The organism is Copranaerobaculum intestinale, from assembly GCF_009831105.1.
GTDB classification, from domain to species: Bacteria; Bacillota_I; Bacilli_A; order Erysipelotrichales; family Erysipelotrichaceae; genus Copranaerobaculum; species Copranaerobaculum intestinale.
This window is the reverse complement of the sequence record NZ_WUUQ01000003.1, coordinates 112131-169801: the sequence shown is the minus strand read 5'-3', so window position 1 is coordinate 169801 and position 57671 is coordinate 112131. Positions and strand designations below refer to the sequence as shown.

Sequence of the window (57671 nt, the reverse complement as noted above, 5' to 3'; positions counted from 1 at the left end):
TGATAATTGATCAGATGATCATTCATATCGATGATCTGCCCTTCCGCATCTACCCGTATCGTAAGCATCCCCAGATAATGCTCATGCTTACCGGCCTGCACGATCAGTGTACGGTTGACCATCTCTCCCTTATGCAGTACATGATGTGAATGAGCATCAATTAAGACATCAATATCCGGCAATGCTTTGGCAATATCCGCCGCCATATCCACCTTATCCTTTTCATCCATACCTAAATGACTCAGACCGATAATGATATCAGCACCCTGCTGTTTCAAAAGCTCGACACATCTTGAAGCATCATCCAAGGGGCGCTTCAGTGTCAAATTGGCCAGCTTTTCCGGCCCCTCCAGTGTAAGTGTCTCCTCACTTACCAATCCAAAGAAGCCGATTTTCACGCCCTGCACTTCTTTCATGAACGTATCCTTTAGAAACGGAGCAGAGCCTTCATATACATTAGATGTCAAAATCGGAAAAGCCGCGGCAGTTGACAGCTCTTTCAATCGTTGTTGCCCATAGGTAAAGTCGTGGTTGCCGGGAACCATTGCATCATACCCGGCAGCGTTCATCAATTCCACAACCGCTGCCCCACGAGTTGTATTCGCCAGCGCACTGCCGTAAAATGCATCACCGCTGTCCACCAGCAAACTGCCGGGATAGCGATCCTTCCAGCCGGCAATCCTGGCAATACCGATTTGCCGTGATGAATCATCCTGCATATAACCATGCTGATCATTGGTATGAAAAATTATGATTTCTCGTACATCCGCAGCCTTTATCGGCGCCAAGCCCTCCAGCAGCAAACAATTCACCAACAAAATCAGCATCATCCATTTTCGCATCATCACACCTCCAGATATAGTGTGTATGCATGCTGCTTCCGTATCCCAGCGATCACAAAAAAAGGAAGCATTACTTCCCTTTTTGATCTCATATGGTTTCCAGCTGTTCGATTGCACCAAGCAGCTGCGCTTTGGCTTTTGTCAGCTCACGTATCTGCTCAGGACGTGACTGATATACCATATATGCTTCCAGCATAGCTGCCTGAAACCTCATCCAACTATTCTCTGTATAATCTTTTGAAGCATATGCGTTCACTTCCTGAAGCAGCTGCTGTAAATTACTCAACTCATCGAAATAGGCATGCTCAAGTGAAACCTCCTGAAACAGATCAGCCATTTTCCAATGCTGATTATGCTCTGTAATCATCGCCTTGATGCCGCGATATGGCATGCCTGCTGCTTCGAAGGCTTTTGAAATTGCTAAAATTCGCTCATCCTCAACCTGATCCAGTATCATAAAGGATTCTGTAAATGATTTTGAAACAGCGGCTTCCGTTTTCTCAAAACCATCGCGCCCCGCCAGATAACCCAGCGTCTGTCCCAAATCAGATTCTTTGATAATCATCAAATTCATTCCTAAACTTTGAAGAATCGAAGCTGCACGTTTTTCATCAAGCTCAGCTCCGCAATACAATAGTACTTTTTCCATATTACTCTCCTGTTTTTAACATCCTATCATATTTTCATTTACCCTGCCAGAATTATGAACCATCCTTCCATTTTTATACAAATCAGAAAATAGAAATTTATTCAGTATTCCGGGTTTCCCGGTTTCATTACATACTTTACCAAAGAAATGCTATAATAACAGTAACCAAGACAACAGGAGGGGCTATGAAGAAATTAGTAAAGCTATTGCTTTGTGCTGCAATCTGTCTGCCGCTATTTGGCTGCGGATCATCCAAAAAAGGATCCGATGAATTTGCTGAATATGCCAAAACATTGCCAGCCGTATTTATGGAATCAACCGGTTTTGACACCAACTTCTTTTTTGATCATCCGGAAAAATATGGTATCAAAAAAGATCTCTACACCTTACAGTTCATGACACTCGATGATTTTAAAAAGCAGGATAAGGAATATAAAAAAATTGATAAAGCGCTCGATGATTATGATTATGACGCTCTGACAAAGGATCAGAAAATCACTTATGATGTTTTAAAAGCTGCATTAAAGGATGATGAAAATGATAAGCTCACAGTAGAAGATCGTTATTATCTAACGACCAACTATTTCGATGTATCAAGCGGTATACAATCCAGTCTGCCGTTTGCACTATGGAACTATGAATTCAAAAATCAGAAATCGTTAGATTCTTTTATTGCCGTATTGAATCAGGCGCCGAAGCTGTTTAAAAAATATGCGGCATTTGAAGTGACCCGCCAGAAAAAAGGATACGGCATGTCAAAAACTTATATGGATAATGTTATAAAGAGCGTTCATGCGATTAACAATTCGGATCAGAGCTATATTCTGAATGCGACATATGAAAAAATAGACAATGCGGACTACATTCCCGCAGATAAAAAACAATTTTATAAAGATACCATTACCAATGCTTTTAATAACAAATTATTACCGGCATTTAAACAGACAGAAACAGATCTGTCCAATATAAAGATTTTGAAAAAGGGCGACGGTGAACTGGCCAGCTACAAGGGCGGCAAGAAATACTATGAAAGCATCGTCACCAATTCCGCAGGTGTGGATTCTATGAAAAAATATACAAAATATTTGGATGATGAAACCAGCCGTATTCAAAATCGTTTAATGGATGTAGTGAATGAATATCCGGAACTGGTGAGCTTGATGAGTGATTCCAGTAAAATTTATGAAGCAATCAGCAATGCCAAATATACCGATTTGACTGATTCAACCGAAGTGATCCATTATCTGGAACAGCAAATATCGGATGGCAAGGATTTCCCAAAAATCAAAAAGCTGGATTACCAAATGAATATCATACCGGAATCCATGAAGGAGACGACAACCGCGGCTGCTGCCTATTATGTCAGTGCCTTTGATGACAACTCCGGCAAAGATGAAAACATGATCTTGAATGGAAGCTTCTCTCAGAATGATTTCACATCCGTAGCACATGAGAGCTTTCCAGGTCATATGTATCAGCATAATTATTTTAAAACGGTAAAGCACAATGTACTGCGCGATCTGCTTTCCGACAGCACCTATACGGAAGGCTGGGCAACCTACATTCAGGGCGAGTCATGCAAATACACAAAAGAACCAGGCGTTTGTGAGCTTAACAGCATCAATGATCAGCTGACATATCTCTATGTGCTGGAGCTTGATAAAAAAATTCATTACGATGGATACAGTCGTGAAAAAGCTTATGCCTATCTGAAAGAAAACTTCGGCATCACAAATGAGGATGATCTGAAAGCAATGTATGAACAGCTGTTGGAAAGTCCGGCTGTTTTCACCAATTATTATGTCGGGCTTTATCAGTTCCTCGATCTGAAAGAGGATGCAAAAGATAAGTGGGGCAGTAAATACAGTGATTATCGCTTCCATAAAGCCGTTCTGGATTTAGGACCGCTGCCAATGAATCTATTGAGAGATTATATGAAATTATAAAATGAAAAAGTCATCATCGCAAAGATGGTGACTTTTTATATACCTGTTCATTTTTATTGCGATAAGGAACGCTTAATATAAAAACAATGCATTTAGAAATTTTAAAAGGATTCACGTTTATCTGAAGCGATTGAAATTCTATGTTTTTATGAGCATGCATACAATCTTCTGCTTCTTCCCGATTTATGCTGGTACGATCAGCCGATCTTAATTAATAGATATTGATGTAGGCTTTTTCTTAGCATGGATAAATAGAAGCGCATCCTTAAGATCAAGGTCACTCAAAATTCGAACATTTACCCAGCCGCCGTTATCTCCACAGGGGTACCTCTCATTCCACAGCCGTTTCGCTTGTTTTGACATTCTTTCCCCTATAAGTGCGGATACTTGTCTGTCTCCTACCTGAACCATCACCGTAAATGCATCCTTTTCAAAAAAAGCATAACAAAGATGCATTGTTTTATGACTATATTTCATTCCCCAGCCATAATGATTCCCAAAAGGAAACCGAAGCTCCTTTTTCAAGTCATACTCTGAGGAAAGGATATTTTCCAACGCTGTCATTCTTGTGAACGCAGCTTTGCCTACATATACTTTAATTTCAGCTTCATCTGGTATCTGCTGTTTGTTTAGCATTCGTTCATATATGTCCGTAACCTCCTTGTTATAATCACATGCAATACATTGTATAAGAGTTTCCAAGCTACTTACTGCTTTTTTCATTTCTTTTAAATTTTTATCAAACCCAAAGGTATGCTTTGATTCAGAAGTGATTTCTAAATTGTTTACACACTGATCATCCCATAATGCATGATACAGAAGCATCTAAACACATTTTTTCATAAATAAATTATAAGAGTTTTAAATCTCAATGTACAGAAATTCATAATACAAAATTCGCTTTGATCGTTCTATCGTCAAAAATGGATCAAATAATCCGATTTCAGTATTTTTAAACCTGGATTATAAAAAAGGCAATGTAAGAGAAATCACATATACATTGCCTTTCATTATATTCACAGAAATACTGCGTTTTTAAGTTTTGTTTGTCAGATCAAAATCTGCTAAGAGAAATGCTAAAGAATCCGTTTGGTGCAGACTAGGCTTATTTTTCGATTCTTAATTGATCAATATAAGTAATCTTTCACCATGACTTCTGTTTTACCGTTCAGATAAACATTTAAAAAGCATACTGTAACATTTACCTATATCAGGATTCATCATGGTACCGCATAACGTGCTGTTTCTTTTGAATACCGAGCATACATGCAGCGGATATTACAAGCATGATGATCCATATGATACGCTGTGTGTGGTCGGATGTATCTGGACGTTTGTTATTTTGCAATCCTCCCGTATCGCTTGGATCCAGATTATCCGTGATTTTGATTAAATCAGCGTATGCTTTTTCTAAACTTTTTGCCAGTTCATCTACCTGTTTCTGTTGGGTGATATTCATAGAACGATCAAGCCTGTTCATAAGCGCAAGGAACTTTGCACGGCTTTCATTCGTATAACCGCTTAAATCGCCTACTTTCTTTAAGATTGCATCAATTTTTGAAAAGTCTGCGGGTTTATATTCCAGCGCATCTAAGAGGATCTGCAAATCATCTGCAAATTGATCCAGCTCATCCTGGAAATCGATCCGTTTTCCTCTGATCAAACTATCTTTCTTGTTGAGCAGTGCCGTGACACTTTCATCAGTATACATTTTTAAATCCTTAGTAGCGGGTATGCGTTTTATAATTGCGTCAATTTCTGCATAGTCTGCCAACATACCGGCATCAAGCGCCGTGATAGATTGAGAATAATCATTTACTTCTGCTGCTGTACCAGCAGGTGCCAGAAAGCTGTCCGCATACCAATTCGAACCAGATGCCTGCCAAATCGTTGATACTACAAGATTGTTTCCTACAGTATAATTCTCTCCAATGATGATATTTTTACTATGAGCAGCTCCTGCATCAGCTGATGATTCCCTTGCGACGATAGCCGGATAGTTACTTCCTCCGATCGCTTCAATCGAACGCGCCAGCAATGATATCGTACCACCATTAGAGAATATTCCATATTGCTGTTTAGCCTGCGCTTTCACATTTGTATTAATACCTTCTAACACAATATTTTTCTCAGCATATATCGCGCTTGCATTAGCGGCACTATTTTCGATGGATGTAGTAATTGCCTCGATCGTTCCACCGCTGATCGTGATTTCATTTCCTTTTAATGCACTGTCTGCGGTAACCGATGATTTTAACAGCTTGCAGGAATGAACAAATATATTATCTGCCTGCATTGCCTTCTTGGAAGCTGCTTGGATCGTTGTATTCTCTCCAGCTACATTTAGGAGTTTTGATAAAATGGAATTGCCTTTCAAAGCCTCTATGCTAATCGCACTATTATCAACGCTTACATTGCCTGCCGCACGGATACCGCTGTTTAAACCACTCGTAAGATCAATATTTGATGCATTGCTGATAAGAATGCTGCCTGCCTGACTGTAAAGCCCCAGATCATCCGTCGATTCTCCAGTGAATGTTGTATTTTGAATCATCATATTGCCGTCGGCTGCCCAGCAGTTCACATATTTGTTCTTCATATTCAGGGTGGAATTTAATAAATGGACATAGGACTTTGAATATATTCCATTGCTGGTCGACGAGGCGGTAATGGATGAATGATTAATTGAAATACCTGCGCCATTCATATTATTATTAACGGAATCCATCGTAATATCAGCATGATCAATATCGATCAACCCCGATGCGACATTAAAAACATCGGTATCGTTCTTACTCAAATCATGAAAAACGTAAGTTCCGCCAGTAACGGAAACATTGACATCAGGACCGCCATATATTCCAATTCCCCCTCGTCCGCCGATATAACATATCAATTTTGCATCATCATCCGCAATAATTTCAATTGATCGGCTTGCATATATACCGCTTTTGGTAAATCCCAGCGGCTTATCCTCCGTACCGAAGTAGTTCTCACCCTTCAGATAAATCTTGATCGGATCATCATTATTTACATCGGTTATGTTTGAAGAAACATAAAGTCCATTACTTTGATCATCCATTTTCACATTTTCGATAATCACAGAATTGTTTTGTGGTTCATATGTTACTGTACCGCCAAATATATGATTTTCACCTGGCTGCAAATCCTTTTTCCCCATCCGGATAGGAAAAGAATTCAAAGCTTTAACATCATTTGTCTGAAACTGTACCGTGATCATCATCAAAGCCATAATCAGCACATAAATTACGGGTAATCTTCTGTTTTTCATTTTCATACGCTCCTTTCCAAAATCAATAATTTTTTATCAGTCGTTTTTAGTCCGCATCACGCATATGTTAACGTGGACTGTATTCTTCTATTCTCCCATTAGGTGATGCACATTACCAATTCAGATGATTAACAATACATGAATTCCGGCATTTATTGCTTCACGATGAATCGCTGTTTTTCATGACCGCTTTCCATATTATTTGCTTTTCCTTACTCAAAAAATGCCCAAGCAGAAATATGTATTTCTATCACCTTCCTCAAAACTCTGTACCCTTATACTTGTACATACTTTAACAAAAAGGTAACGATCAAAAAAAGCAGGTATTCCTGCTTGGTTGATTTTTTCACTCAACTGGTAAGATTATAGCTTGCCTTTAAGCCGGCATTCCTGCTATTCTTTATAAAAAGAGGTGTCATGATTTGGATAAGCTAAAAAGAAACCGGAAGCTGATATTTCTGCCGCTTTATGCGCTCATCATCCTGGCAATTGTATTTTTCATGCATTCCTATACAAGCACTGACGCTGAAAAACAGTTTCTCACACCTACCTTTGACGATGCGGCTGGTTGGGATATCTATCAAATAGATAACGGCAAAAAAAGCACGGTCTCTGTACAGGAACTTTATGATAGTCCGAGTGGTAATACATACTATCTCTCGCAGAAACTGGATAAAGCGTTTGAAAAAGACGGTTACACAGTGCTGGAGCTGGATGGTACTACTTGGCAGACAAGTGTCTTTTTGGACGGCAAACTACTTTATACTATTGATCCAGCTTTGGATAATCGGATCGGTCATATCAAATTTCCAAAATCATATTCCGGAGTACCTGGAATGGGCGAATATGTACGTCTGACATTGCCGCCTAACTATGGGGGAAAGATATTGACCATCGCCCTGTCATTCAATTCCGCAGCTGAATATCGAAGTTTACCGATGGTCCGCATGTCAAGTGAAGCCATTGCATCACAGCAGCTGGTCAGCGATGCAAATCGGCTCGCGATGCCTGCCGCCATTTACATGTTTACTGCACTTCTGCTGTTAGGGTTATTTTTCTTTAATCTATACCATGGTAACAAAGCTGCTGCTGTCTTACTTTTAACCGCCGCCTCCTTCATGCAGGCTTTGCGTATTTTATTAAATTTTGAATTTCGGTTTTATTCTCATTATTCATTAAATTTCATACCGGCTGATCTACTCATACCAATGGCGTGTGCACTTCCAATGGTGTATATGCTGTTTCAAATGAAGCGCTGGAAAAAGTGGTACACACCATTCATCAGCATACCGTTTGGGCTGACGGTTATCCTTCATATCGCCGCGCGATTTCCGTCGTTAGCCTTTATTTCCGCTTACTCCTATGATGCACTGCTTTATATCCCATTGCTTGGACTGTGTCTTTTTTCAGTACTAGAATGGAAAGATAATAATAAGGTTTATCGTTTATTCACACCAATTCTTTACATTGTCATCGCAGGGATCCTTCTTACATATGCCTGCATGCTGCTGTCCGGAAGTAATTCAATCCTGGTTAGTATCCTAAAAAATCCATTTGTACAATTGTATGAAGCACTGCAATACAGCGGCAGTATACTGCTGATGCTCGCCGGAGGGATCAGCTGCTTTATGAGTGTCAAGCAGACTGCGGACATGCAAAGTGAGCTTTCCATCCTGTCTGCCAGAAATCAGCTGATGCAGGAAAATATTCAAAGCATCCAAGAAAGCAATACTGAAATTGCCAAAATGCGCCATGATATGCTGCGGCATCTGCATACCCTTCTTGACATGAGCCGTGAAGGTGAGAAGCAGCAAGTAGAGAATTATCTGGCAGCGCTGACTAAGGAAACAGAAACCATCCTGCCAATGAGAGTATGCGAGCATTTCGTGATAAATGCCATCATTACACGTGCACTTGCCAAGGTTAAAAAAGAGCATATCCAAATGGACTTTCACCTTGAGGTACCGGCAGATCTTTCCATTACCGATAACGATTTGTGTACACTGCTGACGAATATGCTGGATAATGCGATTGAAGCAGTAAACCCGATCATTGAAACAGAGAAACGCAGAATAGAATTAACAATGCACGTACGCGGTTGTTATCTCTTTATCGAAACAGTCAATTCTTATAAAGGAAATATCCAAATAGATAAAGAATCCGGATTGCTGTTAAGCGAAAAAGGCGCAGGACATGGATACGGCATGAAGGCCATGTCTGATATCGCAAAAAAATATATGAGCAAATTACAAATCAAGTTGGAGCATGATACGGTTATTGTACGGACTGCGCTGCTTATGCCAACAAAGAAGAAGAACTAAAAGATGCTGTCATATCCCATTGGATAGACAGCATTTTCATAATGATTCACAGCCTTAAATACGCAAAATATTTCTCTAATGTCTGATCATGATATCGGCGGCTGATCGGAAAGGTTTTCTGGTTATCCATGACAACATCAGTTCTAAGTATTTCCAAAACGTGGTTTAAATTTATGATATAGCTGTTATGAGATTGACAGAAACTAAAAGCAGGAAGCTGCACCTTTAAGGCGGAAAGCGCTCCATTCCAATCAAGAAATTGCTCTTTCAGCCAAATTCTTGTTCGATGCTGAGTTGATTCCAGTGCGTAAATTTCATCAAGGGGAATGGCAAGTTGTCTGCCTTCAATCTTTATAACAAGCCGCGTACCAGCATAATTTTTACGATAATCAGACAAGAGAATTTCTTTAAATTTCTCATAATCGATCGGTTTTAATAAATACCACAAGGGTTGAGTGTCGAAACAGTCGTATATGTAATCACGGTGCGAGGTAATATAAATGATACTGCTTTTGACCTGCTGTTCGCGAAATGCTCTGGCCATATCCATGCCACTGTCATTCGATAATTCAATATCCAGCAGCAAAAGCTGATAACGATTTTGATCTTGTTCGATCACCCGCTGCAACGCTTTAGCTTCATGATATTGTTCAACAGTAAAATCCTTTTCTCGTATCAGTCTGCTGTCATTCATAATTGCGTCGATATGCTTATTTAATTGATTTACGAATATTCTGTCATCATCACAGATTGCAATACGATACACACACCCACTACCCTTCTACAAATAACATCTATTTCTATTGGAAAGTATATCATTTTTCAATTTCTTAAACAATTTCTTTTTACGCAGTGCAAACAGCGATACCAAATTTCCAATGCGATGAGCTTCTCACAATATTGTATCCTTTCCGTAACGATAGTTTACACATCAACTTATATAGGAATACAGAAGCTTACAGCATATCAAAACCTAAAAAAGCGAAACAACTCCTTATAATTCTAGCTGTTTCACTCAAGAAAGCTTCATTTTTTAATATGTATGGATCAGTTATTAACATGTATTTGCCAATTACGAGTCCTTGTTCTCATCCGCAAAAATATGTTCGCAATATTACCTCCGTCTTTATATTCAATCCGCTGCCTGTTATTTACTTGTCAGATGCTTACGATTTTTCCAGGTTTGTCCCAAAATATCTTTCAGAACCAGCATAGCGTCTAGTTCACTGAATTGATACTCCTGTCGTAATTCATCCAGCATTTTGTTTAAACCATGTGCAAAATATGGAATATTCACCTTATTTTGATAAGTGAGTAAAATCGGGTACTTTTTCCCCCAGGCTTTGGTCCAGTCAATTTTTTCTTCTGTTGCTTCATTAGATTTTTCAATAATATCTTGAATTTCTTTTATATCGACGTCAAAATCAATCAGCTCATCTAAAGACATCTTGTAAAGTACAGCCATTTTTTTGGATTGCCGTATGTCGGGTATTGTTTCATCCGTTTCCCATTTTGAGACAGTCTGTCTGCTTACTCCCAATTTTTCCGCAACTGTTTCTTGTGAATATCCGCATTTTTTTCTTGCGTGATACAAGCTATTTCCCAAATTCATACTAATTTCCTCCCTATCTGTTTATAATCTCATTATATTGCTTGATCAGGGTAAATTCCACCAAGTATATTTGTCAAATGTGCTAGATTATGTTACACAGAAAGAGTCTTTATATTACTGCTACCACTATTTCATTTTCACTAGCTTTTTGATAAATTCTATGTGTTGAACATTGTGTTTATTTATAACATTTACAACAAATTTAATATTTATAGACAAGCCAATTTTATATTCTGCTGCATTTTTATTCTATTACCTATGCATTTCAATTTTAGATAATTTCATAAACCAATTTGTAAATTCAATATGCTTTTAATGCTGTTTAAGCATTACATCATTTACAAACCTGTAATTATAACTATATCAAAAATTTGATTAATCTTGTCGTTAAGAGCTGATTCATTTCTTATAAACTCTATCGTTCATTATGTTATTAAAATTTAAAAAGATGCTCCTTAAAGCATCCTTAATGAATATCGAAAAGCTAATGCTTTCCACATGATTTGTCTGCGGAAATAAATCAACCAAATACATTTTATCTGACACATAGCCCTTTGATTTGAATACTTCCAAATCGCGTATTTGGGTTTTCGGATTACAGGAAATATAAAGAATGGCACGCGGTTTCAGCTGTGCACATGCCTGAATAAACTGGTGTGTGCTTCCGCTTCGCGGAGGATCCATAATAACGACATCCACCCGCTGTCTTGAGGCGGCCAGTTTCTGCATATACACACTGGCATCCTCGGCAACAAATCGTATATTATCTACATGATTACGTTTGGCATTTTGTATGGCATCTTTTACAGCCTGCTTATTCAGCTCAACTCCTACTACCTGCTTCACATGCGGTGCCAGCGTCATTCCAATCGTACCGATTCCACAATATGTATCCAAAACAGTTTCATTGCCTTTTGTCTCTAACAGGCTGAGTGCTTTTTGATAAAGAACCTCCGTTTGTTCATGATTGATCTGATAAAACGAAGAAGCTGAAATACGATACGTGTTGCCGCAAAGCTCATCCTCAATATATCCTGATCCAAACAGTACCTTTTCTTCCGATCCCAAAACGATGCTGGTGCTGCGGTGATTGATGTTTTGAATTATCGTTTTCACGGCCGGCCATTCTTTTCGGATTTGATCTACAAACTGTCCGCGCGCTGGAAAAGCCGACTGGCTGGTGATAAGTACGATCATGATCTGACCGCTTACCGCTCCCTTGCGGATCAAGATATGCCGTAGGATGCCCTTCTTTCGGTCTTCCTGATAGGGTTCAATTCGTAATTTTTTAACCATTGCAATTAAACTTCTAATCAGTTGATTAGACAGATCATCGTGCAGCAGACAGTCCTCCATCGGTACGATTCGATGTGAATATTCTTCATAAAAGCCAGCATGCACCCCCTGTTTATCCCTTGTGAAACCAATGATTATTTTATTTCGGTAGCCATACGGATTCGTTGCTGTTATCACATTTTGTACCTGCAAATCTTTCAGAGAGCTCTCTTTTACCATGCGTTCTACCATCGCCTGTTTCCAATCTGCCTGCGCATTCATTTGCATATGCTGAAGGTGACAGCTGCCGCAGCGAAGAAACAGCGGACAGACAGGCTCACAACGATTCTTCGATGGTTTTACGATCTTCCCAAGCCGAGCGCTGTAGCCCTGCTTTAAACGTTTCTGTATCTGGACTTCAGCTACTTCATCTGCCAGAACCCCCGATACCATAATCGCATCCCGCTTATCATAAGCGATGCCCTTCCCTTCATCATCGACATAAGCAATTCTCACATTCAGTTTCTGTCCCGCTTTCAGCATTCAAGCTCCTCCCCCAGAAGTGTACGCAGCTCATGAAGCACCTGTTGATGATTTCGGTATACAATGCCATGCATGCCTAGCCGCACCGCTGTTTCAATGTTTTCAATACGATCGTCAAGAAACACGCAGGAAGCATTATCAAGATGATAACGTTCCGTCAGAATCTGGTAAAGACGCGGATCCGGTTTATTGATTTTCTCCGCAAATGATAATGCGGCACCTTTCGTCCATGTGAAAAAAGCTTCCTGTTCTTTCAGATAGCGATAGGATTCTTCGCTCAGATTGGACATGATATACAGGTCATAGCCCTTCTGTTTCAAAAGCTTCATCAGCCTTTCCGTATCGGGACGCACTACCAAAATATGCAGCCATTCATTTAATACCGTCTCAATCTCCTTAACATCATCCGGATACCGTTTACATAACTGTTCACGCAATTCCTGCTTTGTATACAATCCCTGATCGTACGCATTCCAAAGCTCCCCTTCAAAAACCTTCCGGCAAATATCACGAGTTCGATCCTCCTCATGAAAAACCTTTATAAAATAAGCGTATGGATGGAAATCCAATACGACATTGCCCAAATCAAAGATGACATTTTGAATCATGCACATACCGCCTTTCTGCTTTTATTCTACATGAATTTGTCATTTTCTACTATAAAAAAAGAAAGGCATTACACCTTTCTCTCTTATAGCTTACTTGCTTTCACCATGAATGAACAAATCTTATTGGAGAAATCCATAGGGTCTTCGATTGGGAATCCTTCAATCAGCAGCGCCTGATTATACAGCAGATCGGCGTAATCCTCAATGGCATCCTTATCCTCAGCGTAGATTTTCTGAAGCGCTTGGAAGATTTCATGATTTGGATTGATCTCCAGAATCCGTGTTGCTTTCATACCGTATGGATTGCCATCCGGCATATTGGATAATACTTTTTCCATTTCAAAGGACATTCCTTCATCGCTGGTCAAGCATACCGGATGTGTTTTTAAGCGGGAAGATATTTTAACATCGTTTACTTTATCCTTTAAAACATCCTTTAAATCCTCCAGCAATCCTTTGTTTTCTTCTGCCTTTGATTCAATTTCCTTCTTTTCTTCTTCACTTTCTAAATTCAAATCACCCTGATTAATATTCTTAAACGGTTTTTCCTGATAATTCATCATAACCTGAAGTGCAAATTCATCCACATTGTCAGTCAGATATAAAATTTCATAGCCTTTATCTTTTACCAGCTCACACTGCGGCAGCTTATCGATCTTATCAATGTTCTCACCGCTGATGAAATAAATCGCTTCCTGACCTTCCTTCATGCGGGATACATATTCATCCAAAGTTACCAGCTTCTGTTCACTGGATGAATAGAACATTAACAGATCCTGCAATACTTCCTTGTGCATACCATAATCATTGTATACACCATATTTCAACTGCAATCCAAAATTGTTCCAGAATTTTTCATATTCTTCACGATCATTTTTCAGCATATTCAGCAGTTCGGATTTGATCTTCTTCTCTACGCGGGAAGCGATCACCTTCAGCTGACGATCATGCTGAAGCATTTCACGGGAGATATTCAAAGACAGATCCTGGGAATCGACCAAGCCGCGTACGAAGCGGAAATACTCCGGAATGAGTTCTGATGCCTTATCCATGATAAAGACACTGCGGCTGTATAATTGAAGTCCCTTCTCATAATCCTGAGAATAAAAATTAAACGGCGTTTTGCTCGGAATAAACAACAGAGCCTGAAAGGATACCGCCCCCTCGACACTGGTGTGGATCACCTTTTGCGGATCGGCAAAATCATTGAATTTATTTTTATAAAATTCATTGTATTCTTCTGTGGTAATATCCTTTTTATTACGTTTCCATAGCGGAACCATAGAGTTCAGCGTGCGAATTTCTTTTTTCGTTTCATATTCATCCTCGCTGCCCTCTTTTTTCACACTGACTTCCATCTCCATACGAATCGGATAACGAATATAATCAGAGTATTTTTTAATCAGCCGCTCAAGCTCATAGGATTCCAAATATTCATCATAATTCTCATCATCGGTATTCTCTTTCAGATACAGAACGATCTTTGTACCGCGCTCAGGCATTTCCACTTCATCGATCGTATAGCCGTCACTTGCATCAGAGGCCCAACAATAGGCAGCATCTTCGTTATATTTGCGGGAGAAAACCTGTACTTTATGTGCAACCATAAACGCAGAATAGAAACCGACGCCAAACTGACCGATGATATCTACATCATCATCTGGCTGTTCTTTCGCATCCATATTTTCTTTGAAGGCCAAAGAGCCGCTGCGTGCTATCGTACCCAGATTCTCTTCCAGCTCTTCCTTGCTCATACCAATACCATTATCCGTAAGGGTAATGGTTCGATCATCCTTATTTACAGCAAGCTCGATTTTTAAATCATCGCGGCTGATGGAATGATCGCCGTTCTGCAAAGCTTGATAATATAATTTATCGATCGCATCGCTGGCGTTTGAAATCAACTCACGCAGGAAAATTTCCTTATGAGTATAAATAGAGTTGATCATCAGATCCAGAAGTCTTTTCGATTCTGCTTTAAATTGTTTTTTTCTGCTCATGCAAATTCCTCCTTAGCACTCTTGTTCAATGTCTGCTAACAGTATATGACTTTTTCTTGGCACTGTCAACACTTAAGTGCTAAAAAAGTAAAAGAGGTGAATTCTCACCTCTTACGCATCAATTATTGTATACTTCCTCATCCAGCATATTTTCGGATTTCGCTACGGCGATGGCCGCGGCACTGTCACCGACTACATTCAGTGACGTAACCAGCATTTCAATCGGACGGTTGATTGCCAAAATCAAAGAATAGGCAAGCAGCGCCGCATCATTGGTGAAGCCCATACCGGTCAGCACGGTAAACAGAATTATCGCTCCTGCGCCTGGGGCAGCCGGCGTTCCCACACTGGCGATCAAGGCCAACAATGCGATAACCGTAATGGTTGAAATATCCATATTGTAACCGGCGCTTCCGGCAATGAAAATTGCTGCGATCACCTGCATAATCGCTGTACCGTTCATATTGACCGTCATTCCCAGCGGCAGCGTAAAGGAAGCTATTTCTTCACTGACCCCAAGCTCCTCTACCGTCGTTTTTGTATTTAACGGCAGGGTAGCCGCCGATGATGAAGTAGAAAATCCAAACACTGATACTTTCGCAATTTTTTTGATAAACGGAATCGGATTCAATTTCGTCGCCAAAGCGATGAACAATGCATACCCGAACACCAGGAAGAACAGCAGTGTGCAAACCGCCGCCGCAACGTAAACCGCAGCCGGTTTTAAATGCTCAATTCCATAAATCGCAAAGGTACGGGTAATCAATACAAAGATTGCGAACGGACCAAATTTCGTGATGATAAAGCTCAAAATGACCGTTACGATTTCATTGATCTCTTCCATCAGTTTTTTCAGTACCGTAACCTTATCGCCCATTACATGAATGGCAAGTCCTACACAGACTGCCAAAAATACGATGGACAGCACCTTGCCGTTATCACTGAAAGCGGCCGCAATATTATTTGGCACCGCATTTACCAATACCAACAACGGATTGGTTCCAGTCGTACCGGCAGCGGCCTGTAAACCGTTTCCTACTTTGACATCAAACAGTCCTAACTTATAAATAGTCATACCTACGATACCGGCTAAGATCAAAGCTCCGGCATACATAATGATAAAATTTAAAATGGTTTTATACGAAATTCTTCCCAGCTTGCGCGTATCCGAAATACGGCACATCGCCAATGCGATGGATGTAAAAACCATTGGAATAATTACTAACTGTAAAGAATTAATGAACATCTGTCCCAGAATATAGAAAATTCCAAATGCATGATTTGCCCCTTCGGCTGTAATATCCTGAAAAAAGATATCATTGATACTTTTCCATACATTCGCCTGTCCGCCGCTGATCAAATTTTCACGTAGGGCGATACATCCTGCTCCCGCAATCAGGCCAAGCACCAATGCGATGGCCATATTGATAGCTAACCGATTTGCGCTTTTCTTTTTCTCCGCTTTTATAGTCATACTTTCCTCCTAATAAAAAACCTCAATACCCAAAGATATTAAGGTTCCAGAAAATATTCATGGCTATCTTTCCTTAATAATCTCACAGGATTATCTTAAAGGTATTCGGTTTTTTCTATTCAAGTATACCCCCGGTAAAGGGCACTGTCAATGTTCTGAAACGATGTAAGCAATTACAGAAGATAAAAAGACACAGAAATTTATCTGTGTCCTCCGCCATTTTACATTTCATCAATGATTGCAATACCGCAGCTGGTACCGATTCTCTGTGCGCCAGCTTCTACAAAAGCCAAAGCTGTTTCAAGTGAACGAATACCGCCGGCTGCTTTTACCAAGATATCGCTGTTTGCATGTTTACGCATCAGCCGCACATCTTCCAAGGTGGCTCCCGAAGTACCAAAACCGGTACTGGTTTTAATGAAGTCCGGCTTCACTTCATTCGCTATTTCACACATCTTAATGATTTCATCCTTCGTCAAATAGCAATTTTCAAAAATAACTTTGGAGATTACATGATGCTTGCGGCAGACATCTACGATCCTCTGCATTTCCTCTTTTATATAGTCGTAATGCTTTGCTTTCAGCTCGGTGATGTTGATTAAATAATCAATTTCATCCGCGCCGTTTAAAATCGCGTCTTCGGTTTCAAATACTTTCACTGCAATAGTTGTCTGTCCCAATGGAAAACCGATTGCGGCTCCGACATGCACCGGTGTATCTTTCAGATACTGCGCACAGCGATTGCTCTGTCCGGAATTGATCGCAACCATGGCAAACCCATAGGATACTGCTTCTTCACACAGTTTTTTCATATCTGCTTCGCTTGCATAAGCTTTCAGATTGGTATGGTCAATCATACCAGATAGTTTTTCTTTTGTAATCATCATATTCACACATCCTTATCATAATGTAATTACATTATATCATAATTATGTCTAGTTTCAATAAAAAAACAGATTTTTATGAAGCATGTTCTCTGATCTAGCGCTTATGGCTTTCGAGTTCACTTTATTTTCATCTGTTTTTATTCTATATCCTTCGGAGCGTGAAAATCCGGTGATACAATATCCAAATTCACGCAGTATACATCAGAACGATTATAACTAGTTGAGTGCTCGATCGGAATATCATCAACCGAGTAACCAACCGTGACGATACTTAAGATCGGGTAGCCATCCGGCACATTTAGAATCGCTCCGATTTCTCCTTCTGCGGCAATCGCGGTAACTGCCCGCTCAATCCTTCCTATCTTATGCCCGTGTGCTTCCATATTCAGATACATGGAATCCTCAGTATAATCAAGATGCTCCATACCGCGAAACAGATGATATGGCATATACGTTTCCTCGTAGACAAACGGCACTCCCTTTTCCGTAAGCCGCAGACGATTCAGATTGATCGCTTGATCACCGTGCAAATGCAATTTGATATCCACCTCATCCGGTGCATCACATACTTCCAGCTTCTTCACCAAAGTAATGGGCTGAACGCCTATGGTTTCCATTTCTTCATCAAAACGAGCGATGCGATTCAAAAATTTTGAACTGAGCTTAGGATGAGATATAAAAGTTCCCAACGCCCGTTTTCGCGTCATGTACCCCTCATTCACCAGTTCACCAAAGGCCTGTCGGATGGTTGGCCGACTGATGTGGTACAGTTTACAAAGTTCTTCTTCGGTTGGTACTAAATCTCCGGCTTTCAGCTCGCCCTTTTCAATTTTATCAATCATAAATTGTTTAAATTGAAAATAGAGCGGAATTGCAGAATTACGATTGATCGTGAGTTCCTGATAGACAGCTTCCATGTAAGATCGACTCCTTTATAATGTATTATATCATTTCCATATACGTCATGAAAGATAAAAAATCGGCTTTAGAAGCCGATTTTAAAACGATTTCTTGTATCCAAAGCCGCCTTCAATCAGACAGTTCTGTGCTGCGTAGTGTGCGCCTTGACGCAAGGCTTCCCGAAGCATTGACTCGCTTGGTATATGAGATTTCCTCCAACTCTGTTTTAATAAAACAAAATTTATATACATCATAATTGATATATTTTGCGACATTGCTATTAATTTATAATCTACTCATATGTCCAAGAATGCGTATGTGGGATTGTGAGGCTTAAAGGCTTTTGTGCAACAGCAGAGGTATTTCTTCTAGTTGTACACTGCACAGCAGCAGAGTTTGCATCTTCTACTCTCGCACAATATTTATGACCTTCTTTAGCTAAATTTCCAGATGTAACTCGCGTGGCTGCTGTTGTTCTAACAGGATGATATGCTGATGCAACACCATAATTATTAGGCATTGTATTTCCACATTTCACATCAGCTGATTGTTGATACGCAAAACAAGTCGTTATAGTAGCTACTAACATTATAGTAAAAATACTTAAACTTTTTTTTAACATTAAAGATCCTTCTTTCTTATTTTCTCAACGGTTAAGAACGTACAATTAACCAAAAAATACGCTGATGATAGTATCAAATGAATATTAAGTATATATGAAAAAAATCCAAAAAACATTATTTCCATACCTATATAGGAAAAATAGCTTCTTTTAATTTCAACTATAAAATTTCGACACAACGAATTCGTGATCAAAAATAACATGCCAAATAGATAAATACTAATTAAAATATTCACTTTTCCTATACTTAATTCATAATTTGATTTTCCTTTATACTTAATAAGATTATAAGTCTCTATATTATGATCATGTAACACATTTTTAATTCTTTGTATTTTATGCTCAGGAATAAATATACACCCACTATCAACATAATCAAATTGCTTATTATGTTCAATATTGCTAATTATTACATTGTCAAAGCCTTGATTAACATCATATATATTATAATTCAAAAATTTATAATCTTGTTTTGTCCACAAAACTTTGTAATTGGAAAATTCTTTTTTTAAACTTGATTTGAAGATTTTTGGTATAATATAATCATAATCAGTTAAATTGAGTGTAAAATTTAAGTGTTTACTTATATATTCATTATTCACTATTATAAAAGAATACTCAACTCCATTTAGATTTAATTTTAGAAAATCATAATATATTATTTCTGGTAAAAAATCCTCAAATAATTCTTTGTTTATCTGATCAAGATTTTTAATCAAATATTTAGAATTTATTTCTTCTTGATTAACATAGATATTATAACCTTGTTTCAAATAGTATTCAGTTAGATAATATACTTTATTCAAAGAAACCATTAAAATAATAGAATAAATAAGCTTTGTGTAAATATACAAATTAAGCTTATTAGATGTGTTTTTTTCAAAAAAACTAAATATTATGAAGGATACTATCAAATAAGTAAAATAAATCATAAATACTCTGGGTAATATATAATACATGTATTGTTTTAAAAAGATATTATTATGTATACTTGATAATCCTATGAATAAAAATACAAAGATACTAAACGATAAAGAAAGTATTATAATATTTTCTTTTAAAATATTCTTTTTATCTACCTCCTTTAATATTAATTTAATATCAAAAACAAACAATAAAATTATTAAAAGTAAAATTAGATTAATCATTAAATTTTTCTTACTTTTTAACTCCTGAAGCCATTCAGAATGAACTTCGACTTTTCTAGTTTCTAAACCTTTACTATTTTCAAGCCATTTTGAGAAACTATTAAATTTTTTCTGCGTTGCACAAAGAACTGTCAAACGGAAGTTTGAAAAATTAGAGTTTTTTAAATAAGCAAAATTTTTAATGCCAATAATTAAATTAATGTTTCCATCAATATAGGGCTTTCCAAATTCTAATAAACGATCTGTAACTTTACTTGGTTTTGTACTAAAGCTGAAATTATATTTGAAATCTTTTGATTTGATATCCAATAATTTTTGTACTTTTTGATTATTTGAATAAATATAATGATTAATAATTTCTGTTCCATTTTTACTACTATTATTATCATGAACATAAGTTATATTATTTTTGTTTGCATACTCAATCAAAGATACAATGAATTTATCGAATTCCATTTCATTACTATTAATAACATCAATTGTGTTCATTGATTGATATGTTTCAATATGCAATACATCAGAAAATGTATAATAAAAATTAAAATTCATGAATGAAGTAAGATTATATATTAAAATCATTAATATGAATGAAAATAAAGGAATAACTAGGTACTTTTTTTTCATTCTAGATTAACTTTGACCTGGACTGTATCTTGTGATAGTGAAATTAGGACTTCCATAATCTCTTTTTACCCCATTAAGTGTATAAACAGCTTTATATGTATATTTGGCATAATATGTTGCTTTTGTAATAGAAACGGTTTCTAGTGTACATGTAAATTTAACCCCGGATGCAGGTACAGTACATTTATGTCCTCCAAAATCAGCACCTAAAACACGACCTGTTGAATCATCCCACGACATATATACGGTTACATTATAGTTAACTGTTTGCAAAGTATTACCTATTGTTTTCATTTTAGCAGTTCCACTATATGCCTTTTGACTTCCAACAGCTGCTCGTGGCATAATTTCCCACTCATCACTAGTATATAAGCTTACAGGTGAAGATGAAAGAAATAAAACTGACGTAGCCAATATCAATTTATTAATTAACATATTTTATCCTCCTTATGGTCAATAAATAAAAAAATAGAACATAAAGATAGATAACTATTCTTTTATGTTCTATTGAAAATAAATGTAACCATTGGAATCACCCCCCTAGTAATAATTCCGTTATTCCCTTATAACTTCATTATAGTTAAATTGGAAAATATTGTCAAGAAGGGGATTCCTTTGCTAAATATATAATTTCTTATATCCAAAGCCGCCTTCAATCAGACAGTTCTGTGCGGCGTAGTGTGCGCCTTGATGCAAGGCTTTCTGAAGCATTGACTCGCTTGGTATATGAGATTTCTTCCAACCCTGTTTCAGCAGCGATACGATGAAGGCTGCTAGAAAAGAATCACCTGCACCCATTGTATCAATTGGCTTTACATATTCAACCTTGCCTTCAACATAGACCGTGCCATTATATGCAAGCGGTCCGACATTGCCGCTGGTAAGCAGCACAACATCAATTCCTTTTTCAAGCATTCTTTTTGCCAGCGCTTTGCGCGCTTCCAAAGACATGCCGTCACAGGAGCACAGCGCCAGATTCGTATATGGGCAGACCATATCCATATATTCATCCGTACGGTATTTTTCCTTTTCTCCGAAATCAAACGAAACAAGACCAGGACAGTCTTTCAATTTCATCATTTGCTCCGGCATTTTCGCGTTACAGCTGCTGTGAATAAGATCAAAAGAATTTATATAAGCGATATCATCATCCTTTAAAGTCGGCGCTCCCGGCCAGGCGGTTCCTAGATCAACCCCGACAAAAGATCGTTCACCCTCATATACATTCACATCACAACGCTTGGTAGTACCGCCGTCTACAAGCTCACAATGGGAAAGGTCGATATGCAGATCTTGAAGAGCATTCAATAACATTCGGCCCTCCTGATCATTACCGATACGTCCCAGATAACCAGCTTCAGCTCCCAATTTGGCACTGTGCGCAGCTACATTGACTGCATTGCCGCCCGGAAACATCACCTTGAGATTCAGATAGCGATCAACTACATTATCACCTAATCCAAGAATTTTCATAGAGTCTCCGCCTAGTAGTTAACCGTACGATAATAACGCCGAATATCCAGAGAATGATTGGTTACAACTTCAATATTCTTACTGATGCGCTGCAAAACTGCATTCATAACCACTGGTGAAAGCATCCAGCGAAATTCATCACTGATTCCCGGATACGCATATTCAGCACAGTCAAAATAAGTGAATTTATCTGTATACTGTTCCAAAAAGCCCTTCACCCGAAGATCCAATGGTCTGGTTTTACCTTCGGTGATCAATAAGGTAGCACAAACATCCTTTTCAACCAACTCCAGTGTTCCGTGGAAGAACTCTGGTGAGCTGACCGATTTTGTGCGGATCCATTGACTCTCTTCTAATACACACATCGCATAAGCATAGCAGACCGGCCATAAATTACCCGATGCTACCCAGATATTATATGGTTCCTTATAGTATGTTTCCGCATATTTCTTCGCTTTCTCATCTGCCGCTTTGCGTACTGAAACAAGGACTGCCGGCAGTTCTTTTAATTCATCCGCAAATTTCGGATAATCCGGAAAGAATCCCTTATTATATAAAATTCTTCCAATTAAGAGATACATAATCAGCTCTTGAGGACGACCGTCCTTATATATAACACTATGATCAGATATTTCTTCCAGCGGTGAATGCTCTTTTCCGATTACTGAAATCATGCGTACCCCACGCTCTTTCAGATACCGGGCAGCTTCCATAGTTTCTTTTGTATCACCGGATTTGGATGCCAGAAATGCAACCGAATTCTTACGCAGCTGATTGTGGCCGGTCAATAGTAAATCAGCGGAAATAATGGAATATACAGGAATATCACTCATCTCATTGATGATATCCACAAAAGGATTCATCATAGCGATAGATCCTCCGCTTGATGTAAAGAAAATATTATCAAAGCCCTCTTTACAGATCTGATCTGCAATCGCTTCCATATGACCTCTTTGATCATAAATATATGCCCCATTCGCTAACATGCTTTTTTCATCAAAATTAATCATCTTGTCACCCTTTCCCTTTCATAAAAGAAAGCTCTTCATTGGCTTACCAATGAAGAGCTCATATACATCACTCTTATCTTACATCCAGCCGAGGTAGGACATACCGATTGAGAATACAATAATTCCCAGAATGATAACGATAACGTTAGCGTTCTTTTTCTTGAACAGCCAATACAGCAGGAACACAAATCCTAAAGGCAGAACGTTAGGCAGAATTCCATCAAATACTCCCTGAACGTTAACTCCGCCGGCAACTGTCAGCTTTTTGGCAAATTCAAGTGATACGTAAGAAGGAATCAATCCACCTACAACCATTACACCCAGAATACCAGCTGCTTTGGTGATAGCGTTCGCATTCTCAGAAATAGTAGATACTGCGTTAACACCTAATGTGTAGCCCAGACGTCCAAACCAGATACGAGAAATTGCCGCAACAAACCAAATGCCAATATAAAGCAGAGGTCCAAGAACGGAACCATCTTTGGCAATGGAACAGCAGATCGCTGCAGAAATCGGCAGCAGTGTGAACCAGAAGATTGCATCTCCAAGTCCAGCTAAAGGTCCGAACAGACCAGTTTTAATACCCTTGATCATTTCGCGGTCTTCACCAGCTTCTTCCAGAGATACGATCAATCCCATCAAGAAAGTAGCCATATGCGGTTCAGTGTTGATGAAGTCCATGTTATTCATCATAGCAGCAGCGATTTCTTCTTTCTGATCACCGTAGATTTTTTTGAATGTAGGAACCATAGAAAGTGTGAAACCTGCAGCCTGCATACGTTCAAAACTAAAGCATGACTGTTCAATAACAGAGTATAAACTCATCTTGTTAATATCTTGTTTTGTCAGTTTATTTCTAGATACCGTCATCGTCAGCTCCTCCTTCCATACTTACGCTAGCCGCTTTTGCCATTTTCTGATCATACATATAATCGATGTATGCAATAGCGATTGCCGCAATAGCGATTGGCAGAACGTTGCCAACAGAAGTAAATGTAGCAATTAAGAAACCGATGAACAGGTAAGGAGCATTCTCCTTTTTCAGCATGATCATCAATAACAGGCCTAAACCAACTGCAGGTAACAGGTTACCGGCAATTTCAAAGCCGTGAATTAATTCTTTCGGGAATGCATTTACGAATTCCTGAATTGGTTTCTGTAAACCATAAGCTGCTAAGAAAGTCAGCAGTGCAACTGCACCTGCTTTAATAGCAACTGACAGATAAACGATGTTTCTGAATTTCTTTGTGTCAGCAGCTTTTGCAGCAGCTTCCAACGGACGCATGAAACCAGCGTATACGGTATTGAAGAAAATACCTAACCACTGAGCTAACAGTGCGAATGGCAGGGAAAGACCTAATGCAGTCTCCACACCTTTGCCAGTTGTGTATGCGATAACAACTGTCATCATACCAGCCATCAGTGGATCAGGTGGAACGGTACCACCAACAGTCAGCAGACCCAGATAAGACAGTTCGGCAATGGCACCAGCCTGGATACCAAGCTTCATGTCGCCGAGTGCGATACCTGCAAAGAACGCAACAACCATCGGACGGAACCAGTAGAATGCTTCCCAGCACTGGTCGATTCCACAGATGAATGCAACGATCGCAAGCAGAATACCTTGAATCAATGTAATCTCCATCGTAATCTCCATCTAAAAATCCTCCTTTTCTGATCGTATTAAACGATCAATATGTTAAAAGCTGTCTGTATCCCTTTCTTACAAACGAGCTTAAAACCCGAATTTAAAAATGCATGTATTCCGCATGCATTTTCCTTCATGCATTGTACAAATTTAAACGGTATATTTTTTATCGCCTGGAGCGATCTGAATATAAATTTCCGTTCCGGCAGCCTTAATTGCATCAAAGTCAGCAACGTCTTTGTCATCGACATAAACATGTGACTCATGCAAAACTTTTTTACCGTCTGAGAAATGCATATTACCAACATTCAACTGCTTAATTGGAACACCGCCTTCAATCAGTTTTCTTGCGCTGGCCGGAGTTTTCACAACCAGGAAAATCTTCTGACTAGGACTTGCTTTAAAAATCGTATCAATCGTCTTCTGCAAAGAGAAGAAACGGATACCGCAGCCTACTGATGAAGCAGTCATCTTCATCAAGGACTGCTGAATCGGATCGTTTGCCGCTTCATCATCTGCTACGATAATCAAGTTCGGTCCAACTGCTCCAACCCATGCGTTACCAACCTGTCCGTGTACCAGACGGTTGTCAATTCTTGTCAATAAAATGTTAGGCTCTGCCATTATTAATCATCCCTATCTATTTTGTAAGCGTTTTATTGCCTGACTATATTTTAGTAAAAAGCTTCCTGATTGTCAATATGTAGTTACATAATGATTGCATTTTCACATATTCCCCGATTATGAAATTACATTCCTTTCTTTATGCTCTTTCCTTATAAATAAGAATCTTTTTCTACAAATTTACCTAGAACAGAAATTGCATTCAACAAATCATATGCTATAATAAATATATCATGACAATATGACAAGGAGGAAATTATGACAGAAAAGAAAATGACCATGATGGATTACGTATTAGAGTCTGCACCGGCTATCGCCCACAACGTAGATCGTTCTAAGGAACTGACCGCAGCCCTGGTGAAAGACTTCACGGAAAAGGATTATAAAACAATCTGGATTATCGCATCCGGATCTTCCTTCAACGGTTCTAATTGTGCCCGTGCATTTATGCGTGAGTATCTGAACTGTGAAGTGAAAATCGTTACCCCATATACCTTCACAAACTATGAAAACAATATGGGTGATGATGACTTCGGTTTTGTTATCTCACAGAGCGGATATTCTACGAATTCAATTGAAGCGCTTGAAAAGCTGAAGGCAATGGGTAAAAAAGCAATCGGCCTGACCGGAAATCTGGACAGTGATTTCAAAGATCATGCGGATGAATTGGTTGAATATGGGGTTGGCATTGAAACCGTTGGCTATGTGACAAAGGGTGTTACTACGTTAGCGGAATTCTTAATGCTGTTCTCGATTGAAGCCGCATTAGTGAAAGGCATCATGGATGCAGAACAGGCAGATTCCTTAAAAGCAGAAATCAAAAAGACTGCTGATGCACATAAGATCGTTACCGAGGAAACCTTGAAATTTTACGAAACAAATTACAAGGCGATGACTTCCATGACCAGCGCTTATGTATGCGGATTCGGTGCCAGCTATGGTACCGCACTGGAAGGTGCCCTGAAAATCGGTGAGACGGTTCAGATTCCATCTGTCGCTTATGAAATGGAAGAATTCCTGCATGGTCCAAACCTGCAGCTTACTCCAAACTACACACTGTTCTTCGTGGATGGTATGGATCACTGCAGTAAACGCGTCAGTGAAATTTATCACGCTGTACGTACAATTACCGATGAAGCTTACATCATCACCAATGATCCAACGGTTGACGATGATCATGCGATCCGGCTGCCATTCGACACCAATCCATTGATCGCACCATTATACTCACTGCCGTTCTTCCAGATCATTTCTTATAAAGTTACGGAAGATACACATAAATGGGAAAAGCATCCGCTGTACAATATCTTCAAAGAAAAAGTTGCCTGCAAAACAGAAAACTATGTAGATACAGAATGCTAATCTTTGATTACATGAAAAAGCATCCGATCCCACATCGAATGCTTTTTTTATATATTTTTTATTACGTGATTTTTTATGCTTGGTTAAAAAAGGTATGATTCGTATAATCCGACAACGGTTCTCCCTGATAGCGACAGGTTCCCTCCACATAGGTCACCATACAGTTAAAGTCATCATCCAGAACCATGATATCTGCATCCTTGCCGACTTCCAACGACCCTTTATGCGCCTGGATCCCCATTACGTTCGCAGGGCTCATAGATGCCATATATGATACATCCTCAATCGGCAGATTCAATTTCTGCACCAGGTTTTTCATTCCCGCAAGCACATAACTGCTGCTGCCGGCAATCGTACCGTCTTCCAGCTGCACCTTTCCCTCTTTCACGATCATCTTACGGCCGCGGATACGGTAAATACCCTCGTTTAAGCCGGACATTTCCGTCGCGTCACTCATCATCAAAACCCGCTCTTTTCCCTTCATTTTCAAAACCAGCTGAATGTATTCAGGGGCCAGATGGTGAAAATCACAAATCAACTCACAATAAGCGTCTGGATGCAGCAGAAGGGCTCCGCTGATACCGATTTCCCGCTGATGAATTGCCCGCATCGCATTACCGGTATGGATACCGATGTTCGCGCCCATCTCAATGGCCTGCCAGGCTTGAGCAAAAGTCGCATCGCTGTGGCCGATTCCCACTCGTATCTGCGCTTTTAATAAATATGGTATAATCGTATCCATATTTTGTAATTCCGGAGCCAGCGCAACATACGTCAGATGATGATCAGATGCTTCTATGGCCGCTTTCATCGCATCTAATGACGGCGTGATATTACGCGCCAGGTCACAGCCCTTATGATCGGGATGAAAATACGGGCCTTCCATATGCGCTCCTAGAATCCTCGCCCCGCTAATCGGATTTGCTTTACCAATGGCATGCAGGCACCGATCATAATCCTCCATTGTTTCCAAATCTGCAATGGATGGCTGAAAGGCCGTCACACCGACGCAGCATTCTGCCTGAGCGAGCTTTTCAATTTTTTCCGCATCAAAGGAAGCTGCCGCCCAGCCCAGCAGGCCATGCGTGTGCAGATCGATAATACCGGGCAATACCATCTGGGTGCGATAGCCATACATCGGCAGATCAGGCAGCTCATCCTCCTCCTGATATATATTGACGATAATTCCATTTTGAATGTGCAGGGCTCCTGCCAGAAAGCCATTAGGCGTAAGTATTCGCTTGGATATGATCAAATATTCCTGCATACCATTTCCTTTCCCGTTTTCCTCAAACGAAATGAATCTTAAACAAAAGGAGGATGATTAAGATCCCCCTTCTTTTTCATAAGCCAGTACTTCCCGGGCAAGCTCTTTTTCCGCAAGCGCTTCTTTTGCTTCCTCCTTGCCTTCCCATATAATATTTAATACGACGGCACTCATTAGAATAACTGCTCCCAAAACAGCATAGGCACCGGGGCGTTCTCCATAGGCGATGAACACCCAAAGGGGGCTCATGATCGTTTCCAACAGACAGATCAAATTTGCGGTAACCGATTCCGTTTCTTGAATACCTTTCGCAAAGGCAATGCTGGAAATTCCCATCTGCAGCACTCCGATCAGCAAAATACCGGTCAACGACGAGGTATTAACTGAAGGAATCTGAGACAGGAACGGAATAGCCATTACCGCCGCAAATAACTGAGCCAGCATGGAACTGTCGGCTGGTTTTGCTTGCGGCAGGGTATTCAGAAAGAATACCGCACCGAAGATAATACCGGATACTATCGCAAACAGATTTCCCAACATTTGTCCGCTGTCCAGTTTACCAAAGAAAAACAGCACTAGGCCGCTGAGTGCTACAAATATGACGGCTATCTGCTTGGCAGTCGGTTTTTGGCGATGATATAAGCATGCATACAGCAAACAGAAAACGGGAGATATATACTGAAGCACGATCGCATTCGCCGCCGTCGTCAGCTGATTGGCATAAACAAAGGTCAAATTGGTTAAACAGGAACAAACCGCTGTCAGAATAACAAATTTGGTGACTTTTACTTTAAAGCTGCGGCGCCAGATCCCCATGATCACAAAAGCGATCAGTGAAGTAAATCCGGCAATCAAGGTGGCATTCCAGTTGACCATGCGATACAGCAGGCCACCCAGGCTCCACAGAAATGCGGTGAGAAAAATATAGGCAACACCGCGATATTGATGCATCATGCTTCCCTCTTTGATCTCAGATATGTGAGTATATCCTGAAAGTCATCAAATTTCATTTCCGCAATATCCTGATCGTAGCCGAAACGATCATCACGTTTCGCTAACACATGTAATCCAGCATCGAATGCTGAGCGAAGACCATACGTACTGTCTTCGATCGCCAGGCATTCCTGCGGCTTTAGTCCCAGCATATCCGCCGCTTTCAGATAAATCTCCGGATTCGGCTTAGATTCATGAAACATTTCTCCACTCAGCAGAAACTCAAATTCATCCTCCAGCTGGATCGCTTTCAGAACTTCCAAAATATTCACCATCTTGGAAGAAGAGGCAAGCGCTACCCGGTAGCCCCCAGCTTTTAAATCCCGAATACACTCATGAACTCCCGGATACATAATTTTCTCATAATCAACCGGATCATCGCGAAACGTCGCTTCGTAACGATCATGAAACTCTTTGGGATCCATAATTCCATCTAACATTTTTGCCAAAAATTCATCATAATGCTTTTGTGATCCCCCAGCCAATTCATTACACGCCGCTACAGTATAAGGGATCTGATAATGCTCAAAAACTTGAATCATCCGATCCCGATAAAACCCTTCGGTGTCGACAAGTACCCCATCCATGTCAAATACTACTGCTTTGATCATAATTTTCCTCCTATTTACATCCCATCGGTTTAAACTCTTTTAAAAAGTTTAAAGGCAAATCTTTTACTACTTCATCTGCAATCTTAAATATATCTTTTCTGCCCACATAATCAGGCGAGTGAGCATCCAAACCATAAATAACCGGACAGCCGTATTCCGCTACGATTTCCCATAAAGGCCGATAAGGATATACATAGCGCAGCTCCTTACCCTTTTGTTTCTTACCGTAACGCAAGCCGCCAAGATTCAATTCTAAAGGAATTTGAAAACGATTGCTCGTCTCACAAATGATGCAGGCTGCCTCCTCACAGGCTTTTGACCAGGTACTGCGGCTGATCATAAACAAATCGGGATGGGCGATGATATCCACGAAACCCATTTCACAAGCCTTGCGGATTTGATTTGCATATACAAGTACCCACCTGTCATCACAATCCACAAAGTAATTGTGACCCATGACTGTATAGGAATGCTGGCCGAGAATACAAAAATCCAATTCTTCTCGGTATGCTTTTAATTCTTCCAGCTGTTCTTCATAATATTCAATTTCCAGTCCCAGATATATCTGAATCTGATCCTTATAGACTTTCTGTAAACGCCGTACTTCCTTACAATACAGCGGATATTCGTCTTCATGCATTCGTTCATCCCAACTGTAACGCTGTTTATAAGGGGCATGATCACTGAAGCCGAGCACCTTGTAGCCGGCTTCAATGGCCGCCTTTACATAGGCTTCTTCTTCCCCGGTGGCATGGCCGCAGCGCTTAGTATGGGTATGAAAATTAAATGACTGCATAATCCACCTCCTCAAAAAACATTATGACAATATTATAATATAATAAATAAGTTTTGTATAGGAAAACTAAGGCTTGAAGGCAGTCATTTAATTTGTTATTATATCATTACAATATAACGAGGTGCTTCTTATGAAAAAATATATCTGTCCTTCTATTATGTGCGGCAACTGGCTGCATTTTGATGAAACGATCCGCCAGTTTGAAAACAATCAGATCGACTATATTCATATTGATGTCATGGACGGTGAATTCGTACCCAACTATACACTTGGTACCGATATGGTAAGCGTGCTTCACCAAACAACTCAGATCCCGCTGGATATACATCTGATGGTAGTCCACCCGGAACTTAAGGTTGATTATTTCCAGGTCGGCAAAGACGATATCATCACCTTCCATATCGAAGCAACCCGCTGTCCGCAGGCAGTGATTGATAAAATTAAAAGCAAAGGATGCAAAGCGGGAATTGCACTGAGCCCTGACACCAATATCACCGCCGTGCTTCCCTATTTGGAGCAGCTTGATATGATCACCATCATGACTGTCTATCCAGGTTTTGCCGGACAGTCGCTCATTCCTTACACCCTGGATAAAATCGCTTCTTTGCACAAAGCCGTGGACGCTTTAAACAAACCTTACCTGTTGGAGGTTGACGGCAATGTCAGCTTTGACAATGCGAAAATTATGAATGAAATGGGCGCTAATGCATTTGTAGCAGGAAGCTCGTCCCTGTTTTGTAAGGATCACAGCTTTGAGGACAACGTCAAGCAATTCCGCTCGATCATCGAAGTATCGTCACGCGGATAGCATTCATGAGCACATAAAAACACCACCTGTGTAAGTCATGAGGACAGTCGTAGGAAATATTCCGGCTTCTTTCATGCCAATTTACAGATGGTGTTTTTTTTTATTTTTATAAGGACATATCTTTACGCTTAAATACAAAGGATCCGAACCAGAAGCACACAATTCCTATGACTGCCAGAACACCCAGCATTAAAAACGCGGTATCTGTTTTGGCGATCAATCCCTCAGGATCGAATAATGTAAGCATCGTCGCATATTTTAAATTTTCCAGATCACCCTTCATATTCCCGAGCATTTGAATCAGAATAAAAACGATTGGTATTCCGGCACCTAACAGAGCTGCATTTTTTGTTTCATTAAAAATACAAGAAAACATAAAGCATATGCCGGCAAAGGCAAAATACAGAGCCAGCGCGCCCAAATTCAAACGCAAATACGCAAAGATATCCAAATCACCGGGAAACATCAGCGCCCCACAAACGATCCCAAGACATACTACATATACCAGAAGCGCAAGAATTTGCGAAAGCAATACAGCGATCTGAGTACGGATAACCTTGCCGCGATCATTTCCGGAGGACAGCAGATAACCCATAAATCCTTGATCGACTTTACTGACGATCAGACGAACGGACAGCATTACAATAAAGATGAGAGGAAACGCAATCATGATAAAGCCGTATAAATAAGTAGACATAAAGCTTACCAGCGTTGCCGTGGAACCGTTCATCCCCACCAGTGCCATGATATCCGGCATCAGCTTAGCAAATTCATCCAAAGCAGTACCGAGTAAAGGATCGAACATGGTAATCATAATGGATGTATACATCGTCAAAATCAGCATAAAGATTATCAAAATCTTATAATTCGATTTCCATTCTTCTTTAAACAGCACCCAGTTAATCATTTTGAATCACCTCCATAGAAATGCATGAACAGATCCTCCAGACTCTGCTGGGCGATATCCAGATTGAGTACATGATACGTATTTAAAACAGCTATCAGTCTTTGAATATCGTTACCGATCATAACCTGCACCATTTGGTCGTCAACCGCCTGTACGGCAAATTCCTCTTTCGCAAAACGACTTGCCTCATCTGCACTCTGGAAGGTAATGCAATACCGCCGCTGCTTGCTTTGACGAAGCGTATCAACATCAGAAATACTTACGATCCTTCCGTCCTTGATGATACCGACGCGATCACTTGTACGTTCTACTTCTTCAAACATATGAGAAGACATCAGAATTGTTTTACCCCGCTGCTTTTCCTCCATGATTAATTTGACAAAGGTATTCTGCATCAGCGGATCTAAACCACTGGTCGGCTCATCTAAGATCAATACTTTCGGATCATGCATGAATGCCGTAATAATACCGATTTTCTGTTTCATGCCCTTAGACATTTTTTTAATCTTTCCTTTGGGATTGAGTTCAAAGCGCTCCATGAGCTCAGCACATCGCCCCATATCCTTCATGCCCCGATATTCTGCCATGAATTTCAAAAATTGCTGACCGCTCATATCGTTCTTTAAAGCGATTTCTCCGGGGATGTAACCCAGCAGCTTCTGAATTTCCGCACTGTTGGTACCGCAGTCCTTACCTAAGATCGAACAGCTTCCTGACTTGGCATGAATAAAACCCAGCAAATGACGGATCGTAGTTGTCTTGCCAGCACCGTTAGGACCTAAAAATCCAAATACTTCCCCCTCCGATATGGTAAAAGACACATCAAAAATTCCTCTGCCATCTCCATAATCCCGTGTGAGATTTGCAATCTCTATAACATTCATAGATATTCCTCCTTATAGAAATATTGTTTTATCATATTCATATACCCGATAAAATCATCCGCCAGCGCATCAATATCAAACGGTTCTTCCATGGTATAAAACGGCCGCATATACCCCTCTGCAAAGTAGTAAAGAAGCTTCCATACCTTATCCACATCAACCCCGTCCTTAAATCGATTCACATCGATATGTTTCAGGATACCCGTCATGGTTGAATCGATCAGACATTCATATTTTTCATATACCACATCTTTAGCATCCTCACTTACTTCCGGATAGGCCTTCAACAAAAATGCGAAAATATAAGAATTTCGCTTCATCAGCTCGGCCTTCTTCTTCAGGGAACGCTCCATCATAACAAAAAAATCCGGCTCCTGAAATATCGCATCATCACGAAGCTCCTTCATGATCGTTTGCTGCGCATATTCCAAAAGATAACCGTACAGCTCCTTCTTATTATGAAAATAATAAAAGAGCGATCCTTTGGACACACCAGCCAGTCTCGCGATATCATCAGTGCTTGCATGACGATAATCACTTTTCCCAAATACCTGTAAGCCCGCATTTATAATTGCTTCCTGTTTCACTTTGGACAGTTCTTCAAACTGCATGGTCTTACCTCCTTGACTGACTCGGTTAATCAGATTATAGCAGATTGACTCGTTTCAACAACCCCCTGTTTAAAAATAAAAAATCCCCCATTCCGATATGATGAATTCTCACGAATAATCACCATAGAATAGGGGTTATGATCAGTTGCTGCTGCGGTTGATGACGACATCAAACTTATTGCGTTCGCCCGGGTAAACTGCTATTGAATACTCAACCATACGCTCACTGAGATCATATGCATAGGTCTTTACAAAATGCATGGCACTGTGACGTTTGACTTCCAACAGATCGGCATCCTTATTTTCAATGATGCGAGCTTCGATCGTACGTTCTGCTTTGGCAACATAGGTACTGTAATTTTTCTCAAACAGATCATACAGTGAGGTACTGGTGAAATCCGCTTTTTCTAATCCCGGAAAATATTTCAGCGGGACAAAGGTTTCAACCAAAACGATTGGTATGTCATTTCCATAACGCAGTCTGCGAATATGCAGAACCGGCTCGCCTTTTTCTAAATGGAATACTTCATCGTACACCCTGCGATTATACGAAATGGTTTCTAAAGACAGAACCTTGGTGCTTGGCGTAAGTCCAAGGCGGTGCATTTCATGCTGAAAATTGCTGAGTTCTCGGAAGAATCTTCCCTTCACTTCCTGTTCGCGGACAAATGTGCCTTTGCCTTTAAATCTTGTGATGATTCCTTCATTGATTAATTCCGAATACGCCTGACGGATGACCGGACGGGATATATTAAAGGCCAGACACAGCTCTTCTTCCGTAGGCAATTTATCATTGGGTTTTAAAATGCCTTCACTGACTGCGGCTTTGATGCTTTCTTTCAGTTGATAATAAAGCGGGGTTGCCGTCATTTTATTTAATTTGATGTAATCGGTAGTCAAGTCGATACCTCCCAACCTTGTATCTTTGTATCATTGTCTTTACTTTATGATATTATAACACGATTCTATCATAATTGTGCATTTTTTAACAATATCTGGGTTGGGTTCTTTCTTAATTTTTAATATGCTTCCATCAAACAGTCGGCATATTCTTTATTATCATAGTTGAAACCATTTTGACAATCATATTCGATCGTGCCCTCAACTACCGTATGCAGTACCTGATACGCATCGTCAATAACGACATAATCCGCATCCTTGCCTTCTTTGATCGATCCTTTTTGATGATCAACATGGCATACCTTGGCCGGATTCAGTGAAGCCATAACAACCGCTTCTTCCATGGGAATACCGATTACTTCCACCCAGTTGCGGATCCCGTGCATGATCGTTAAAGCACTGCCGTCGATCGTACCGTCCGCAATGTGCAGCAATCCATCCTTACCCACTTCATACTTGCCGCCGCGTTCCTTCAGATCATAGCGGCCAAATGCCAATCCGCTCATGCGGCCGTTATCTGCTACCAAGCATAGTTTTTCATAGCCCTTCATGCGGTATAGGATTTCCAGAAATTCCTTACTGCAATGTGCTAAATCGGAATTGATTTCATTATATAAGCGGCGATCCAGCATCGCGGCACCAACTACGCCAACCTCACGCTGATGAATCTGGCGCATACAGTTTCCGGTTTTCTGGGTGATAACCGCACCGTGATCAACTGCTTTTTTGCATTCTGCATACGTAGCGTAGGAATGCCCGATGCACGGATTCACTCCATGGGCAACAAGCCAATCTAAGATTTCCATATTGCCCGGCACTTCTGGTGCCATCGTGACCGTATTGATATGACCGCGGGATGCTTCATAAAATTTTTTCATTAAATCCAAGTCCGGTTCATGTAAATCATCAGCTTCGACCGACCCTAAAGTTTTTGCGGAAATGAAGGGACCTTCCATGTGGATACCAAGATTGCGGGCTCCGTAACGCGGTCCTTCATAAGCATCTGCCAAGGCTGCGGCATTCTCCATAATATTCGGCTTGTAATGATTGGTCGGCGTAAATCCCGTGATTCCACTGACCGTCAATGCTTTGCCAAGCTTTCTGATTTCTTCCACATCGGAGGAAAAAGCGCTCCATCCTTTAAAACCATGCACATGCATCTCGATGATGCCGGGAATGATCCGATCATTTCCGTAATCCTCAATCGTCCCGCAATAATCAGCCGGGATATTTTCTCGGGTATAAATCTGCTTGATCTTGTCATCCTCAATGAGCAAAGCGCCGTCCAAACATCCCCTTTCAGTATAGATACGGTGGGAAATTACTAATTTCTGCATAAATGAAACCTCCTTTTAAAATATTTGTAAATATATAATAACATTATAACACAAACTGTGATAAAATAATTTCGTAAAAGTCAAGGAGGGAAATTATGATTTCAACTAGCAATTCTAAGCTTTGGAAAGAGATTTTTGAACAGCCGGAAATGATGCGCCGCTGTTTATCGGTCAACACCCCGATTTTCAAGGAAATCGCCGCTGAAGTAAAAGCGCGAGGCATCAAGACCGTTGTTTTTGCGGCTCGCGGTTCCAGTGATCACGCAGCTCAGTTGGCACGCTATCTGTTTGAGACTCATTGCGGGATGATTGCCAGCATCGCTACCCCTGCTGTTATCACCTGCTATAATGGAAACGTGGATTACTCAAATGCTTTGGTAATCGGTGTATCCCAGTCAGGCGGAGCGCAGGACGTCTATGAAGTAATGAAGCGCTGCGATGAGCAGGGGGGAATTTGTGTCAGTGTAACCAATGAACGTGATACATTGATGACCACCGCCGGAAAATATTACATCAACAATGAATGCGGCAAAGAAACCAGCATTACCGCAGCTAAATCCTATATGACACAGCTGTTGATCCTGAATGCGTTAGCTGCCCACATCAGCGGAAAGGCAGAATTGATCAGTCAGCTGGATAAGCTTCCCGATATTGTGGCTGAAGCTTTGAAGCTGGAAGATCAGGTACGGGCGATCATTCCGGTTTACCGCAACATTGAGCATATGCTGCTGTTTGGACGCGGTTTACTGTACGGTTTGGCACAGGAAGCAGAATTGAAAATTCAGGAAACCAGCTATCTGGATGCCCGCAGCTATGCGTCCAGTGATTATCGTCACGGTCCGATTGCCACGTCGCTTCGCTTCGTGCCGGCGATCTTCTTCATCGCTGATAAGCAGACCAACGAATGCATTATCGGCCTGCATGAGCGTTTAAAAGAAGAAAAGCATATTTATTCTACAATTGTTACCAATGATCCGGAAATTGCGAAGCTGGGTGACAGCTCTGTCTTGATTCCATCTCAGTATGACGGTTTGGAAGCAGTCTATGCGTGCGCTGTATTTGCGCAGATGTTTGCCTGCCTATGCGCTCTCTCCCGCGATTATGACCCGGATAATCCGGTCGGCGTAAGCAAGCACACGGTTACCCGTTAAATGCTTACCTATCGGCTGCTGAATCCGCAGGATATCAAGCCGCTCCAGGAAATTGTCTGGAAGTTTCGTCAGCAGCGGATCAGTGATGAAAAAGCATCCGCCTTTCTATCCAATCCCAGCCATCTCGTCTATGCCGGTTTTGATGAACATCAGATAACCGGATATGTGCTTGCTTATCGAATGGAGCGAATGGATCTAGGGCAAGATATGCTGTTCATCTATCATGTATTTGTATTGGATGCTTACAAGCGCCGTCACATTGCGAAAACTTTGGTTGATATGGCGGTTGCTTATGCAAAAGAACAGAAGCTGCACTACACGTTTTTGATTACGCAAGATGACAATACCGCAGCGAATGCTCTTTATCAATCTTGTGAAGGTTATCTGCATCCTAAAAATAAAGCGGTTTATTACTGGTATGGCCCCAGTACCAAGCCTTAATTAAAAAAACAGACGATTTGTGACATGACAATATCGTCTGTTTTTTATGAATGATGATTGAAAATTTACGCAGAATTAATGCAATAATAATGATCAGCTTACATTTCGTGAATTGGTAAAATATGGTATGATATGTTTAGAAGGGATGTGATGGTCTTGGATTTATTAGTTTCCGGCAACACCATTTTGACATGTACATTCGGAACCGCTCCAGCTAAACTGAATGTTTTTCCAGACGCCCGCATTATTTATAAGGGCCAACCACTGGCTACCGTAATGGATAACCGCCCCATACAAAATATTATTCCGTTTGGAATGTGTACGTCGATGGCAAATCCCGCGGTTGCCGCGGCCACTGCCGCTGCGCTTGGAGTGCTCACACCCATGCCCTGTATGCCGGTGCCATGCGGACCATGGTCGATCAGCAAGCCTTCCGTGCTCTTGGCTGGAAAACCTTGTTTAACCTCAAGCTCAAAACTCATGTGTGCATACGGAGGACAGATAAGCATTACTCCGCAAGCTAGTAATATTACAACCAAATAGGAGGAATCATCATGGATTTTCATTCAATTTTTACAGAAGATGCAAAAGGGATTCAGTTACAATCAGAGAAGCCGCTTACGATCCAAGTAGGAAAAGCAAGCATTACCCTCAACCCCACAGGAGAAATAAAAATAAAAGGTGTAATTGTGAATATTGACAGCTGTAATACAACCTTGAACGCGCAGGCTGAAACAAAAGTAACTGCGCAGGGTCTCCTTACAATAAACGGTGCTATGATTAAAATAAATTAGTTATTATATGATGAAGGGTCTCTTTACCGAGTCCTTTTTCATTGCTTCAAGAAAGCGGCTGTTGAAGGGGTGAATTCTAAAAAAGCCATAACCTCCCGGCTATGACTTGATAATCTACATTTCTTCCATATAGCTGAATCCGTAGCCCTGCACTTCATTAGCATCGGTCACGATCACAAAGGCATTCGGATCAAGTTTAGATATGGCATGATTCAAAATTGGATATTGTTTATTGGCCACACACACCATAATCACCGGCTTGCGTTCTCTGGTGTAGCTTCCGGTTCCCTCCAAAAGCGTCGCACCGCGGCCCAGCTCCTGATAAATCACCTGCAGAATATCCTCGTACTTCTCTGATATGATCATGATGTTCTTTGTAGAGTGACCGCCGATCATCATCGTTTTATCAATGAGGTAACTGCTTACCCAAACTGAAATAATCCCAATCAGCGCCGCTTCTACGCCATATACCAAAGCTCCCAGCAGCACCGTCAGCCCATCGGTGATCAGCACCAGCGTCGGCAGCGGTAAATGCGTATACTTGTTAACGATCAACGGAGGAATATCCATACCGCCGGTCGATGCGCCGGTACGGAATACCAGTCCAACACCAAGTCCCATAAATACACCACCGTAAATAGTGGCCAGCAGCTTGTTGTCTGTAATAAAAACTTGCGAGCTGTAATTCGTCAGCAGTGAAATGAAAATTGGATACGTAACCGTGCTCAGCAGGGTTTTTACCGCAAACTTACGGCCCAGCACAATCGTTCCGACCAAGAAAAGTCCCACGGTTAAAATATTGATCATAATATCCGGTTTGATGTGTATCAATGGTTCAAGGGCTATGGCAATTCCGGCCACTCCGCCAGTCAGCACATTGTTTGGCAGTACAAACAGCGTAACCCCGACTGCCAGTAAAAAGTTCCCTGCAATAACGATGCAGAATTCCCAGATCGTTTCTTTTACATTGATTTTCACATCAGCACCTCTTTCCTTGTCAGAGCTCAAAGAAAAAGCACAATGATGTGCTTTCATTTGTATCCATGAAATTCTTGCTTTTTGTATAAATGTATACCCCTAGCCTCACGTATCATGATCACTTTTCAATAAGCACACGCGCCTCTTCTCAACTCTTTGTCCGTACTTATTATATCATTGAAAAATGCTTCCCGTAACCCCCTGGGAAGCAAAATATTACATTTTTAAGACATTATAGAACATATTATTCAAAAAACACTTGAAGATCAGGTGCGGTATAATCATGAATCATCAGATTAGAAAAATCCTTGATCTGTTTCATATCCTTTTCATTATACGTATCATAGACCACACATACATCTAATCCGGCTGCTTTTGCGGCCTGTACTCCTTCCAGCATGTCTTCAAAGACGATGCAGGCATCCTTATCAAGACCGGTATAGGATACTGCTTTCTCATACATTTCCGGATCAGGCTTGGGATTTGTTACAATTTCTGAAGTGATAATGTGATCAAATACATGATCAAGACCTTTTTGATTTAAGATATAATTCACCATATCATTGGAATTGTTTGTACACAGGCAAAGCTGATAATTGTGTTCTTTTAAACGCGTCAAAAACTCCTTCGCCCCGCTTTTCAGGGCAGCGCGCTCATAACGCGCATACATCGTATCGATAACATTCTTTAAAATCTTATCAGCCTGAAACCGCATGATCGGATCATGCTCGATCATATGCTTCATCGCTGTATAACTATAAGAGCTCTGCTTACTCATACGATAATCGAAATAACGTCTTGAAAGTGGTACTTTCCCGTTTTTTTCTTTCTTCATTTCTCCAAAGGTATCAATTAAGGTACCGTCCATATCAAATAAAACAGCTTGTTTTTTCTTCATAAAAATCACATCCCTAGCTATCATTTTAAAATAGCAGGGATGTGATGTCAATTCTTTCTAAATCGGTTCAGGTTTCGTGATCCTGACAATCGCAACATCCGCAGCCACAGCTCGACCGACCTTTTTTATGACGCTGTAACAATTTTACAACAATCGTAAAAACGATAATGGAAACGATTCCGCCGATGATAAAATCACTCATGTGCGGCAGCCGTTTGAGAAAGTGTCTCTGCTTTTACTTTGGCAGGACTGCGGAACAAAAGATAGATCAGTGCTGTCAAAAGAATAATTGCGGCAGCGGTTAAAACGGTAAATTCACCGCCGTTCACAAAGGAACCGATTTGGAATACGATCAGGGAAATCGTATAAGCAAAGACACAGAGGTACCCGATCGCAAACCAAGTCCAGCGGGCATTGTTCATTTCCCGTTTGATCGCCCCCATAGCGGCGAAGCAAGGCGCACAAAGTAAATTGAAGATCATAAATGAGAATGCTGACAGTGCCGTGAAATCACGGGCAAACATCGTCCAGTATTCCAGACCGTCTTCTGCAACTTCACCAAAGCCATACAGCACACCAAGCGTACTAACCACATTCTCTTTTGCGATCAGACCGGTAAAGGTACCGACAGATGCCTGCCAAGTGCCAAAGCCCAGCGGGGCAAAGAGCGGAGCAATAAAGCGTCCGACTGCCGCCAGCAAGCTGTTGTTGTTATCCGATACCATCTGCAAGGATCCATGAACCATGCCAAAGCCCTGTAAGAACCACAGTACAATCGAAGAAAGCAGTATGACTGTACCGGCACGGCGGATAAATGACCAGCCTCGCTCCCAGATGCTGCGCAGGACATTGCTTACGGCTGGAACATGGTAGGCCGGAAGTTCCATGACAAACGGTGCAGGATCACCGGAAAACATTCTCGTTTTCTTTAAAATGATGCCGGATACTATTACTGCTGCGACACCGATGAAATAAGCGGATGGTGCGACCCACCATGCACCGCCGAATAATGCGCCGGCAATGAGCGCGATAATCGGCATTTTCGCTCCGCATGGAATAAAAGAAGTCGTCATGATCGTCATACGGCGGTCATGCTCCTGTTCAATCGTACGGGATGCCATGATCCCCGGAACCGAACATCCCGAACCGATCAGCATCGGGATGAAGCTTTTTCCGGATAAGCCGAATTTTCGGAAAATTCGATCCATGATGAAAGCAACACGAGCCATGTAGCCGCAGTCCTCCAGGACTGACAGCATTAGGAAAAGCACCAGCATCTGGGGCACAAATCCCAAAACGGCACCGACTCCGTTAATAATACCATCCACAATCAGTCCGCTCAGCCACGGTGCCGTGCCAAGCTGAGTAAACAGATTGTGTGCACCCGGAATGATCCATTCAGCAAACAGTGTATCATTGGTCCAGTCCGTCAGCACCGTACCAACGGTAGTCACAGAAACATAATACACAAGGAACATAACCAATGCGAAGATCGGCAGCGCCAGAAAACGATTTGTAACAAAACGGTCGATTTTATCCGATACTGAAAGGGCATGATCACGATGCTTTTTCACGCTCTTTGCCACAACCCTGCCGATGTAGTCATATCGCTGATCTGTGATTAAGCTTTCCGCATCATCATCCATTTCCATCTCACACTCTACGATATACTGTTCAATATCATGAAACAGATCGTTTGGAAGATCCAAAGCCGAAACTGCTTTCTTATCGCGTTCAAACAGCTTAATCGCATACCATCGCAGATTTTTCTGTTCAGCCTTCTGTGCGATCGCGTCTTCAATATGCGCTATCGCATGCTCGATGCTTCCCGCAAATACATGCAGCGGCTGAACCTGTTCTTTTCGCTTTATCAGTTCAACAACGCGGGCTGCCAGCTCTTTTGTGCCGTTTCCTTTTAATGCGGAAATCCCGTATACTTCACAGCCGAGTTCCGCAGATAATTTATCAAGACTAATCTTATCCTTGCCCTTTTCCACCAGGTCCATCATGTTGACTGCTACAACCATCGGAATGCCCAGCTCTAACAGATGCGTAGTCAAATACAGGTTACGCTCGATATTCGTACCATCTACGATATTGATGATCGCATCCGGTTTTTCATTGATCAGATACGTACGCGCGACTATTTCCTCCAGCGTATACGGTGACAGGGAATAAATTCCCGGCAAGTCCTGAATAATAACATCGCCGTATCCTTTCAGCTTTCCCTCTTTCTTTTCAACGGTAACACCAGGCCAGTTGCCGACATACTGAGCACTTCCGGTAAGATCGTTGAACATTGTAGTTTTACCGCTGTTTGGATTACCCGCCAGTGCTATTTTGTACTGTTTCATCTTCTTCCTCCTTTTGTTAGATTAAGCTAACTTTATAACTGAACATATTACTGAACTTCGATCAGGGAAGCGTCTGCTTTACGGATCGATAATTCATAGCCTCGAACCTTCACTTCAATAGGATCACCGAGCGGTGCTGTTTTTCTTACCAAAACCTCCGCATTTTTAGTAATGCCCATATCCATCATTCTTCTTCTCACCGCACCTTCTCCGTGCAGCTTCACTACAACCGCGCGTTCGCCGATTGCCACATCTCTCAATGTCTTCATAAGTTCCTCCTTTTATACTTGAATGCGATTTGCCAACGATTGATCCAGAGCAATTCTGCTGTCCTTTACTGACAGAATCATGTTGCCGGCAATACGGGATATCACCGTAATTTCCTCTCCCGCGACAAAGCCAAGCTCTGCCAGATGAATGCGTACTTCGTCCTTGCCGGTGATCCTCACAATACGGTGCTTATCCCCGACCAAAGCCATACTTAACGGCATACAAATTCCTCCTTCCTAAGTTAGCCACAGATAACTAAATACTTAAAATATATGACAGGAATAAATGATTCTTTACTCCTATCATCGTATTTCTATCCTTTTTGATCCGCTTTGGGATCAGCCGGATGATCACGCCGATATGCTTCATATATATCCGGGTGATGACAATCCAAGGTACAGCCTTTACAATCTCCGCACGTACCCTTGTGTTTTCTCAGGTATCTAACAGCGCCGATAACGGCCAGCACAATTAATAACAATAATACGATATCTATGAATTTCATAACAGTAAACTTCCTATCTGATAAAACAGAAATGCGATCACCCATGCGATAAAGCTCTGATAGAATGCGATGCCAAGCGTCGTTTTAAAGCTGCGCAGTTCTCCTTTAATGGCACTGATCGCTGCAAAGCATGGGGTATAAATCAAGGTGAAAACCAGGAAAGTCCATGCGCTGAGCGGTGTGAATACCGCATGCAGTGCCTGCGGTAAAGCTGCGGTTGAGGTTCCCATCAATACTGCAAAGGTTGAAATAACCGCTTCCTTCGCTGTCAGACCGGTAATTAACGCAGTAGATACTCGCCAATCGGCAAAGCCCAGCGGGGCAAAAATCGGCGATACCAGCTTGCCGATCTGCGCCAACAAACTGTCGGCACTATTGCTTACGACATTAAAGCGCATATCAAATGTCTGCAAGAACCAAATAATTAAAGTAGCGATAAAAATAATGGTAAAAGCACGGGTCAAAAAATCCTTGGCCTTATCCCATAAAAGAAGCATGACGCTTTTTGCGGAAGGCATCCGATAGTTGGGAAGCTCCATCACAAAGGGAACGGGTTTTCCATGAAAGATCGTATTCTTTAAAATGAATCCGCTCAAAATAGCGATCAACATCCCCAGCACATATAAAGCTATCATAACCAAACCGCGATATTTCGGAAAGAATGCCATGGTAAACATACCATAGATGGGAAGCTTCGCACTGCAGCTCATAAACGGTGTCAGCAGAATCGTCATTTTGCGGTCACGCTCACTGGCCAGCGTACGCGTAGCCAGAATTGCCGGAACCGAGCAGCCAAAACCAATCAGCATTGGAACAAAGCTGCGCCCGGACAAGCCGATTTTACGAAGCAGCTTATCCATAACAAAGGCAACCCGTGCCATATAGCCGCTGTCTTCCAGTAGAGAAAGGAAGAAAAATAATACCACGATCGTCGGGATAAATGACAGAACACTTCCTACTCCCGAAAATACTCCGTCGATTATCAGCGAATGTACGACAGGATTGATACCGTATGCGGTGAGCTGAATACTGACCGTGTCGCTGAGAGCGGTAATACCGGCCGCCAGTAAATCGGACAGAAACGCGCCTACCACACTGAAGGTCAACCAGAAAATCGTCAGCATGATCAATAAGAAAATTGGGATTGCCAAATACTTATGCGTCAATAACGCATCTATCTTTACACTGCGCAGATGCTCTTTGCTTTCCTTAGGCTTCACCACATACTGCGCGCACAGCTTTTCAATAAAGGTATACCGCATATCTGCCATCGCCGCTTTGCGATCCATCTGCATCTCATGCTCCATTTCCGTAACATTATGATCGAGCATATCTTTTTCATTATCAGACAGCTTCAGCTGATTCAAGATAGGAGCATCGCCCTCAACCACCTTCGTAGCCGCAAAACGAAGCGGCAAGCCTTCACGGCCGGCATGATCCTCAATCAAATGCACCGTCGCATGAATCGCCCGATGAACAGCACCTGAACAAAAATCGATTCGCTTCGGCAGCTGATGATTTTTAACGGTGCGTATCGCAGCCTCGATCAACTCATCAATACCTTCGTTTTTACTGGCTGAGATAGGAACAACAGGTACCCCCAGCTCTTCCATCAGCTCTTTGATTTTAATCGTACCGCCGTTGGCCCTTACCTCATCCATCATATTCAAGGCAATGACCATCGGCTTATGAAGCTCCAGCAGCTGCATGCTTAAATAAAGATTTCGTTCAATGCTTGTTGCATCGACGATGTTGATAATGCCGTCGGGATTCTGCTTCAATAAAAAATCACGAGTAACAATCTCTTCACTGGTATAGGGTGAAAGCGAATAAATACCAGGCAAATCGACAACCTTTGCTTCACGATGATTACGGATTACACCGCTTTTGCTGTCTACCGTAACGCCGGGAAAATTTCCCACATGCTGATTGGAACCGGTCAGCTGATTGAAAAGCGTTGTTTTGCCGCAATTCTGATTACCTGCTAGTGCGAAGATCATGCGTGTTCCTCCACTTCGATATTGCGTGCATCCTCCAGCCGCAGCGTCAGCTCATAGCCGCGCAGCCGCAGTTCAATGGGATCGCCCATCGGTGCCGCTTTTCTCACCATTACTTCGGTTCGTGGGGTCAGTCCCATATCCAGCAGCCGACAGCGAAGCTCTTCTTCGCCAAAAACAGCAGTGATTTTTGCGGATTCTCCGATTTTTATTTGATCCAGCGTCATTTTCATCCATCCCATCTTGAGTTAGCCTAATCTAACATACAGCCATATTTTAACCCTGATCAATCAATTTTGCAAGAAGTGAAAACGTTTTCACATCAATTTTATTAAAAAATATTTACCAATTCTTGCTAATCATGTATAATTTATTTAAGAATAAGAATCATTCTTAAATTGAAAGGAGTTTCTATGAAACATTTATCACCTGAAATACGCGTTCCAATCGAATTGGATAATCCCGCAATTCGAAGAATTGAAAGTCTATGCATTCACTGCGGACAATGCCGTGATGTATGCCGCGATGTTATTTCCGTAGGCAATCATTATGATTTATTGAAAACAAATGATACGGCGATTTGTATCCATTGCGGGCAGTGTGTGCAGGTCTGCCCTACCGATGTCCTCACAGAACAGAAGGAAGCCTATTTGGTTAAAAAAGCAATCATGGATCCAAGCAAAAAAGTTATCTTCATGACCTCTCCGTCCGTGCGGGTTGCGTTGGGTGAGCCATTCGGCAAAAAAGCCGGCGCCTATGTAGAGGAACAAATGGTTGCGGCTTTGCGCAAGCTGGGAGCAGATTATGTTTTCGATACGACCTTTGCGGCTGATCTTACAATAATGGAAGAAGCAAGCGAATTGATTGAACGCATTACCAACCATAAACCGCTGCCGCAGTTCACCTCCTGCTGTCCGGCGTGGGTAAAATTTGCGGAAACATATTACCCCCAGTATCTGCCTAATATTTCTTCCTCCAAAAGTCCTATCTCGATGTTCGGTCCGACCATAAAGAGTTATTTTGCCCAACAGGAGAGCATTGACCCGGCTTCCATTATTACCGTAGCGCTCACACCATGTACGGCTAAGAAATTTGAAGTACGCCGTTTGGAATTGCAGGATGCGCTGCCTGATCACCCAGATACCGATTATGTGGTTACAACCAAAGAGCTGGCAGACTGGATGAAAATGGAAAATCTTGATATTGACATGCTGGAGCCATCGAAGTATGATTCCCTGATGCCGCGAGGCAGTGGAGCAGGTATTATTTTCGGGAACAGCGGCGGCGTTATGGAAGCTGCTGTGCGTACTGCCTATTATATGCTGACGGGTGAAAATCCCCCGCAGGATCTGCTTACATACAAACCGCTGCGCGGTCTTGATGGAGTAAAAATCTGTGATGTCACCATCCGGGATCTGACACTCCATCTGGCAGTTGTATCCGGTACCGATCATGCGCGGCAGTTCATCGATCAAATGGAAAAAAGTGACAAGCAGTACCACTTTGTTGAAGTGATGACATGTCCGGGCGGCTGTATCAGCGGCGGCGGTCAGCCTAAGCATCTGCAGGAGGATATGAACACCGTACGCAAAGAGCGGATGGACGGCTTATACCAGATGGATGAAAAGATGACCCTACGATTCTCCCATGAAAATCCGGAAATCATACGGCTTTATGAAGCCTTCTATGGTAAACCGCTGTCAAAGCCAGCTGAAAAGCTGCTGCATACCTATTATCAAGATCGCAGTGATATTCTAGGAGAGGATCCGGCGGTTTATCAAACGGATTATCAAAAAGAACCGAAAGCGGAAGCTGCCTCTTGCGTAAAGTGGAAATGTACGATTTGCGGCTATATTTATGAAGGCGATTTAAATCAGGAATCAGATGATTATCAATGTCCAATCTGCTTCGCCTCAAAGGCAATGTTTGAGCTGATGGAAGAAAAATCAGAATCTAATGCAGCTCCTTCTGAAGCTGTCCGCTACAAATGCACAGTCTGCGGTTACATATATGAAGGTGATATTACCCAAGAGCCGGATGATTATACATGTCCGATCTGCACGGTTCCAAAAGCTTTGTTTGAAAAAATATAATAAAATTTGATTGCGGCATCATTTTTGATGCCGTTTTTTCATGATTCATAGAAATTTGCAGAATCCAAACTTTCATATAATCAATATAAAATATCAATTTATGGTCAGTTTTAAATCATGCTTTATTGATTAAACATATAAATTATCAGATCTTATCACATTCTGAAAAATACTGCGCAGCATAAAAAAATACATCCGATGAACGACTTCTGTGCTGCCAAAGTCACAAATGGCAAGCATTCCTGTTATTATCAGATATATTTTTCTATATTGCATTTTTATTCCTTTATCTAAAGTCCATACACTAAAGAAATGGTTATCAGCGCTTTTGAAGATGCTTGCTTTGAATTAGCTGCTCCTTCTCTTGACGGCTCATCTGCTTACAGGCATACTCACGCTGCATCGCTGTCCGCTTATCTGCATACTCCTCATAGTATACTAGCTCAACCGGCTGATGACTTTTTGTATATTTAGCTCCCTGACCGCTTTGATGAGCTCTGACACGAGCCTCCAGATGATTCGTCCACCCTGTATAATAGCTTCCGTCACCGCATTTTAAAAGGTAAACATATTGGGTTGGCTGCGGCTTCAAAGGGTAGTCCTGTTCAATATGATAGATACCCTGATGACTGCGAACCAAGGCTGCAGATGTAATCGCAATCTCAATCGAATCCTGCCCGCTTAGCCATGCGCGGGGATGGAAAGTATCACATGTACATGATTTTGCCAAAGTAATATGAGGATAAAACGGTTTCTGATCAAAGAGAATATCTGCTTTTTTCAAAGCCCGGATTATTTTTTTCTGAAAGGTATACAGCTGCGGCGATTTTTTCAGCTTTTGAATCAGCACACCGTGATTGAATAGATCAAGATCAGCAGTTTCCAGCCGCATCTGATAACCGCAGACACCGTTTAGAATTTGGCTTGTCAAAGCAAGCTCTGCTTCAGACAGCTCACCCAGAAAGGCCAGCGTAATATGATGTTGATCCTGACGGATCGGGCGCATCGTTTGAAAATGCATCGACAGTGAATTTGTACGATTCGCAAATTGCTTCTGCACATCATTAGAAAGCAGCAGTGCGACAAAATAACTCATGAGCGGGAAGGTATGATCTCCAGCCAATAATCATCGGGATCATGGATAAAGTAAATGCCCATTTCCGGATTTTCAAAACAGATACATCCCATTTTCTCATGCAGCGCATGTGCTGCTTCGAAATTATCTACGGTAAATGCTATATGAGATTCATTATCTCCTAATTCATAAGGTTCATTTCGATCTTTCAGCCATGTGAGCTCCAACTGATGTGCATGCACGCCGTCACCCAAATAAACAAGGGTAAAGCTATCCGATTCATGGCGGCGAATTTCTTTAAGTCCCAATGCTTTCTGATAAAATGCAAGACTTTTTTCCAAGTCAAGCACATTGATATTGTTATGATCAAATACAAATTTCATCCTGTTTTCCTCCTATTTGAAAAGTTTCACCCCGATGATCGTACGAAATTATGCGATCACGGTATGGTTCGCTGCATGGATGATTCTTTAAACGATTCATAATGTCATAATCTTCCCAGCAATGCATCGGTACTGCATACTGCACTTGATTGATACGCATAAAAGCATCAAAGCCCATCCAATAATCACTTTCCTGCCGCGGATCAAGAACCAAAAATGCCAGATCGATCGGTATGTCACACAGCTTTTTAATCTCAGTAAAATATGCTTGCTTCATCGCAGCTTTTTCTGATTTAGAATCGTCGTCCCAGTACCACCAATGCAGATCTCCTGCATGATAGATGACCTGCTGCTCTGCCTGTACCAGAAAGGCAACTCCTTCATCGGTAGACTGAAGCGTTGTGATATAAATGTCGTCAAGCATCCGTTCCTCTTTCGGTCTCATAAATGTAACCGCTGCATCACGGACTCTTCGAATATCGCTTGAAACTATCGCTTTTGCCTGCGGATATGCTGTTAATAATTCTCCTAAATGTTTATGGAAATGATCCTGATGACGATGCGAAACAAAAAAATAGATCGCTTTCTTCGGATCAAAATGCGGCAGACTTCCCTCAACAAAATCAAAGATCAGAACCGTGTGTTTTAACTCTACACAAAATCCGGAATGATCCAGATATGTAACATTCATAACATCACCTCGATGAATGTATTTTAACATACTCTAAAAATTTGTTCGAGTTAGAAACTTTCTTTACTTTCCAAATTGCTTTCATTATAATGAATACATGTGAAAAGGCGGTATAAGCTCATGAAATCCTATATCTTCGTAGACGTGGACGGCACCCTTCTCTATGAGGGCGTCATCATTCCCAAGTCCGCAATAGCGGCAATTCAAACAGCCCGTGAAAATGGACATGCGATATATTTATCAACTGGACGTCCAAAAGGAGAGTTAAGCTCGGAAATTCTCGATATCGGTTATGATGGATTCGTGTGTGCCGGCGGTGCCTATGTGGAAAACCACGGCCAAGTGCTCTATGAGAACGTACTGAACCAAGAAAAACTGAATAAGCTGCTTCCCTGGATGGATGAAAACAATATCGGCTACGCCCTGCAGAGTGCAGAGAATACATATCTGAGTGATCTTGCGGCACAGAATTTGCATTCCGTTTTCGGTATCTCAAAGGATAGCGAGCTAAAGCGGGTGGAGGCACTGATGGGGCAGTTTCAATCAATGGATTCCTTTACATCAGGCATTCCGGTACACAAATTTTGTTTTTATGCGTGGAACCAGAATGCCAAGCAGCTGATCCGCAATAAGTTTCAGGAATATGAAGTGATCTTTCATCATGGCCCGGATCTTGAAGTCTATGGAGAAGTTACAAATAAAGGGATCGTAAAATCACACGGGATTCAAGTGATTCTGGATGCGGAAAAAGCTGATATCTCTCAGAGTGTTGCCTATGGTGACAGTCCAAACGATATAGAAATGATCAAATCAGCAGCACTGGGAATCTGTATGGAAAACGGCGTGGAAGCCCTGAAACAGGTTGCCGATGAAATTTGCCCGGCAGTTGATGATGACGGCTTATATAAAAGCTTTAAACTGCACGGTTTCATATAAAAAAGGAGCGCTTTCAATCAGAAAAGCACCCTTTTGAATCATGATCGATACAAAAAAGGATGTGAGAAGATGCATAAGGGCATATTGAGGCAAAAAAGAAAATAAACCCATGTAGAATACAAACATATTGATACACATTTTACATGGGAGGAAATTCAGCATGAAAGAAAATAAATATGATAATGATGTATTTTTTAAGAAGTACAGTGAAATGACCCGCTCCAAGTGCGGATTGGCCGGCGCCGGTGAATGGCAGGAGCTGCGAAAGCTGCTTCCGGATTTTAACCGAAAAGAAGTTTTAGATTTGGGGTGCGGCTATGGCTGGCACTGCATCTATGCCGTGCAAAACGGGGCAGCGCATGTTATCGGCGCAGATATATCAAAGAAGATGCTGAACGTCGCAAAAGCGAAAAACAGCGATCCCGCAATCGAATATCGCGAAGCAGCCATGGAAGACTTATCATTTAAGGAAAACAGCTTTGATATTATTATCAGCTCGCTGGCGTTCCATTATATTCAGGATTTTAAAACCTTGGCGGAAAACATCAGCGGTTGGCTTAAGCCGGGCGGGTCCCTAGTGTTCTCAGTTGAACATCCGGTATTTACCGCTTATGGTTCACAAGACTGGTATTACGATGACGCAGGTAAAATCCTGCATTTCCCAGTTGATAATTATTATTATGAAGGAAAGCGGGAGGCAGTATTTCTTGGTGAAACTGTAACCAAATATCATCGCACGCTGACTACCTATCTCAATACTTTATTAAATAATGACTTACTCATTGAGCATATTGTCGAACCGCAGCCGCCCCAGGACATGTTAGATGAACCTGGCATGAAGGACGAAATGCGGCGCCCAATGATGCTTCTGGTATCAGCACGAAAAAAAGATAAGTAAAATTAAGACGGAATGAAATGAATGAGATGTGCATTTCATTCCATCTTTTTTAATCGTTTTCTTTAACGCTAATCCTACAATAACCATTACAGCCCCCTGAAAAGGAAGAGCTGTTACCCATTATCAGATGCTCCTTGGCAAATGGGTAGATATATCCATTTAATCATTCTTTCTAAGCAACAATAATTATTTTCCTATATTTAAAAAAAAGAGAATTTAACATTCTCCTTTTACAAATATCCTATTTTTCACCCGTTTCCTCAACCGTTATAATTTTGGTTTCATCATAGTGCTTAATCTGATGACGATAATAGTACATACTGTATAGATTAACGACACCATCCAGGATCAGCAGAATACTTAGATAGTTTTGCGTGGCATCCTTTAATGGTAATACCAACAGTCCGGCGGCAAGCGCCGTGGTCATGATCGCCAGACCTAGCTGCAGCTGCCAGCGTGCATCCTTCATCCTCAGCAAATTCATTGCATACTGCAATTTGATCATACTGTCCACCAGCACACAGCCAGCCAGAATCTGCGGATAAGCAGATACAACTACCTGTGGTCTCATCCAGATAAACAATCCAAAAATCGCAAAACCGACCCCTATTGAAAAATTAAAATTATGCATATCCTGAAAGTCACGGCGGAAGAAATAAATAGCTGCCTGTAAAGCACCATACACCATGATAATGATTCCCAGCGCTGTACAGAAGTTCAGCAATTTCATTTCCTCTATGGCGAACGTCGCAATTCCAAAAATAATATAACATACAGAAACCAGCAGCAGTTTCCAGCTTTCAAATTTAATCAGCATAAACAAACCTCCGTTTTTCATATTTTACCATAATCAAAGATGATAGAAAAGTTTTCAACATATATCTATTATTATAATTTCAATTAAAATATCATCTAGTTTCTATAACTATATTGACTGTTTGTTAATATTAGATTATACTCTAGGATAGGAGTTGATAAAGATGGATAAAGTTACTGAACAGCTGACGCAGTGGAGTCAGACTCTTACCGATTTTCATTTACCCCGCTGGCATGAGCTACCTGATTTTGATTTATATATGGATCAGGTAATTACGCTGCTTGAACGCTATATCGGAAATTTAAATCAAAACGGAGAAGACCGCATTATCACTTCTTCCATGATTAATAACTATGTGAAACTAAAAATGATTCCCAAGCCGGAAAAAAAGCGCTACAACAAAATTCATATTGCCTACCTGATTGCCATTACACTATTAAAGCAGGTTTTAACAATCGGCGAAGTTAAAGAGGGCATTGAATACCAAGCCCACATCAGCGGACTGAAGGGTGCCTACAACATGCTATGTGACGAGCTTGAAAAGGCACTGCATACCGTACTCGCACAAATTCAGGACGGTGATCAGCACAATACGCTTCTGGAAGGAATGAATATTGAAAATACTGCCTTGAAAATGGCTTCACTCTCCTTTGCCTCGAAGCTGGTGGCAGAGCGGATTGTGAAGCTTCAGCAGGAGGTACAAACATTAACGGAGGGCTCCCATGACTAAAGAAAAAATCGCTATACTCACAGATACATGCTGTGATGTCCCAAAAGAATATGTTGAAAAGTATCACATGTATGTATTGCCGCTTAAAATTATCTATCATGATCAGGAATATATCGACGGCGTTAATATTACCGCTAGGGAGATCTATGATCGGCTGGATCAGGAGATTCCAAAATCTTCTCTGCCGGACGGCGAAACGATCATTCGTTTATTTGATCAGATCAAGCAGGATGGCTACGATAAGGTCATCGCCGTTACATTATCCAGCGGTCTATCCGGAACATATAACATGGTATCCCTGATAGCACGTGAATATGAAGGCCTGGATATTTCTGTTTTGGATACAAAAAACATTGCGATCGGGGCGGGATTTCATGCTATTCAGGCTGGACGGTATATTGAACAGGGATTTGATTTTAAAACCGTTTGTGAAAAGCTGTCGCTTGAAATCAAAGATTCCCGAGTATTCTTTGTTGTGAAAACCCTGGAATACCTTCAAAAAGGCGGCCGGATCGGCTTGGTTGCCTCCCTATTCGGAAACGCCTTGAATTTAAAGCCGATCATATCCTGCAATGATGAGGGCATTTATTATACCGTATCAAAAGTACGCGGACGCTCGCAATCCATTCATAAGACAATGGATCTAGCATTAAAGTTCGCAGCAGGTCATAAGAAATACGATGTCGCAATTGTCCATGGTGATGGTCTACAGGATGCCGAACATGTAAAGGAAATCCTGCTTCCCAAGCTGTCTGGCAGAGAAGCGCTGATTGAAGGCCAGATTTCGCCAGTATTAGGAGTTCATACCGGTCCCGGTTTGATCGGCATTGGCATTCACTTTATTGAAGAATAAGAAAAGCATCCAGGATGAACCGATGTTTCCGCAATCAGATAATAAATCTAATTTAGCGGGCGGTGCATCAAAAAGGATGCTTTTTATATACGGTTTGCAGTACGCAGCCACAGCTTTAATATTGGCTGCTGTTTGTCCAGCTGTTTCATATCTGACAATCGCCACTCCCAATTTGGGCTGCCAATCGTAGACGGTGTATTGATCCGTCCCATATCATCGAGATACAGGATATCCTGCACCGGCAGAATTGCCAGATCCGGTTCAGCACAGAGCGTGTATTGAATGATTGCATCAGCCAGTTTTTGAGGTTCTGGCTTCGTAATACCAAAATAATCTTTCAAATTCTCTAAAGTTTTTTTCGATTGGCTATCAAGCCATGACAGCAGCGTAGGATTGTCATGAGTTCCCGTATAAATCAAAGCGTGCTGAATATCGGTTTCCGTCTTTAACTGATCTAAATTCTCCAGTAAAAACTGCATGACCAGCATGCCCCGAAGCTGATAATGATCTCGAAGCTCCAGCACCGAAGGCCGCAGGTCACCAAGATCCTCTGCGACAATTTGAATATGCGGCAGCTGTCGGTAAATCTCATCAAACAGCGCTTCTCCCGGACCGTCGATCCATTCTCCGAGCTTTGCGGTTTCACTGTTAGCCGGTATCTGCCAATAAGAATCAAAGCCGCGGAAATGATCAATTCGAATAGCGTCATATAAACCCATTGACCAACGCAGGCGGTCGATCCAAAATGAATACCGCTGCTCTTTCATATATTCCCAATTATAAATAGGATTTCCCCACCGCTGTCCATCTTCACTGAAATAATCAGGCGGTACCCCGGCGACCCATATTGGATTTCCCTGCTCGTCCAATTTAAAGCTACCAGGATTTGCCCATACGTCTGCTGAATCCAGACCGACGTAAATAGGCATATCGCCCATAATTTCCACTTCATGAGTGTGAGCGAAGTTTTTCAGCGCCTGCCACTGCCGAAAAAAGATAAACTGCAAAAACGTCTGATAATCCATTTCCTTCAAAAGATGCGAAGGCAGTGAAGCTTCTTGATAGAGATGCTTATCTGCATCACTCCAGGTAATCCACGGCTTTTGATCATTCACTTTTTTGACCGCCATAAATAAAGTATAATCATGAAGCCAAAATGCTTTTTGACAAAATTCCTCATACTCCTTCTGGTAAGTATGAAATTGCTTCTGAAAAGCTTGATAGGCGGTCTGTAGATACCGTTCTTTTAGATTTCTTACCTGCTCATAAGCAATGGGATGATCATATTCCATAGCAGGACATTTCTTCAACAGACCATCAGTTTTCAGCAATTCCAAGCTGATATACATCGCTTCTCCCGCATAACAGGAAAAAGGCTGGTAAGGTGAATTACCATACCCCAGCGGATGTATCGGCAGGATCTGCCAAATTCTTATTCCAGTTGCTTTACAATAACGAATAAATTGATAAGCAGCTGGTCCTAGATCGCCAATTCCGTGTCCCCCCGGTAAAGAAGCAATCGGCAGCAGCAATCCGGCTTTACGCTTTTTCACGATCAATTCCTCCGATACCTAAAAGAATGCCTGGCAGACAGCCATCGGCTCCATTTCAAACGGCTCATAGGTCCCTTGCAATTTCATTAAGGCACGGTCAAATCCTGCTTCATCATAAGGTGTCTGAGCTTGTATTTCTAATTTTTCTTTCATCAGCTCGCACATCACTTTCGGCAGAGTAATTGAGCGCTGTGCACATATTTTATGTCGGCTGTCCACGAGATATATTTCAATATCATAGGGTTCTTCCTGCTTCAGCAGTTTATCGGCATGCTCGCAGTTATGAATATCAAAAGCCGCATCACTTGTATCTATTGCATCATTTATTTCCAGAAGAAACAACGCACACACTCGCTCATATAAAAAAGATACGGTGATTCGATGCCTCTGCAGAGCCTGTATTTCAAAATCACTCCAGCTGCGATCCTTTAAAACCATCACAAACCGACCATCTACATAATCCACCAAAAATCCATCCTGTTCCAGATCAACCGGAAAGATAGAATACTTCTCATAAAGCATACGCCTCACCTCTTGTTACATTATATCAAAATACCTACCTGATGCCCATGAAAAAAGACAAATCCCAATATTCTCAGGATTTGTCTCAAATACATCACTAAATCGTTACTTCCTTTTTCCACAGACCGTGCAGGTTACAGTATTCATACACTTCTACCAGACCGTGATAATCACCGATCACTGCCTGCGCAACCGGTTTTTCACCTGGCTGTAAATCGGCGCGGATAACCTTTGATCCCGCCTTGACAAGAATAAATTCAATATGGTGTTCCGCCAGCATCGGATGTTCAACTTCTCCTACCTGTACGGATACAACCCCGTTTTCTACAGTAACTGCCGGAACGTGTTTTTCCAAAGCTCCGTCACTTTCTCCGGCCTTCAGTTCCTTCATCGGCTGACCGCAGCACATAATCGGAACTCCAGCATCATGAAGCATCTCAACAATATTTCCACATACAGAACATTTTAAAATTTTCATAGTTTAATCTCCTTTACTCTTCTCTATCTGAGTACGCACCTATTATAACCATATGCCGCAGCAGTTACCAGCAGAATGCTCACCTTTGAATACTGAAAATTTCAGTATCTATATGCAAAAAAACCGTAAATACGCAAGACAACATAAAAAGGATATTAATACAATCTTTTTTGGGGGAGACACTGAACCGTCAAATATGGGTGGGGGAAGAATGACGATCCAGCTGTATTAATATCCGTATTTATTCTATCTTGTTTTAGACACTATTGCAATTTAATCCGCTTAAAAATATTAAAAATATCCTTTATTTATCGCATAATTTACATATTTTGGAATTTTTAAATAGATTGCTCACCAATCCTTGCATTGGTTATCGGCAAGGAATCCATTCTCAAAAAAACGGCTGGTAAATCATGCGAAATTCAGATCGGCAGATTCATATACATTACCGCTCACGCAAATATAATGTATTCGCTTTTCGCTCACTGCAAACCGAAGCCAGCTTCTGTGTGATCTTTATTAAACTCTTTGGCTCCAGAAAACGGGCATGGCTTGGACAAATGGCGATGCAGCGCATACAGGATATGCATTGATCAGAGCTTGTAGCCTGAGGATAATCCTTGGAAATTGCGTGTACCGGGCATTTAGCAGCACACAAGCCGCACTGAGTACAAGCATTTGATACGATCGGGATCATGGGCAATATCTTATATTCCTTATAAGGGTAATTTCCCGGTATTGATAATTTTCCTTCGTTATGAAAATTCTGCTTGATCTGTTCCGCAAACGTTAACAGCTGAGCACAATCGTTTTGATCGGGACGGTTCTTCCCATAGCAATGCATGATAGAATGTTCTGCGATCGCACTGATGCCGGCAATCGTATGAAAGCCTACTGCTTCAGCTGTATTTTTCAATTCCAGCAGGGCGTCTTCATACGCCCGATTGCCATATACTGCAATGACGACTGCTTTTGCCTGATTGCCTTTCAATCGGTGAAGCATGGATACAGCGATTTCCGGGATCCGACCCCCGAATACCGGAGCAGCTATGATACAAAAAGAGTCTTTCTCGATCATTTTATCAAGAACATTTTCAGAGGCTGATAAATCGATTTCTATCACTTCCTGTTGCCATGCTTTGGCCAAGATGTCAGCCACCTGCTTAGTGCCGCCTGTAGGACTAAAAAAGATTTCATATATTTTCATATTTCTTATCACCTGTTGCTCCTTTGTATTCATTATACGCCGGTCATATTTACTTAACAATCACCTTTCCTAA

General features: G+C 41.3%; 59 protein-coding genes (1 of these 59 only partly in view). 13 read left to right on the top strand and 46 right to left on the bottom strand.

The window, feature by feature from the left end:
- Window positions 1-842: the 5' portion of a bifunctional metallophosphatase/5'-nucleotidase gene (locus GSF08_RS09355; RefSeq protein WP_160625535.1), read on the bottom strand. 730 nt of this gene lie to the left of the window's left edge; the window shows 842 of its 1572 coding nt (coding positions 1-842); its start codon is at window positions 840-842; the stop codon falls past the left edge of the window.
- A gap of 88 nt (window positions 843-930) precedes the next feature.
- Window positions 931-1491 (bottom strand): DUF3783 domain-containing protein, encoded by a 561-nt coding sequence (locus GSF08_RS09350; protein WP_160625534.1) that lies wholly within the window; start codon window positions 1489-1491, stop codon window positions 931-933.
- 185 nt (window positions 1492-1676) lie between these two features.
- Here GSF08_RS09350 and GSF08_RS09345 point away from each other — a divergent pair, with 185 nt between their 5' ends.
- On the top strand, window positions 1677-3437 hold the full coding sequence (locus GSF08_RS09345; RefSeq protein WP_160625533.1) for a DUF885 family protein: 1761 nt from the start codon (window positions 1677-1679) through the stop codon (window positions 3435-3437).
- Window positions 3438-3644: 207 nt separating this feature from the next.
- On the opposite strand, the gene GSF08_RS09340 is transcribed toward GSF08_RS09345, so the two are convergent.
- A complete protein-coding gene (locus GSF08_RS09340; RefSeq protein WP_249806045.1) occupies window positions 3645-4160 on the bottom strand; it encodes a DUF3788 family protein in 516 nt (171 codons plus the stop codon).
- Window positions 4161-4647: 487 nt separating this feature from the next.
- A complete protein-coding gene (locus GSF08_RS09335) occupies window positions 4648-6729 on the bottom strand; it encodes a hypothetical protein (RefSeq protein ID WP_160625532.1) in 2082 nt (693 codons plus the stop codon).
- A 422-nt stretch (window positions 6730-7151) separates the two neighbouring features.
- On the opposite strand from GSF08_RS09335, the gene GSF08_RS09330 reads away from it, so the two are divergent.
- Window positions 7152-9050, top strand: coding sequence for a sensor histidine kinase (locus GSF08_RS09330; protein WP_160625531.1), 1899 nt, complete (start codon window positions 7152-7154; stop codon window positions 9048-9050).
- Between the two features lie 46 nt (window positions 9051-9096).
- Here GSF08_RS09330 and GSF08_RS11725 read toward each other — a convergent pair whose 3' ends face one another.
- The 16 genes from GSF08_RS11725 to agaB form a co-directional block, all read right to left on the bottom strand.
- Window positions 9097-9816 carry a LytTR family transcriptional regulator DNA-binding domain-containing protein gene (locus GSF08_RS11725; RefSeq protein WP_160625530.1) on the bottom strand — a complete coding sequence of 240 codons (720 nt, stop codon included), beginning with the start codon at window positions 9814-9816 and terminating at the stop codon, window positions 9097-9099.
- Window positions 9817-10197: 381 nt separating this feature from the next.
- Entirely contained in the window at window positions 10198-10662 is a 465-nt protein-coding gene (locus GSF08_RS09320) for a helix-turn-helix transcriptional regulator (RefSeq protein ID WP_160625529.1), read from the bottom strand.
- A gap of 399 nt (window positions 10663-11061) precedes the next feature.
- Window positions 11062-12480: a 23S rRNA (uracil(1939)-C(5))-methyltransferase RlmD gene (rlmD, locus tag GSF08_RS09315; protein ID WP_160625528.1), complete on the bottom strand. Its 1419-nt coding sequence runs from the start codon at window positions 12478-12480 to the stop codon at window positions 11062-11064.
- A complete protein-coding gene (locus GSF08_RS09310; protein WP_160625527.1) occupies window positions 12474-13088 on the bottom strand; it encodes an HAD family hydrolase in 615 nt (204 codons plus the stop codon). Before GSF08_RS09310 ends, rlmD begins: the two co-directional genes overlap by 7 nt.
- Before the next feature lie 83 nt (window positions 13089-13171).
- Complete coding sequence (gene htpG / locus GSF08_RS09305; protein WP_160625526.1) at window positions 13172-15088, bottom strand: molecular chaperone HtpG; 1917 nt, start codon at window positions 15086-15088, stop codon at window positions 13172-13174.
- A 118-nt stretch (window positions 15089-15206) separates the two neighbouring features.
- Window positions 15207-16562, bottom strand: coding sequence for a dicarboxylate/amino acid:cation symporter (locus GSF08_RS09300; RefSeq protein WP_249806043.1), 1356 nt, complete (start codon window positions 16560-16562; stop codon window positions 15207-15209).
- A 221-nt stretch (window positions 16563-16783) separates the two neighbouring features.
- On the bottom strand, window positions 16784-17449 hold the full coding sequence (deoC, locus tag GSF08_RS09295; protein ID WP_160625525.1) for a deoxyribose-phosphate aldolase: 666 nt from the start codon (window positions 17447-17449) through the stop codon (window positions 16784-16786).
- 137 nt (window positions 17450-17586) lie between these two features.
- Window positions 17587-18366 carry a GntR family transcriptional regulator gene (locus GSF08_RS09290; protein WP_160625524.1) on the bottom strand — a complete coding sequence of 260 codons (780 nt, stop codon included), beginning with the start codon at window positions 18364-18366 and terminating at the stop codon, window positions 17587-17589.
- A gap of 275 nt (window positions 18367-18641) precedes the next feature.
- Window positions 18642-18971, bottom strand: a complete 330-nt coding sequence (locus tag GSF08_RS09285) for a hypothetical protein (RefSeq protein WP_160625523.1) — start codon at window positions 18969-18971, stop codon at window positions 18642-18644.
- Window positions 18971-20608 carry a hypothetical protein gene (locus GSF08_RS09280; RefSeq protein WP_160625522.1) on the bottom strand — a complete coding sequence of 546 codons (1638 nt, stop codon included), beginning with the start codon at window positions 20606-20608 and terminating at the stop codon, window positions 18971-18973. Before GSF08_RS09280 ends, GSF08_RS09285 begins: the two co-directional genes overlap by 1 nt.
- A gap of 141 nt (window positions 20609-20749) precedes the next feature.
- Complete coding sequence (locus GSF08_RS09275; protein ID WP_160625521.1) at window positions 20750-21178, bottom strand: hypothetical protein; 429 nt, start codon at window positions 21176-21178, stop codon at window positions 20750-20752.
- 183 nt (window positions 21179-21361) lie between these two features.
- Entirely contained in the window at window positions 21362-22216 is an 855-nt protein-coding gene (locus GSF08_RS09270; RefSeq protein ID WP_160625520.1) for a PfkB family carbohydrate kinase, read from the bottom strand.
- Window positions 22217-22227: 11 nt separating this feature from the next.
- On the bottom strand, window positions 22228-23226 hold the full coding sequence (locus GSF08_RS09265) for an SIS domain-containing protein (protein ID WP_160625519.1): 999 nt from the start codon (window positions 23224-23226) through the stop codon (window positions 22228-22230).
- A 78-nt stretch (window positions 23227-23304) separates the two neighbouring features.
- Entirely contained in the window at window positions 23305-24096 is a 792-nt protein-coding gene (locus GSF08_RS09260) for a PTS system mannose/fructose/sorbose family transporter subunit IID (protein ID WP_160625518.1), read from the bottom strand.
- Window positions 24083-24883 carry a PTS sugar transporter subunit IIC gene (locus GSF08_RS09255; protein ID WP_249806041.1) on the bottom strand — a complete coding sequence of 267 codons (801 nt, stop codon included), beginning with the start codon at window positions 24881-24883 and terminating at the stop codon, window positions 24083-24085. The genes GSF08_RS09260 and GSF08_RS09255 overlap by 14 nt, the downstream gene beginning before the upstream one ends.
- A 141-nt stretch (window positions 24884-25024) precedes the next feature.
- On the bottom strand, window positions 25025-25498 hold the full coding sequence (agaB, locus tag GSF08_RS09250) for a PTS galactosamine transporter subunit IIB (protein ID WP_160625517.1): 474 nt from the start codon (window positions 25496-25498) through the stop codon (window positions 25025-25027).
- 258 nt (window positions 25499-25756) lie between these two features.
- Between agaB and GSF08_RS09245 the strand changes: the two genes are divergently transcribed.
- A complete protein-coding gene (locus GSF08_RS09245) occupies window positions 25757-26860 on the top strand; it encodes an SIS domain-containing protein (protein ID WP_160625516.1) in 1104 nt (367 codons plus the stop codon).
- 73 nt (window positions 26861-26933) lie between these two features.
- Here GSF08_RS09245 and nagA (GSF08_RS09240) read toward each other — a convergent pair whose 3' ends face one another.
- The 4 genes from nagA (GSF08_RS09240) to GSF08_RS09225 are packed head-to-tail and all read right to left on the bottom strand — an operon-like array spanning window position 26934 to window position 30527.
- Window positions 26934-28127, bottom strand: coding sequence for an N-acetylglucosamine-6-phosphate deacetylase (gene nagA / locus GSF08_RS09240; RefSeq protein ID WP_160625515.1), 1194 nt, complete (start codon window positions 28125-28127; stop codon window positions 26934-26936).
- Window positions 28128-28184: 57 nt separating this feature from the next.
- Window positions 28185-29081, bottom strand: coding sequence for a DMT family transporter (locus GSF08_RS09235; RefSeq protein WP_160625514.1), 897 nt, complete (start codon window positions 29079-29081; stop codon window positions 28185-28187).
- The gene (locus GSF08_RS09230; protein WP_160625513.1) at window positions 29078-29731 is read right to left on the bottom strand and encodes an HAD family hydrolase; all 654 of its coding nucleotides are present in this window, start codon (window positions 29729-29731) and stop codon (window positions 29078-29080) included. The genes GSF08_RS09235 and GSF08_RS09230 overlap by 4 nt, the downstream gene beginning before the upstream one ends.
- 10 nt (window positions 29732-29741) lie before the next feature.
- On the bottom strand, window positions 29742-30527 hold the full coding sequence (locus tag GSF08_RS09225; protein ID WP_160625512.1) for a histidinol-phosphatase: 786 nt from the start codon (window positions 30525-30527) through the stop codon (window positions 29742-29744).
- A 130-nt stretch (window positions 30528-30657) separates the two neighbouring features.
- Here GSF08_RS09225 and rpe point away from each other — a divergent pair, with 130 nt between their 5' ends.
- On the top strand, window positions 30658-31335 hold the full coding sequence (gene rpe, locus GSF08_RS09220) for a ribulose-phosphate 3-epimerase (RefSeq protein WP_160625511.1): 678 nt from the start codon (window positions 30658-30660) through the stop codon (window positions 31333-31335).
- A 106-nt stretch (window positions 31336-31441) separates the two neighbouring features.
- Here rpe and GSF08_RS09215 read toward each other — a convergent pair whose 3' ends face one another.
- The 5 genes from GSF08_RS09215 to nagA (GSF08_RS09195) all read right to left on the bottom strand — a co-directional run bounded on the left by GSF08_RS09215 (window position 31442) and on the right by nagA (GSF08_RS09195) (window position 35974).
- A complete protein-coding gene (locus tag GSF08_RS09215) occupies window positions 31442-32242 on the bottom strand; it encodes an ABC transporter permease subunit (RefSeq protein WP_160625510.1) in 801 nt (266 codons plus the stop codon).
- On the bottom strand, window positions 32239-33126 hold the full coding sequence (locus GSF08_RS09210; protein WP_160625509.1) for an ABC transporter ATP-binding protein: 888 nt from the start codon (window positions 33124-33126) through the stop codon (window positions 32239-32241). Before GSF08_RS09210 ends, GSF08_RS09215 begins: the two co-directional genes overlap by 4 nt.
- A complete protein-coding gene (locus GSF08_RS09205; RefSeq protein WP_160625508.1) occupies window positions 33123-33737 on the bottom strand; it encodes a TetR/AcrR family transcriptional regulator in 615 nt (204 codons plus the stop codon). The genes GSF08_RS09210 and GSF08_RS09205 overlap by 4 nt, the downstream gene beginning before the upstream one ends.
- Before the next feature lie 141 nt (window positions 33738-33878).
- Window positions 33879-34637: a GntR family transcriptional regulator gene (locus GSF08_RS09200; RefSeq protein ID WP_160625507.1), complete on the bottom strand. Its 759-nt coding sequence runs from the start codon at window positions 34635-34637 to the stop codon at window positions 33879-33881.
- Between the two features lie 119 nt (window positions 34638-34756).
- Window positions 34757-35974: an N-acetylglucosamine-6-phosphate deacetylase gene (gene nagA / locus GSF08_RS09195; RefSeq protein ID WP_160625506.1), complete on the bottom strand. Its 1218-nt coding sequence runs from the start codon at window positions 35972-35974 to the stop codon at window positions 34757-34759.
- Between the two features lie 95 nt (window positions 35975-36069).
- Here nagA (GSF08_RS09195) and GSF08_RS09190 point away from each other — a divergent pair, with 95 nt between their 5' ends.
- The 4 genes from GSF08_RS09190 (at window position 36070) to GSF08_RS09175 (ending at window position 38360) form a co-directional block, all read left to right on the top strand.
- Complete coding sequence (locus GSF08_RS09190; protein ID WP_160625505.1) at window positions 36070-37125, top strand: SIS domain-containing protein; 1056 nt, start codon at window positions 36070-36072, stop codon at window positions 37123-37125.
- A complete protein-coding gene (locus GSF08_RS09185) occupies window positions 37126-37566 on the top strand; it encodes a GNAT family N-acetyltransferase (protein WP_160625504.1) in 441 nt (146 codons plus the stop codon). It begins immediately after the preceding gene.
- Between the two features lie 150 nt (window positions 37567-37716).
- Complete coding sequence (locus tag GSF08_RS09180; RefSeq protein WP_249806039.1) at window positions 37717-38109, top strand: DUF4280 domain-containing protein; 393 nt, start codon at window positions 37717-37719, stop codon at window positions 38107-38109.
- An 11-nt stretch (window positions 38110-38120) separates the two neighbouring features.
- Window positions 38121-38360, top strand: a complete 240-nt coding sequence (locus GSF08_RS09175) for a hypothetical protein (RefSeq protein ID WP_160625503.1) — start codon at window positions 38121-38123, stop codon at window positions 38358-38360.
- 114 nt (window positions 38361-38474) lie between these two features.
- Here the strand turns inward: GSF08_RS09175 and GSF08_RS09170 are convergent, their stop codons facing one another.
- The 9 genes from GSF08_RS09170 to GSF08_RS09130 all read right to left on the bottom strand — a co-directional run bounded on the left by GSF08_RS09170 (window position 38475) and on the right by GSF08_RS09130 (window position 45589).
- Complete coding sequence (locus tag GSF08_RS09170) at window positions 38475-39338, bottom strand: DUF6198 family protein (RefSeq protein WP_160625502.1); 864 nt, start codon at window positions 39336-39338, stop codon at window positions 38475-38477.
- A 244-nt stretch (window positions 39339-39582) separates the two neighbouring features.
- On the bottom strand, window positions 39583-40236 hold the full coding sequence (locus GSF08_RS09165; protein ID WP_160625501.1) for an HAD family hydrolase: 654 nt from the start codon (window positions 40234-40236) through the stop codon (window positions 39583-39585).
- A gap of 67 nt (window positions 40237-40303) precedes the next feature.
- Window positions 40304-40438 carry a FeoB-associated Cys-rich membrane protein gene (locus tag GSF08_RS09160; RefSeq protein ID WP_160625500.1) on the bottom strand — a complete coding sequence of 45 codons (135 nt, stop codon included), beginning with the start codon at window positions 40436-40438 and terminating at the stop codon, window positions 40304-40306.
- The gene (feoB, locus tag GSF08_RS09155) at window positions 40431-42590 is read right to left on the bottom strand and encodes a ferrous iron transport protein B (protein WP_160625499.1); all 2160 of its coding nucleotides are present in this window, start codon (window positions 42588-42590) and stop codon (window positions 40431-40433) included. Before feoB (GSF08_RS09155) ends, GSF08_RS09160 begins: the two co-directional genes overlap by 8 nt.
- A gap of 47 nt (window positions 42591-42637) precedes the next feature.
- Window positions 42638-42859, bottom strand: coding sequence for a FeoA family protein (locus GSF08_RS09150; RefSeq protein ID WP_160625498.1), 222 nt, complete (start codon window positions 42857-42859; stop codon window positions 42638-42640).
- A 12-nt stretch (window positions 42860-42871) separates the two neighbouring features.
- Window positions 42872-43081, bottom strand: a complete 210-nt coding sequence (locus GSF08_RS09145) for a FeoA family protein (protein ID WP_160625497.1) — start codon at window positions 43079-43081, stop codon at window positions 42872-42874.
- A 92-nt stretch (window positions 43082-43173) separates the two neighbouring features.
- Entirely contained in the window at window positions 43174-43365 is a 192-nt protein-coding gene (locus tag GSF08_RS09140; protein ID WP_160625496.1) for a FeoB-associated Cys-rich membrane protein, read from the bottom strand.
- A complete protein-coding gene (feoB, locus tag GSF08_RS09135; RefSeq protein ID WP_160625495.1) occupies window positions 43362-45365 on the bottom strand; it encodes a ferrous iron transport protein B in 2004 nt (667 codons plus the stop codon). The genes GSF08_RS09140 and feoB (GSF08_RS09135) overlap by 4 nt, the downstream gene beginning before the upstream one ends.
- Window positions 45362-45589: a FeoA family protein gene (locus tag GSF08_RS09130; RefSeq protein ID WP_160625494.1), complete on the bottom strand. Its 228-nt coding sequence runs from the start codon at window positions 45587-45589 to the stop codon at window positions 45362-45364. Before GSF08_RS09130 ends, feoB (GSF08_RS09135) begins: the two co-directional genes overlap by 4 nt.
- Window positions 45590-45775: 186 nt before the next feature.
- Here GSF08_RS09130 and GSF08_RS09125 point away from each other — a divergent pair, with 186 nt between their 5' ends.
- Window positions 45776-47455: a [FeFe] hydrogenase, group A gene (locus GSF08_RS09125; protein ID WP_160625493.1), complete on the top strand. Its 1680-nt coding sequence runs from the start codon at window positions 45776-45778 to the stop codon at window positions 47453-47455.
- Between the two features lie 319 nt (window positions 47456-47774).
- On the opposite strand, the gene thpR is transcribed toward GSF08_RS09125, so the two are convergent.
- The 3 genes from thpR to GSF08_RS09110 are packed head-to-tail and all read right to left on the bottom strand — an operon-like array spanning window position 47775 to window position 49604.
- Window positions 47775-48551: an RNA 2',3'-cyclic phosphodiesterase gene (thpR, locus tag GSF08_RS11720; protein ID WP_160625492.1), complete on the bottom strand. Its 777-nt coding sequence runs from the start codon at window positions 48549-48551 to the stop codon at window positions 47775-47777.
- Window positions 48548-48913 carry a VOC family protein gene (locus GSF08_RS09115; RefSeq protein WP_160625491.1) on the bottom strand — a complete coding sequence of 122 codons (366 nt, stop codon included), beginning with the start codon at window positions 48911-48913 and terminating at the stop codon, window positions 48548-48550. The genes thpR and GSF08_RS09115 overlap by 4 nt, the downstream gene beginning before the upstream one ends.
- On the bottom strand, window positions 48897-49604 hold the full coding sequence (locus GSF08_RS09110) for an MBL fold metallo-hydrolase (RefSeq protein WP_160625490.1): 708 nt from the start codon (window positions 49602-49604) through the stop codon (window positions 48897-48899). Before GSF08_RS09110 ends, GSF08_RS09115 begins: the two co-directional genes overlap by 17 nt.
- A 120-nt stretch (window positions 49605-49724) precedes the next feature.
- Between GSF08_RS09110 and GSF08_RS09105 the strand changes: the two genes are divergently transcribed.
- Window positions 49725-50540, top strand: a complete 816-nt coding sequence (locus GSF08_RS09105; protein WP_160625489.1) for a Cof-type HAD-IIB family hydrolase — start codon at window positions 49725-49727, stop codon at window positions 50538-50540.
- Window positions 50541-50700: 160 nt separating this feature from the next.
- The gene (locus GSF08_RS09100) at window positions 50701-51438 is read left to right on the top strand and encodes a class I SAM-dependent methyltransferase (RefSeq protein WP_160625488.1); all 738 of its coding nucleotides are present in this window, start codon (window positions 50701-50703) and stop codon (window positions 51436-51438) included.
- 241 nt (window positions 51439-51679) lie between these two features.
- Here GSF08_RS09100 and GSF08_RS09095 read toward each other — a convergent pair whose 3' ends face one another.
- Window positions 51680-52255, bottom strand: a complete 576-nt coding sequence (locus tag GSF08_RS09095; RefSeq protein WP_160625487.1) for a DUF308 domain-containing protein — start codon at window positions 52253-52255, stop codon at window positions 51680-51682.
- A 163-nt stretch (window positions 52256-52418) separates the two neighbouring features.
- Here GSF08_RS09095 and GSF08_RS09090 point away from each other — a divergent pair, with 163 nt between their 5' ends.
- Together GSF08_RS09090 and GSF08_RS09085 are read left to right on the top strand one after the other, a co-directional pair.
- Window positions 52419-52985 (top strand): DUF1836 domain-containing protein, encoded by a 567-nt coding sequence (locus GSF08_RS09090; RefSeq protein ID WP_160625486.1) that lies wholly within the window; start codon window positions 52419-52421, stop codon window positions 52983-52985.
- Window positions 52978-53838 carry a DegV family protein gene (locus GSF08_RS09085; RefSeq protein ID WP_160625485.1) on the top strand — a complete coding sequence of 287 codons (861 nt, stop codon included), beginning with the start codon at window positions 52978-52980 and terminating at the stop codon, window positions 53836-53838. The genes GSF08_RS09090 and GSF08_RS09085 overlap by 8 nt, the downstream gene beginning before the upstream one ends.
- An 83-nt stretch (window positions 53839-53921) precedes the next feature.
- Here the strand turns inward: GSF08_RS09085 and malQ are convergent, their stop codons facing one another.
- The 4 genes from malQ to GSF08_RS09065 form a co-directional block, all read right to left on the bottom strand.
- A complete protein-coding gene (gene malQ / locus GSF08_RS09080; protein ID WP_160625484.1) occupies window positions 53922-55391 on the bottom strand; it encodes a 4-alpha-glucanotransferase in 1470 nt (489 codons plus the stop codon).
- Between the two features lie 18 nt (window positions 55392-55409).
- Complete coding sequence (locus GSF08_RS09075) at window positions 55410-55913, bottom strand: hypothetical protein (RefSeq protein WP_160625483.1); 504 nt, start codon at window positions 55911-55913, stop codon at window positions 55410-55412.
- Between the two features lie 97 nt (window positions 55914-56010).
- The gene (locus GSF08_RS09070; RefSeq protein WP_160625482.1) at window positions 56011-56391 is read right to left on the bottom strand and encodes a desulfoferrodoxin family protein; all 381 of its coding nucleotides are present in this window, start codon (window positions 56389-56391) and stop codon (window positions 56011-56013) included.
- 445 nt (window positions 56392-56836) lie between these two features.
- The gene (locus GSF08_RS09065; protein ID WP_160625481.1) at window positions 56837-57598 is read right to left on the bottom strand and encodes an EFR1 family ferrodoxin; all 762 of its coding nucleotides are present in this window, start codon (window positions 57596-57598) and stop codon (window positions 56837-56839) included.
- Window positions 57599-57671: the final 73 nt, after the last annotated feature.

Coding starts and splice junctions, on each gene's coding strand:
- GSF08_RS09350 (WP_160625534.1), bottom strand. CDS start 1,491: ATGGAAAAAGTACTATTGTATTGCGGAGCTGAGCTTGATGAAAAACGT.
- GSF08_RS09345 (WP_160625533.1), top strand. CDS start 1,677: ATGAAGAAATTAGTAAAGCTATTGCTTTGTGCTGCAATCTGTCTGCCG.
- GSF08_RS09340 (WP_249806045.1), bottom strand. CDS start 4,160: ATGAAAAAAGCAGTAAGTAGCTTGGAAACTCTTATACAATGTATTGCA.
- GSF08_RS09335 (WP_160625532.1), bottom strand. CDS start 6,729: ATGAAAAACAGAAGATTACCCGTAATTTATGTGCTGATTATGGCTTTG.
- GSF08_RS09320 (WP_160625529.1), bottom strand. CDS start 10,662: ATGAATTTGGGAAATAGCTTGTATCACGCAAGAAAAAAATGCGGATAT.
- rlmD (WP_160625528.1), bottom strand. CDS start 12,480: ATGCTGAAAGCGGGACAGAAACTGAATGTGAGAATTGCTTATGTCGAT.
- GSF08_RS09310 (WP_160625527.1), bottom strand. CDS start 13,088: ATGATTCAAAATGTCATCTTTGATTTGGGCAATGTCGTATTGGATTTC.
- htpG (WP_160625526.1), bottom strand. CDS start 15,088: ATGAGCAGAAAAAAACAATTTAAAGCAGAATCGAAAAGACTTCTGGAT.
- GSF08_RS09300 (WP_249806043.1), bottom strand. CDS start 16,562: ATGACTATAAAAGCGGAGAAAAAGAAAAGCGCAAATCGGTTAGCTATC.
- deoC (WP_160625525.1), bottom strand. CDS start 17,449: ATGATGATTACAAAAGAAAAACTATCTGGTATGATTGACCATACCAAT.
- GSF08_RS09290 (WP_160625524.1), bottom strand. CDS start 18,366: ATGGAAGCTGTCTATCAGGAACTCACGATCAATCGTAATTCTGCAATT.
- GSF08_RS09285 (WP_160625523.1), bottom strand. CDS start 18,971: ATGTTAAAAAAAAGTTTAAGTATTTTTACTATAATGTTAGTAGCTACT.
- GSF08_RS09280 (WP_160625522.1), bottom strand. CDS start 20,608: ATGAACACAATTGATGTTATTAATAGTAATGAAATGGAATTCGATAAA.
- GSF08_RS09275 (WP_160625521.1), bottom strand. CDS start 21,178: ATGTTAATTAATAAATTGATATTGGCTACGTCAGTTTTATTTCTTTCA.
- GSF08_RS09270 (WP_160625520.1), bottom strand. CDS start 22,216: ATGAAAATTCTTGGATTAGGTGATAATGTAGTTGATCGCTATCTGAAT.
- GSF08_RS09265 (WP_160625519.1), bottom strand. CDS start 23,226: ATGATTAATTTTGATGAAAAAAGCATGTTAGCGAATGGGGCATATATT.
- GSF08_RS09260 (WP_160625518.1), bottom strand. CDS start 24,096: ATGACGGTATCTAGAAATAAACTGACAAAACAAGATATTAACAAGATG.
- GSF08_RS09255 (WP_249806041.1), bottom strand. CDS start 24,883: ATGGAGATTACGATGGAGATTACATTGATTCAAGGTATTCTGCTTGCG.
- agaB (WP_160625517.1), bottom strand. CDS start 25,498: ATGGCAGAGCCTAACATTTTATTGACAAGAATTGACAACCGTCTGGTA.
- GSF08_RS09245 (WP_160625516.1), top strand. CDS start 25,757: ATGACAGAAAAGAAAATGACCATGATGGATTACGTATTAGAGTCTGCA.
- nagA (WP_160625515.1), bottom strand. CDS start 28,127: ATGCAGGAATATTTGATCATATCCAAGCGAATACTTACGCCTAATGGC.
- GSF08_RS09235 (WP_160625514.1), bottom strand. CDS start 29,081: ATGATGCATCAATATCGCGGTGTTGCCTATATTTTTCTCACCGCATTT.
- GSF08_RS09230 (WP_160625513.1), bottom strand. CDS start 29,731: ATGATCAAAGCAGTAGTATTTGACATGGATGGGGTACTTGTCGACACC.
- GSF08_RS09225 (WP_160625512.1), bottom strand. CDS start 30,527: ATGCAGTCATTTAATTTTCATACCCATACTAAGCGCTGCGGCCATGCC.
- rpe (WP_160625511.1), top strand. CDS start 30,658: ATGAAAAAATATATCTGTCCTTCTATTATGTGCGGCAACTGGCTGCAT.
- GSF08_RS09215 (WP_160625510.1), bottom strand. CDS start 32,242: ATGATTAACTGGGTGCTGTTTAAAGAAGAATGGAAATCGAATTATAAG.
- GSF08_RS09210 (WP_160625509.1), bottom strand. CDS start 33,126: ATGAATGTTATAGAGATTGCAAATCTCACACGGGATTATGGAGATGGC.
- GSF08_RS09205 (WP_160625508.1), bottom strand. CDS start 33,737: ATGCAGTTTGAAGAACTGTCCAAAGTGAAACAGGAAGCAATTATAAAT.
- nagA (WP_160625506.1), bottom strand. CDS start 35,974: ATGCAGAAATTAGTAATTTCCCACCGTATCTATACTGAAAGGGGATGT.
- GSF08_RS09190 (WP_160625505.1), top strand. CDS start 36,070: ATGATTTCAACTAGCAATTCTAAGCTTTGGAAAGAGATTTTTGAACAG.
- GSF08_RS09185 (WP_160625504.1), top strand. CDS start 37,126: ATGCTTACCTATCGGCTGCTGAATCCGCAGGATATCAAGCCGCTCCAG.
- GSF08_RS09180 (WP_249806039.1), top strand. CDS start 37,717: ATGGTCTTGGATTTATTAGTTTCCGGCAACACCATTTTGACATGTACA.
- GSF08_RS09175 (WP_160625503.1), top strand. CDS start 38,121: ATGGATTTTCATTCAATTTTTACAGAAGATGCAAAAGGGATTCAGTTA.
- GSF08_RS09165 (WP_160625501.1), bottom strand. CDS start 40,236: ATGAAGAAAAAACAAGCTGTTTTATTTGATATGGACGGTACCTTAATT.
- GSF08_RS09160 (WP_160625500.1), bottom strand. CDS start 40,438: ATGAGTGATTTTATCATCGGCGGAATCGTTTCCATTATCGTTTTTACG.
- feoB (WP_160625499.1), bottom strand. CDS start 42,590: ATGAAACAGTACAAAATAGCACTGGCGGGTAATCCAAACAGCGGTAAA.
- GSF08_RS09150 (WP_160625498.1), bottom strand. CDS start 42,859: ATGAAGACATTGAGAGATGTGGCAATCGGCGAACGCGCGGTTGTAGTG.
- GSF08_RS09145 (WP_160625497.1), bottom strand. CDS start 43,081: ATGCCGTTAAGTATGGCTTTGGTCGGGGATAAGCACCGTATTGTGAGG.
- GSF08_RS09140 (WP_160625496.1), bottom strand. CDS start 43,365: ATGAAATTCATAGATATCGTATTATTGTTATTAATTGTGCTGGCCGTT.
- feoB (WP_160625495.1), bottom strand. CDS start 45,365: ATGATCTTCGCACTAGCAGGTAATCAGAATTGCGGCAAAACAACGCTT.
- GSF08_RS09130 (WP_160625494.1), bottom strand. CDS start 45,589: ATGACGCTGGATCAAATAAAAATCGGAGAATCCGCAAAAATCACTGCT.
- GSF08_RS09125 (WP_160625493.1), top strand. CDS start 45,776: ATGAAACATTTATCACCTGAAATACGCGTTCCAATCGAATTGGATAAT.
- thpR (WP_160625492.1), bottom strand. CDS start 48,551: ATGAGTTATTTTGTCGCACTGCTGCTTTCTAATGATGTGCAGAAGCAA.
- GSF08_RS09115 (WP_160625491.1), bottom strand. CDS start 48,913: ATGAAATTTGTATTTGATCATAACAATATCAATGTGCTTGACTTGGAA.
- GSF08_RS09110 (WP_160625490.1), bottom strand. CDS start 49,604: ATGAATGTTACATATCTGGATCATTCCGGATTTTGTGTAGAGTTAAAA.
- GSF08_RS09105 (WP_160625489.1), top strand. CDS start 49,725: ATGAAATCCTATATCTTCGTAGACGTGGACGGCACCCTTCTCTATGAG.
- GSF08_RS09100 (WP_160625488.1), top strand. CDS start 50,701: ATGAAAGAAAATAAATATGATAATGATGTATTTTTTAAGAAGTACAGT.
- GSF08_RS09095 (WP_160625487.1), bottom strand. CDS start 52,255: ATGCTGATTAAATTTGAAAGCTGGAAACTGCTGCTGGTTTCTGTATGT.
- GSF08_RS09090 (WP_160625486.1), top strand. CDS start 52,419: ATGGATAAAGTTACTGAACAGCTGACGCAGTGGAGTCAGACTCTTACC.
- GSF08_RS09085 (WP_160625485.1), top strand. CDS start 52,978: ATGACTAAAGAAAAAATCGCTATACTCACAGATACATGCTGTGATGTC.
- GSF08_RS09075 (WP_160625483.1), bottom strand. CDS start 55,913: ATGCTTTATGAGAAGTATTCTATCTTTCCGGTTGATCTGGAACAGGAT.
- GSF08_RS09070 (WP_160625482.1), bottom strand. CDS start 56,391: ATGAAAATTTTAAAATGTTCTGTATGTGGAAATATTGTTGAGATGCTT.
- GSF08_RS09065 (WP_160625481.1), bottom strand. CDS start 57,598: ATGAAAATATATGAAATCTTTTTTAGTCCTACAGGCGGCACTAAGCAG.